Below are 57,671 nucleotides of genomic sequence, written 5' to 3' on the forward strand. Positions count from 1 at the left end.
CGTTATGGGAGTTATCCGAGGTTTGCCTAAGGCTTCTGTAAGGCGAGACACAGAAAACTCTAATAGGAGTTCGTTATTGATGAGCAGCCCTGAATCACTGAGATCTATATTGACCTGCTTTTTTATTATTGAGTTAAAAAGATTCTTTATGTTCATAGTTATTCCAATGACCAGTGAGATTGAGCCCTCACTTATTTGAGTATGGGGCAAAGATAATGAAAATTCCCCTAACTTCGTAGAGGAGTTAGGGGAATTTTTAGGAAAAAGAGTGTGTAGTACTAAAACTATTATTTTTATTGTTTTGAAAGATGGTTTTCAAAAAATGATAGTAATGTGTCTATTACTTCCTCTTCACGTTTTTCAATGTCTTCTTTTACCCAATCAGGTTTAGGATATTTAGAAAGTATCTGAACTGTAGCTATCATAGACTCGGCATACTTGATTTTTTTCTGAGCAAAATATTGATTTCCTGCTTGTATATTAAGCCTTTTCTCAAAAACGGTTTTGTTTCCTAATTTATCTAAATATAGTTCAGCATCTTCTCTTTCCCAACCATTATAATTAGTGTTTTGCCACTTTTTAGGAAAAATGTGTTCTATATCAAAAGAGTCTATTAGACTTGTTTGACCTTTATCTAAGTAAGCATAAAGCAATAGAAGAGCTCTTGTCATTCTTGTTGAAGAACCTATATTTGCTAAACGTTCTTTCAAAAAGTCTTTATTAAAATCAACATTATATTTTAATTTATTTTCAGCATTTAATGCTATACAAGAGTCAAAAATATCATCACGAATAGCATTTACAGTTGGAGCATATATAAATTTAACAAACAAAAATGCTACAAGTTCTTTTAATATACTATTGAATTTTGCATCAAAATTAAGTGCACTTCTATTTTTTATAAAGAATACACTTACAGGGAATTTCCAAAACTCATTAGGATAGTAGTTTAGACATTGTATATATTTTCGAGTATCTTCTGAAATACTATAAGGGTATGGATCAATTGCTTTATTTGTACCCATATATTTCGCATTTAGATATTTCCAAAAGACAGCAAGATCTATAATATCTTCTAACAGATTAGGTCTTCTAAGTTTTTTATACTTATCCTCAGCATAGAATTTTCTCAATCCTATTTCTCTTGATTTATCATTTTTCTCAGCTCTAAGAACATGTGTATAATATTTAAAAATATCATCTATTGTAAAGTTCCCTTCCTCACATATTTTAGTTAATTCTTTCCATTTATCAGTAAAATCTTTTTTAGCCTCTCCTTCATAAGTTCTGTATAATTGTGCTTTAAATATATCAGAATCTGCAAGAGGCATTCCCCTATCATTTAAAGTAGAAAATATAGTAAGAGCGGTGTCTTGTGTATCACATTCTATAGGAAGGACTACACATTGCTCAAGAATAGTAATGCAAAAATCATTCCAATGTAGAGGGTTGTTCTCAGCATACTTATTACACTGCTCAAGGAAGAATGTATAATTGACAGAATAATTATCCCTATCACTCTTATTAACTTCTCCTAATTTCAAAATTTCATGAAAGGTTTCATTATCTTCTTCAGTAGCTACCTCAGAATGAATATGAATTTTTGTTTTGTCTTCCACTTGTTGTGATATTCTACTCACTTCCCAAAGGCAGGGTGCTATTTGATTTTTAAGTCCTAACACATTAGAATCTTCATTCATCATCTCAAGCTTCTTGTAGAAAGCTCTCAATAATAACATAAAAGAGGTTATGCGCTGTTGCCCATCAATTATTTCAGGATTCTTATCATTATTTGTATAGGAAACAATAGTCCCTAAAAAATAGTCTGAGTGATCTTTTGCTTCTGTTAGGAAAAAGTGCTCAAGATCTTCCCATAATGTTCTACACTTATCAATATCCCACTTGTAGGGACGTTGATAATCAGGGATAATAAATTTTCTATTTTTCAATTCTGAAAAAAGCTCCTTTATACTTTTTTTACTTACAATAAGGTCTGCCATTTTTTTATTTTATTAATTTGCCGACAAAGATACGAAATTATTTTTATATTAACATCCTTTTACCTTATTTTTTTTAATTCTCTTCTATTTTCTCTCTGTAGAATATGATATGTAATTCTTTTTGTAGTTTTTTCGCTTTAGTAATGCTATCTTTGGTACCTTTTGATTGTCCGTCCCAAAAGGCAAATACCACATCGGCGTTTTCAATGATTTGAGTGTTACGCACAAGGGTAGCCCCACGTCCGTATTTTTGGTAATCAGGCTTGAAAACCAAGAGCGGAATGTCCATCTCAGCAGCAAATTGTGCCGCAAGGGTATCGGCACCTTTAGCACCCCCCGATACAATGTTTTCAGGTACTCCATATATAGAAATGTACCTTAAAAGTGTTTCTTTAAATAGGGTATAATCGCTGAAATCGCGTCCCCCAACAATGGCTATATTCATATCATTTATTTTTTATGGCGCAAAGGTCTTTACTTATCGCGCCAAAACTTGTCGCTCTGAAAAAAAAGTTTTATCTTTGCAAAAAAATTAAATGAGCTTAGTCAATAACTTTCTCAGGCACCGTTTTCTTATAGAACGCCTACGCACTGCCCCTCATTCGCTTGAGGATTTTGAAGATGATTTAGCCTATAGTGGAGAATATACAGAAGTAAAGCCTTTTAGCAAACGTACTCTACAGCGGGATATAAAAGATATTAGAGATATCTATCATATTGATATTCAATACAACAAATCCATTAAGAAATATGAAATTGTGGAGGATAATGACCTCTATGCTCAGAATCTTTTTGAAGCATTCGATGTATTCAGAGCCCTGCAGAACCATGGGAATCTGTCCAAGATCATTGCTTTTGACCATCGTCGCCCCAAGGATACCACCTACCCAGCAGGCACCCAACATCTCTCTACTTTATTGCAGGCTATCAAGCAAAAAAAGCAGCTACAATTGCACTATTACAAGTTTTGGGGAAGCAAAGAGGTACAAGTACGCACTATAGAACCTTATTTGCTAAAGGAATCCGAACACAGATGGTATGTACTAGCGATGGATGTGGAGAAAAAAGCGCTTAGAGTGTTTGGTCTTGACCGTATTAGCTCTATTGAGGACAAGGATATTAAGCGTATGTATGCCCCACCTCGGGGGATTGAACGTTTTTTTGATGATAGTTTTGGGGTATGGGTGGATAACGACCGCACCAAAGCCGAAAAGGTCGTCCTCTCCTTTAGGAGAAACGAAAAAGATTCGTTTTTTACGCCGAATCCTGCTGAATACCTAAGAGCCATGCCTTTGCACCGCTCTCAAGTCTTTCTCAAAGATAGCCCTGAGGAGATTATTCTCTCCCTACAGATCAAGATCACCCCTGACTTTGTAAAGGAAATCCTTTCCTATGGCTCACATGTGAAAGTTATCTCCCCTGAGCATCTTGCCGAGCGTATTCTACAGGAGATAAAAAATACCCTTTTATTGTATGCCAATTGAATAAAAATTCGTAACTTTGCGTGCCTCTTCTTTTTAAGAGAGGAGGTAAAAATTGTTAAGTATTAACTATCAATCTATTTTATAATGAGTACAAGCATTAGAGAATTAGAACCCAAAGAGGTATGGAATCGCTTTGCGGACATCAACGGGGTGCCACGTCCCTCCAAAAAAGAACAAAAAATCACTGCCTTCATGGTGGATTTCGGTAAGAAATTAGGTCTAGAGACTACTTCCGATGCTATAGGAAATGTGATTATCCGAAAACCTGCTACCGCTGGTTTGGAAAACAAAAAAACAATCATTCTGCAGTCACACTTGGATATGGTATGTCAGAAGAACAATGACACTGTATTCGACTTCGATACCCAAGGAATAGAAACGTATATAGATGGCGACTGGGTACGTGCCAAAGGTACTACCCTCGGGGCAGACAATGGTCTGGGAGTAGCTGCCATCATGGCCATCCTTGAGAGCAAGACCATCGCACACCCTGCCATAGAAGCGCTCTTCACTACCGACGAAGAAACAGGTATGACAGGAGCTAAAGAGCTCAGCCCTAAAGCTCTTACAGGAGAGATCCTCCTAAACCTAGATACAGAAGAAGATGACGAGATAATCATAGGCTGTGCTGGTGCAGTGGACGTTTCCGCTTACCACGACTATACAGAGGAAGCGACCCCTAGTGGGGTAGTAGCTTACCAGCTTAGCGTAACCGGCCTAATGGGAGGTCACAGTGGACAGAATATCCATATGGGGCGCGGTAACGCTAACAAAGTTATGAACCGCCTATTACTCGGTCAATATGAAAAATACGGCTTACGCATCAGCCAATTGCATGGTGGAGGTTTGCGAAATGCTATTCCTCGTGAGAGTGAAGCTCTTGTAGTGGTTCCTGTTGAGCACAAAGCTGCTTTTGAGAAAGAATTTGCAAAAAATGCAGCTCTTATCAAGAAAGAATTGCACCCAGTAGAAGTGGATCTTTCTATCACCTTCAAGGAAACAACTGCTCCTAGCAAAGTAATGGATGTGAAGTCTCAACTAGCCTTTGTTAGAGCGGTAGCTACGGCTCACTCTGGTGTATATGCTATGAGCCGCAGCGTAGAGGGCTTGGTAGAGGCCAGCAACAACATCGCTAATGTAAAAGTAGAAAATGGCAAAATAGCTATCTTGTGTATGACTCGTTCTTCTGTGGACAGTAGCAAGCATGATTTGGCTACTAGCTTGCAAGCGGCATTCGAATTGGCTGGATACCGAGTAGAATTCTCCGGATCATACCCTGCTTGGGAGCCTAATGCAGATTCTCCTATCTTGCATGTGCTCACAGATATATATGAACGTATGTTCCAAGAGAAACCAAAAGTAGCTGCTATCCACGCTGGATTGGAATGTGGTCTTCTAGGGGAGCACTTCTCACATATCGATATGATCAGTTTCGGACCTACCATCCTCGGAGCACACTCTCCTATCGAAAGAGTATGTATCTCCTCTGTACAGAAATTCTGGAAATATCTGTTGGAAATCCTAAAAAATACTCCTAACAAATAATCAATAATCAATGATTAATGGTTAATGATTAACGATTAATGGTTAATGGATTCAGACGTAATAAGTTGCGTCTCTACTCTGACGCTGGCTAAGACAACCCCTTGATTAGCGTAGTTTTCTGTAGAGACGCAATTTATTGCGTTTTATTATTGCACCCTATTAATTAGGAAAATATTGATCATTAATCATTGAAAATTGATCATTAACAATTGCCGATTAACAATTAACAATTAATCATTGACAATTACAAAAAAATGCGTATCTTTGCCCAATGAATATGAAAGGAAAAGTACTTACTTTTATAGTGGTTCTTTCGTTTGCTTTTTCGAGCTGTGGCGAATACCAAAAGGCTTTAAAATCAGACGATTATGAACTAAAATACAAAGTTGCCAAAGCGCTCTACGATAAGGGAGACTACAATCGTAGTATGCGACTTTGGGAGAAGGTGGTGGGCTACTATATCGGTCGTCCCCAAGGAGAAGACGCTTTGTACATGTATGCCGATAGTTTCTATAAGCGAAAGAAATATCTATTGGCAGGGTATCAGTATGAGCGATTTCTAAAGAATTATCCCCGTAGTGAAAAGGCTGAAGAAGTCTTGTTCCTGCAGGGGAAGTGTAATTTTTTGGAGTCTCCTAAGTACAGCTTAGATCAGGATGCTACCTACAAAGCTCTCGACCAGCTACAAGAGTATATTGATAGATACCCCAATGGTGCCTATCTCAGAGAAGCGAACAACATGGTCTTGGAACTACTGAACAAGCTTCAGCACAAGAGTTTTGAGATTGCCAAAGGATATGACAAGATTCGCGACTATCAGGCCGCAATCAAGTCCTTTGACAACTTCTTGGTAGAGAACCCTGGTTCTACTTTCCGCGAAGAAGCGATGTACTACCGCCTACACTCCGCCTATGAACTGGCCAAAAACAGTATCAAGAGTAAGGAAAAACAACGCTTTGAGGAAGCCAAAAGCTATTACGAACTATTCTCACGTACCTACCCTGAGTCCAACTTTATGACAAAGGCAAACAGAATGTATCAAGATATTTTAAAGAAAATAAGTGAATTATGATAAATTTGAAACGCATAGATGCACCACAAAGCACTATTACCTATGACAAAAACAAGATAGATGCTCAGACAGGGAACATCTATGAAGCTATTTCCATCATAGCCAAGCGTGCTTCACAGATCAATGCAGAAATTAAGCACGAATTGGAAGAAAAATTGGAGGAATTCGCCATTAATAATGATAGTTTAGAAGAAGTTTTTGAAAACAAGGAACAGATAGAAGTCTCCAAGTTCTACGAAAAACTTCCTAAGCCACAGGCTATTGCTGTAAAGGAATGGCTCGATGGGGAGATATATTATCGTTATACAGATGAGAAAAACAATCATGAATATTCTTCCCTCGCTTAAGGGGAAAAAAATACTTATAGGAGTCTGTGGCGGTATTGCTGCCTACAAGCTCCCGCACCTCATACGCTTGCTTGTCAAAGAACAGGCAAGCGTTAAGGTTATTATGACTCAAGCTGCCCATGATTTTGTGACACCGTTGACACTTTCGGTAGTCTCAAAAGAGAAGGTATACACCGATTTCAAGACAAGTGACGCACAGTGGAACAACCATGTGGAGCTTGCCCAGTGGGCAGATGTAATCCTCATCGCTCCAGCCACTGCCAATACCTTAGCCAAGATGGCTACAGGAGGCTGTGACAACTTGCTTTTGGCCACCTACCTCTCGGCCAAGTGTCCTGTCTTCTTCGCTCCTGCGATGGACTTGGATATGTATGAGCACCCCACCACCCTGCACAATATCGACCTCTTGACCTCTTATGGCAATCATCTGATACCCAGTGAACATGGAGAGTTAGCCAGCGGTCTGGTGGGCAAGGGGCGCATGGCGGAGCCCGAGACGATAGCAAGAGCCCTATCTGAGTTTTTCTGGAAAGAAAAGCACCTTTTCCAAGGAAAAAAAATCCTTATTACCGCCGGACCTACCTACGAAATGATAGACCCCGTGCGCTTTATAGGCAATTTTTCTTCAGGCAAGATGGGAGTAGCTTTGGCGAATGTCGCCACCAGTATGGGTGCCGAAGTTACCTTGGTCTTAGGCCCTACCCCTCCCCATGAGATAGATCCTCGTGTAAGGGTGGTCTCAGTAGTGAGTGCTGCTCAGATGTATGAGGCTACCACTACTGCCTTTACCCATACCGATATCGCCATATTGGCGGCGGCTGTGGCTGACTATAAGCCTCAAGAGCAGGCCCCCGAGAAGATCAAGAAAAAAACCGATACACTGACCCTAACTCTCGTCAAAACACAAGATATCTTAGCGTCCTTAGGCAAGAGTAAGCAGCAACAGCTCTTGGTGGGATTCGCCCTGGAGACAGAGAATGAGCTGGAGAATGCCCGAGGTAAGCTCGTTCGTAAGAACTTAGATGCTATCGTGCTTAATTCGCTTAGAGATAAGGGTGCTGGATTCTCTGGTGATACTAACCAGGTGACCTTTATCACCGCACAAGGCAGAGAAATCCCCTTCCCTCTACAGTCCAAGACCTCTATCGCTGAGGAAATCCTCAAGGCTATCCATGAGCAGCTCTTGAGAGAGACCAAGAAATAATTTTTAAATTTTATCCTTATGAGAAAACTTATCTTACTCTGCTTACTTATATTCACAATGACGGCAAATGCGCAAGAGCTTTCCTGCCGTGTGACTGTCAATACCCAGCGTATCAACCAAACCAACCAGCGGGCTTTTGTAACACTACAGCGTGCCCTACAGGAATTTGTCAATAAAACCCAATGGACGGATATCAAAGCCAGAGAGAATGAGCGTATCAACTGCTCTTTTGTGCTGACTCTTTCCTCCTATGAGAATAATAACTTCAAGGCCGACCTACAGGTACAGGCTTCCCGCCCTGTATATGGCAGCACCTACCCCACCCCGCTGCTGAACTACCAAGAGAAAGATATCACTTTTTCCTATTTGGAAAACGAACCGATCTACTTCAACCCTAATACTTTCACTTCCAATCTCTCCTCTATCATCGCCTATTATGCCCTGATTATCATAGGCTTGGATGCTGATACCTTTGCCCCCAACGGAGGAAACCCCTACTTTGAACAAGCGCTTGCAGTGGTGCTCAATGCCCAAAGCAGTTCCGATAGTGCTTGGCAACAAAATGGTTCCAACAATCGCTGGCAAATGGTCACTGACCTCTTGGCTGAGGACTTTGCCGGTTTCCACAAGGCTTTGTACACCTATCACCGTCAGGGATTAGACCTCATGGCTCAGGATATACAAAAGGGAAAAAACCAAATCGGTGCTGCCCTCTTGGAGCTGAACCAGATCAACAATAGCCGTATCAACCGCTTTGTCTCTCAACTCTTCTTCGATGCCAAGGCCGATGAAATCTCACAACTACTCTCAGGCGGGAAACCTTTGGACAAGAAGGAAGAAGTACGTGCGGTATTGCTCAAGCTCGCCCCTACACGTGCCCAAGAATGGAACCAGATAAAGTAAATGGTCAAGCATGAAAAACATTTTATTTATCTTATCTATATTCCTCTGTGTGGAGGGGTTCTCTCAAGAAGCCTTTGCTTTTTTTACTCAAAATGGCAAGCGAACCTCCTATAGGAAGCTACTGAGAAAAAGTAAGAAAGCGGACATTGTGCTCTTTGGGGAATATCACAACAATCCTATTGCCCATTGGTTAGAGGTAAAACTCACCAAAGACCTCTTAGGCAAGCGTTCGCTGATATTAGGAGCGGAAATGTTCGAGAGAGACAACCAAGATGCCCTCGATGGCTACCTTCAGGGAACTATTGACCAAAAAGGATTGGACACCCTGGCTCGCCTATGGAAGAACTATAAGACCGATTACAAGCCTTGGGTGGATTTGGCAAAAAGAGAAAAACTCCCTATTGTAGCGACAAATATCCCTCGGAAATATGCCAATCTCGTGTATAAGAAAGGATTACAAGCTCTTGACACGCTTCCTTCGGCGGAGCGAAAATGGATAGTATCACTCCCCTTTCCCTATGATGGCAACCTCTCCCAGTACGAGAAGATGAAGAAGATGGCACGCCACAACTCCGAGAATCTTCCTATGGCACAGGCTATTAAGGACGCTACTATGGCCGAATCCATAGAGACACACTACAAGAAAGGGAGTCTGTTCCTACACCTGAATGGGAGCTATCATTCGGACTTCTTTCAGGGTATCTATTGGTATCTGCGTAGGCGAAACCCCAATCTCAAGATACTTACTATCAGCACTCTATCACAATCTAATCTAAAAAAACTACCCTCAGAGGCTTACGGACAAGCCGACTTTATTTTAGTGGTAGATGAGGATATGACAGGCAGTTATTAATCATTACATTATCCATACTTTACATATTTTTACAACGAATCAAGAATGTTCTCATGAAAAGACTTTTACTCATGTCATTACTTTCTTTGGCTGCTATAGCCTGCCAGGAGAAGAAAGCCCCCACTACAGCAGCGGCAGAAACGCCACAAGAAACTCAAGAAAAAGCCGCACCAACGCTGACCTACTCTAACTTAGTAGATACACCTACTCAAGAAAAAGTGCAGCAAGCCCTTATCGCCGCAGGGATATCCCAGGCTCACGCAGCTGCTTTCTTAGAGAGTGTTGCCCTCTTCAACCAGACAGCCGGAGCAAAGGCAAACCTTGTCCCAGAAGGTTTTGTCACTATTGACAGCCTACTGCCTAAGTATGACGAGGTCGCTATACAAAGTGACTGGATGAGCAAATACCCAGCCTTTCAGGGGTATAACTGTCGCTTGACCTCCTTTACCCTTTTGCGTGACTTGATCTCCTTCCCTACTGGAAAAAAATTCGACAGCAAAGCAGAAGACGAAGTACTCTTTATAGATCGTGAGTCCTTGCGCAACGCCCCTAAAAAGCTCTTTACCCCAGCCGAGGAAAATGACTTCTTCGCGCTCTTCACTGAAGTACCTACCACTAATACCAAGGATATAAACCTCCATTTGCAAGCGATGCAAAAGGCATGGAAAGCGCGTGGTATTGCCTTCCGCTATGCCAATGATCCTACAAAAGCCTCCCTTATCTCTGTTGTTTTCCACTCTCAGCTCACCCCTGAGGAGAATATGATCTTTGTAGGCCATGTGGGAGTACTCCTCCCCTTCGAAGGGAAACTTCTTTTTATCGAAAAGCTCGCCTTCCAAGAGCCTTACCAAGCTATCCTCTTTGCCAATCGCACCGAGCTAAGCGATTACCTGATGAACCGCTACGATGTAGAATGGGAACAACCCAATGCAATTCCTTTTATCATGGAGAATGACCAACTGATGGACGGCTATCGTCCCAACCCCTATAAAGTAGGGGCGAATAGCAATTCGCCCTCTCTTTAAGAGGCAATTCGCCCTCTCTTTAAGAGGCAACTCTCCCTTACGTAGAACCCTTATGAAAAGATTATCTCTTATCCTCTTAGCCTTGTGGCTTTTTGCCTGCAAGCAAACTCCCCCTATCACTGAGCAGCCTATGAGCCCAGAGATAGAGGCAAAGCTCTATGAACTACTCAAGAGGGTCTCCTATACCTCGCATGAGCTCCCCGATTATGAATTTTTCTATAGCAATGTCGCAGATATACCCTCTCATTTAGATCCTGTCTTTGGGAAAGTAGATATTTCTCTACTGCCCAAAACAGCAGCGTTCAATCCCTACATTTTGGAAAATTTTTCCGATGATCTGCTACTAAGTGAGAACCTTACCCAAGCCATACATAAGCTCTCCCCCAAGGAGATCGCTCGCTATTTTGACGTGTATATCTCGGCTATCGACAACCAATATTTTTCAGGAGAAAAAGAGAATGAGACAAGTGATGAGCAAGGGGCTATCTATGTTCCTTTCAAACAAGTAACCTATCTGCTCAAGGATGGCGTATGGAGCAAAGGAGCTTCTTTCTCCGCCTCTACCAGAGAAGAAATCAGTACTCTGGAGGATAACCAAATAAGCTATTGGAAGGGGATCATCGCCCCTTACAAGGAGATATGCCAAGTGGAGAAACCCACTGACCTATCTGAAAGCATTGTCCGTATGGGGAAATATGGCTTAGAGCAACAGCTCTCAAGCTGTGACCTTAATGAGGATGGACAGGGGGATTACCTCTTTGTCTTCTCCGAACAGAGAAACGACCCTAATGCACACCAAAGAGTAGTAATCCTGCTCAGCGGAGAGGGAATACATAAGTATAGACTCTTGATAGCACCCGATTTTTGCGACAAAGAGTGGCCGCTCCACCAAATAGTGTGCAAAGGCGATTACTTTACCATAGAGTTCAAGGATAACAAATTTGTCGCAGAGCTATATATCACCTTCAAGTACGATAAGCATGCCAATAATTTCCTACTCCATCGCTACGGATATATAGACCTCAGTGGAGGTACACAAGAACCAAAAAGGGAAGTACAACTTACCACCAAGGACTTTGGAAAAATCTTATTTGAGGACTTTTATGCAGAACAGCTCGATTACCTCATTGATGACAGATTTTCAAAGATGGAAGAGTGATGATTATTAAAAAGGTGAACAGTCACACACAATCAGCTGTGCCCGTTCGCTGACCTTATCCCTACACAGACCCTTATGAAAAGATTATCCCTTATCCTCTTAGCCTTGTGGTTTTTTGCCTGCAAGCAAGCCCCTCCTCCTATCACGGAGCAGCCTATGAGCCCAGAGATAGAGGCAAAACTTTATGAACTCCTCAAGAGAGTGCCCTATACCTCCAACGAATATCCCGGTTTAGAGTTTTTCTATAGTAATGTAGCAGATATACCCACACATTTGGACCCTGTCTTCGGGAAGGTAGATATTTCTCTCGTATGGTTTATCCACTTCACCAGATAGTCTGCAAAGGAGGGTACTTTACCTTTGAGTTCAAAAAAGACAAATTTGTTGTTGAGGAATATATTACTTTCAAGTACAACAAATATGCCAATAATTTCCTACTCCACCGGCTTGGTTGCATTAACCTCGGTATGGATAAGGAAAATCCCTATAGGGAAGTACAGCTTACCTCCAAGGACTTTGGAGAGGTTTTCTTTGAGTATTTTGGTGAAGAAGCATTTGATGAAATAATTGATCGTCGATGGTCAGGAGAAGAGGAATAAGAAACATTTCAACGATTGGATAAAAAGATTAAAAAAATAATTGTATTTTAACTTCTTTATTTAATTATTTCTTCGTACCTTTGCTTTTTGAATTTCAAAACTAGCAACTCAAAACTTAATAGCATATGAACAAAATGCACTTGTATTCTTGCCTCGCCCTAATGGTGGCTTGTGGCAATCCTGCTAAAAAAGACAACATGAAAGAAGAAACAACTGACAAAGGTCTTGACCTCTCGGCTATGGATACTTCCGTACGTCCGCAAGATGATTTCTACAACTATGTCAATGGAGGGTGGATGAAAACTGCCAAAATCCCTGCGGACAAACCTTCTTGGGGTACCTTCTATATGCTCCGCGAGGAAACTGACCAGCAGTGCCTTTCCCTCTTGGACAACCTACTGAAAACCTCCTACCCCGACGGCTCTGATGGGCAAAAAATCCAAGCTATTTACAAAACCTATATGGACATGGATACCCGTAACAAGGCAGGTTTGGAGCCTCTCCAACCTTATCTAAAGAAGATAGAGGCCATCAAAACCCTTGCTGACTTGCAGGCTTACCTCGAAGAGGCTACCCCGCTGGGAGAGAACCCTGTATGTGGCTGGGGAGTCTATGCCGACATGAAGGATTCCAACCAGAATGCGGTATATCTAAGCAACTTTGGCTTAGGTCTTGGTCGTGACTACTACCAAAAACAAAGCCAAAGCAATACGGAAGCCATAAACAAATATCAGATCTTTGTTGCCGATATCTTCAAGCTCCTTGGCGATGCTGCCGCTGATGAAAAGGCTCAAAAACAAGTAGCTTTCGAGAAAGACTTGGCCAAACTTATGCTTACCAATGAGGAAGACCGCGACCCGAACCTTAGCTACAATCCTCAAACCATGGAGGAACTCTCCAAGCTGGTAAAGAACCTCAATATCCCTGCCTTACTCAAGAAAGTAGGGGTAAATACCGATAAGGTAATCGTAGGAGAAATACGCTTGTACAAGGAGTATGACAAGTTCATCAACGAAAAGAACTTGCCCCTACTTAAGGATTACCTCCGTTATAACTTAGTAGCAAGCAATGCGGGATATCTGAATGGGGCTTTGGACGAACTTTCATTCAACTTCTATAGCAAATACCTCAATGGACAGCAGGAACAACGCCCTATGAATAAGCGTGCGCTTTCTCTTATCAATGGGGTAGTAGGAGAGGCTTTCGGAAAACTCTATGTAGAGAAATATTTCCCTGCTAAAGCCAAAGAAGAAATGGTTACTTTGGTGGATTACCTTAAGAAAAGTTTCGCAGAGCATATCAAGAATGTTACTTGGATGAGTGATGCTACCAAAGAAAAAGCACTCCATAAGCTCAGTACTTTCAAGGTAAAAGTAGGTTATCCAGACAAGTGGAAGGACTATTCTAAGATGTCTCTCTCTGCCGATGCCTCTCTCTTTGATAACTTGCTCAAAGTTGCCCAGTGGGCTTACCAAGAAGAGTTGGATAAGGTAGGTAAGCCTGTAGATAAAACCGAATGGGGGATGACTCCACAGACTGTGAACGCTTATTACAACCCATTGTATAACGAAATCGTATTCCCTGCGGCTATTTTGCAAGCACCTTTCTTTAGCTTTGAAGCGGATCCTGCTGTGAACTTCGGAGGAATAGGTGCTGTCATTGGTCACGAAATCACTCACGGATTCGATGATAGCGGTGCCCAATTCGATGCCGATGGTAACCTACAAAACTGGTGGACTCCTGCCGATAAGGAGAACTTCGATAAGGTAACCAAAGCACTCGCTGCTCAGTTTGACAAATATGAACCTGTAAAAGGTGTCTTCGTGAATGGTACCTTTACCAATGGAGAAAATATCGCTGACCTTGGTGGGGTAAATATCGCCTTCGATGCGCTCCAAATGTATCTCAAAGACCATGGAGCAGTTGCCGATATCAGTGGATTCAACCAAGACCAACGCTTCTTCCTCTCTTGGGCAACTGTATGGCGTACCCTCTCCACCGACCAGTATATGACCAACCAGGTGAAGACTGACCCCCATACCCCAGGATACTTCCGCGCCTTTGCTCCTCTGACCAACGTAGATAGCTGGTACAAAGCTTTCGATGTAAAAGAAGGTGATAAGCTCTACCGCAAACCAGAAGATCGTGTGAAAATATGGTAGTCTCTTTTTGAGAGAAAAGATAAAAAGTAAAAGGTAAAACATTATTACCTTTTACTTTTTTGTTTATAAATAATATAATACCTTTCAAATAATTTAAAAAAATGAAATCCTATCTGATCTCAACGGTAACTGATTTTATTGATGCGCCTATTGCATTGGTATATGAGATTGTTACAGATAATAGTAATTTTCAGTGGCGAAAGGAAGTTAAGGATATTGAGTTATTGGAAGATGATTTTATTGAATATTACAAAGCAGGAGGACATACACGCTTCAGTAATATTCAAAAGATAGAAAATGAGTATTATACCTTTACTATGCGGCATAAGCTATTTATTGGAGAATGGGAAGGGAAGTTTGAATCCTATAGAGGAGGTACTAAAATTTACTTTCAAGAGAAGATACATATCAAAAATTTCTTTTTAAGGCTTATAGCTCCTCTTTTCTGGAAATTGAAACGGATACAACAGAACTACATTATTGCACTAAAACAGGAAGTATATGCAAACAAATAAGTATTTATCATTATGGCTTCCGATAATGGGACTTCATGCCTTGCACCAAGTAGAAGAGAGTATATCCTTTTGGCAATGGTATATTGATTTTGGGGATAAAATACCCACTTGGTTACAATTGCCAAGAATCTCAGACAATGCTCATTTGGCACATGACCACCCCCAATATTTTGTAGGAGCTTCTATAGGGCAACTTGTCTTAGTCGCTTTAGTGGCTTTCCTATGCCGAAGGAGCGAAAAAGCTACCAGAATAGCTCTCGGGGGATACCTTGCAGGTCTTAGTTTTTTCTTAGTATGGCATATCTTGATAAGCTACTTTACCCATTCCTATTCACCTGTAATGGTCACCTGCCTTATGGGAGTATACCTTATTCCCAAATGGATTTACAAAGTAGTGAAAAAATAACAATACTTTGTCTTGCATAGTACTGTTATAATTCGTACCTTTGCGGGGTAATTCAATTTCATTTTTCTATCATGAAAAAAATAAACTTCAAAATGGGTTGGTTCGTATGCCTTTCCTTGGTGGTGGCTTGTGGTAATTCCAACAAAGAAGAAGCCCCTAAAGTATTTACTGAAAAAGGACTTGAACTCTCCGCTATGGATACTTCCCTACGCCCAGGAGACGACTTCTATAACTATGTTAGTGGCAGCTGGATGAAAACTGCTAAAATTCCTGCCGACAAACCTGCTTGGGGTTCCTTCTATATGCTTATGGAGAAAACCGATAAGCAGTGTCTTTCTATCCTTGACGACCTTCTCCAAAAGGAATATCCCAAAGGAAGTGAAGGGGAAAAAATACAAACCCTCTACAAAGAATATATCTCTTGGGATAAGCGTAATGCTGACGGATTGAAGCCTTTAGAATTGTATTTTCAAAAGATTGATGCAATACACTCCTTAAATGATTTGCAAAACTATTTGCAAGAGATGACCTCTAAAAGGGCAAATCATATCTGCCCTATAGGTGTATATGCCGATATGAAGAACTCCAAAATGAATGCTGTATATTTAGGAAATTTTGCTTTGGGGTTGGGTAAGGATTACTATCAAAAGGAGAATCCAAGCAATACCGAAGCCTTAGCTAAGTACCAAGACTATGTGGCTGATATCTTCAAAGTCCTAAAGGATCCCCTTCCTCAGGAAAAAGCAAAGCAAATCGTAGCCTTTGAAAAGAATATTGCCAAATACATGCTTACAAGTGAAGAAGAGAACAATCCAAATCTCAGCTATAACCCTTTGACAACAAAGGAATTAAGCACCTTAGTGAAGAATCTTAACTTACCTGAGTTGCTTGAAAAAGTGGGAGTTCATACCGATGGGGTTATCCTCACGGAAATAGGCCTCTATAAGCATTACGATACTTTTATTAATGAGAAAAATCTACCTCTGATTAAGGATTATCTCAAGTACAAATTGGTTACTCTCAACAGTAACTTCCTCACCCAAGAGCTCAATGATCTTACTTTCAATTTCTATAACAAATACCTGATGGGACAGCAGGAGCAACGCCCTATGAACAAGCGCGCTCTGGAACTGATCAACGGAATTCTTGGGGAGGCTTTCGGTAAGCTCTATGTGGAAAAATACTTCCCTGAAAAAGCTAAGGATCAGATGCTTACCCTGATAGATTATCTAAAGAAAAGTTTTGCCCAGCATATCAAGAATGTAACTTGGATGGGGGATACTACTAAGGAAAAAGCGATGGAGAAGCTCCACAAATTCTCTGTAAAGGTAGGCTATCCTGACAAGTGGGAGGATTATTCTAAACTCACTATGAACCCTGAAGTATCTCTATTTGAGAATATCACACAGGTAGGAGAATGGGCTTTTCAAAAAGCCTTGGACAAAGTAGGAAAAGAAGTAGATAAAACCAAGTGGGTGCTTCCTCCTCAGACTGTCAATGCTTATTATGACCCTACGAGCAATGAGATTGTTTTCCCTGCTGGAATTCTTCAACCTCCTTTCTTCAGCTTTGAGGCAGATCCTGCTGTGAATTTTGGAGGAATTGGTGGGGTAATCGGTCATGAGATGACCCATGGCTTTGATGTCAGTGGAGCTGAGTTCGATGCCAATGGTAACTTACAAAACTGGTGGGAACCTGCCGATAAGGAAAACTTCCAAAAAGCAACCGAAGCTCTCGCTAAGCAATATGACCAATACGAACCTGTAAAGGGAATCTTTGTCAATGGTACCATGACCAATGTAGAGAATATCGCTGATCTGGGTGGGGTAAATATTGCCTTTGATGCACTACAGATGTATCTAAAAGACCATGGATCTGTAGGCAAAATTAGTGGCTTTACTCAGGAACAACGCTTCTTCCTCGCTTGGGCTTCTGTATGGCGCACCCTCTCCACCGACCAATATATAACCAACCAAATAAAGGTAGATCCTCACTCCCCTGATTACCTTCGTGCCTTCGCTCCTCTGACCAACGTAGATAGCTGGTACAAAGCTTTTGATGTAAAAGAAGGCGATAAGCTCTACCGTAAGCCAGAAGACCGTGTAAAAATATGGTAGTCTCTTTTTGAGAGAAAATCACATAGGATCATTGCTTTTCCATTTATGAGGCTGCCCTTTTCGGACAGCCTCATTTTTATCTCCCTTGATTACCTCTCCTATTATCCTCATAAGAAGCACAGATAAGCCTACTTTAGAAAATCACTCGTTTTTACGATAGTTCACATAACCTTATTTTAACCTTCTATCTTCATTATATGCTATAAAAAACACTCCAAAAAGATTTTTTTGCCAAAAACATTTTTATATATAGATTTTTTGTGTTATTTTTTCAAAATATTGTTTTTTATCTTTTTTATTATACCTTTGAGGCAGAAAATAACCAAGATAAATTTTAATCATTAATACTATAAGTTGATTTTTACTCTTTGTGTTGACTTTAGGGCTTCTTACCTGCCAACTTGAAGAAGAGTTTAATTAATTCTATTTGATCATGAAAAAATATTTATACTTTCTACTGGCTATAGCAACTCTCTTAAGTTGCCATAAGGATAATAAAGAGAAAGAAATCAATGAATGTTGTGGTGCACCCTTCAAATATTTCTATCTCAAAGTAAATAGAAATCTTGTAAATGAGGATTTTACACCAAAGTTCTCTCTCACAAAAATAACTAATGTTGGAAATGAAAAAGTAGAACTTAGGGACTTTAAGAGGTTTGATAGCGCAGTCATTTTCGAGTTCGCTGTAATTTACGATCTTGAGAGGTCATTGATAGAAAGAAGTGAAATCTATGACCTTAAAACTACAGACCTCAAAACTGCAAAGATTACCATTACAGGACAATTCAAAAGCATACCTAACTGCTGCAATACTCCACAAATTAATAAAGTGCTTCTCAATGGCAAGGAATGGGTTCCTGAGAAAGACGCTGAACATGGGTATAATATTTATACCTTAGAGGAAAACCAGCTCAGTGAATCTCCTGCTAACCCTAAAAGTAGGATGATTCCTCATTTCTTTAATGCTAAAGAATCTCCTAAAACAAAATAGATCATAAGGAGGAAATATCAAAGAGGCTGTCCAAAAAAGTCTAAAATATTGTTTTTCAAGGTTTAAAATGAATATTTTAAAATTTTATTCTATTGAAAATCAGTTGTTTTAGATCCTGTTGTAGGGGCGATTTGCAAATCGCCCTTCATGAATAAGACTTTTCGGACAGCTTCTTTTTATTTCCTTGTAATGGTCACCTGCCTTATAGGAGTATACCTCATCTCCAAATGGATAAGAACAGTAGTCTATAACAAATGCCAATAATAATTCATATTTGTATGAATCATTATTGGCATTAATCATTGATCATTACTCATTACTCACTGAATCATTTTTTCAAACTCTTCTTCCGATAAGATAGGGATGCCCAATTGGGTCGCTTTCTCGAGCTTACTCGGCCCCATATTCTCTCCAGCTACTACATAGTTTGTCTTGGAAGAGATGGAAGAGCCGACCTTGCCTCCGTGGCTTTCGATCAGCGCCTTGATTTCATCACGCGAATGGCGTGCAAAGACTCCTGAGACTACGAGTGTTTTCCCCTTCAGCGCCTCGGAAAGAGACGTTTGTGCTGTTTCCTTAAGGGCGAACTGTAGGCCATAGCCCTGTAAGCGTTCGAGGATTTCCTTATTTCTGTCATCGGCAAAGAACTCAATGACACTCTGTGCGATACGATCTCCGATTTCATCTACCTGGATAAGCTGCTCATAAGGAGCTGTGCGGAAGGCATCGAGGGTCTTATAGATACGGGCAAACTTCTTGGCGACGCTCTCCCCTACCATACGGATCCCCAAGGCAAAGAGCACTCTCTCGAAGGGTACTTCCTTGGATTTTTCTATTCCTGTAATTATATTCTGTGCACTGCGGGTGCCCATACGCTCGAGGTTTTGTATTTGCTCGGCTTTGAGCTCATAGAGGTCGGCATAGTTGTGTATGAGCCCTGCACGGAACATCAGCTCTACCGTCTCGGAGCCTAAGCCCTCTATATTCATCGCCTTGCGGGAGATGAAGTGCTGGATACGCCCTGTGATCTGTGGGGGGCAACCATAGGCATTGGGGCAATAGTGTTGTGCCTCGCCCTCATTGCGTACCAGCTCACTGCCACACTCAGGACAATGGGTGATAAAGGTCACAGGAGTAGCTTGCTCGTGGCGTGCTTCGAGCCTTACTCCCGTAATCTTAGGGATAATCTCTCCTCCCTTTTCGACAAATACTTGATCGCCGATATGGAGTCCGAGCTTGGCTATCTGGTCTGCATTGTGCAGAGAAGCGCGCTTTACAATAGTCCCCGCCAAGAGCACCGGAGAGAGATTGGCTACGGGGGTAATAGCGCCTGTACGCCCTACCTGATAGGAGATACTCTCCAGGGAGGTAGTTACCTCCTCGGCCTTGAACTTATAGGCAATTGCCCAGCGAGGTGACTTGGAAGTGTAGCCGAGTTCCTGTTGTGCTTGATAGTCATTGACCTTGATCACCACCCCATCGGTTTCATAGGGGAGGTCATGGCGGCGGGTATCCCAATAGTTGATGAACTCCATTACCTCGTCGGTGGAGTGGCATAGCTTGGACTGAGAAGGTACCTTGAACCCCCAGTCACGTGCTTTCTGGAGACTGTCGAACTGGTTGTCCACAGGGAGATTGTCGCCCACTACATAGTAGAGCAAGCAGTCAAGCGGTCGCTTGGCGACCTCGGCGGTATCCTGTAGTTTCAAGCTTCCGCTGGCGGTATTACGCGGGTTCATATAGGGGTCTTCGCCCTCAGCGATACGTTGCTCATTCATCTTCTTGAACCCTTCCTTGAGGATGATAATCTCCCCGCGGATATGGAAATGGTCAGGGTAGTCCCCCTTGAGTGTCAAGGGCACACTGCGGATGGTACGTACATTAGCGGTAATCTCATCACCCTGCACCCCATCTCCACGAGTGGTAGCCTGTACCAGCTGCCCATGGTCATAGGTGAGATCTATCGAAGCCCCGTCGTACTTGAGCTCACAGACGAATGAGACCTTGTCCGTGCCTAAGCCCTTAAGAACACGCTTCTCCCACTCCTCTACCTCTTCTTTGGAATAGGAGTTGTCCAAGGAGTACATGCGGAACTCGTGGGTTACGGTAGGGAAATTCTTGGTAATCTCCCCCCCTACTCTCACAGTAGGCGAATTGGGGTCTTTGTACTGGGGATATTGTGCTTCCAAATCCTGTAAAGCCTTGAGCTTTTGGTCGAACTCATAGTCGGAAATAGAAGGGGTGTCGAGCACATAATAGTTGTAGTTATGCTCATTGAGCTCCTTGCGGAGCGCTTCGATTTGTTGTAAAATAGAATCCATTTCTTTTAGGGGTTAGGGATTAGTGACTGACCACTGATTTCTGATAAAGTGCAAAAATACAAAAAATATCTTGTTCCCCTAAAGATAAATACGTAAATTTGCAGCTAGAGAATTATCTATAAAATCCTTTGTACTATGGGACATTCATTATCCAATGCAACTGCAAAGAAACAAACTGTAACACAAGCGGTTATCTTTGGCGTAGGACTATTTGCTTTGCTCTTTTTAGTCCTTAAGTTTGTCAATGGCTACTCAGCTATGGGCGCTCTCTTTATCTTTGGAGTAACAGCCATATTGGCGGCTATCACTTGGGGAATAGTAAGCCACTATCTGAAGAAATAGTGGTTAGTGGTTTCAAGAGTAGAACTACAAATTCAACTCTTGATTGGCATTAGTAACTCAAAATAAAAACTCAGAACTTGAAAAGTATTGCATTCATATTAGGTCTTTATCTTCTGGCATTGTTGGTATTGCCATGTAGTGATATGCCTATATATGAGGGCAATGATACGGCTGAGATGAGTGCATCTCACTCTCATTCTTCTGGTGATATAGACCTATGCAACCCGCTATGTATCTGCAATTGCTGCCAAATGGTACTTTCTCTTCCTGTCTCTGAAGAGACGCCCTTGGAAACACTTTCTCCTATTATAGAAACCAAACACTTGATTTCCTACCCCTATATTATTATAGATTCCTCCTACTTGCGAAATATCTGGGTTCCTCCTAAAATAGCTTAATTCTTCAACATAAGGGTGAATTGCCATTCGCCCCTACTTTACTTTGACTGGTGCGTTTTTGTAATTCGTGCCAACATTATCTATTTATTACATACAAAATTCCATGAAAAATATCATTATACTGCTCTTTGTTCTCTTTGGCGGTAGTATCCTCTATGGGCAGGAGCAAAAAATAAGCGGACATATTACCTCCGCAACGGATAAAACACCTCTTTTGGGCGTTTCCATACGCATCAAAGACACTCCAAGAGGCACTACTACCAATGAACAAGGAGATTTCTCTATCAAAGCAGCCTCTGGAGAGGTACTAGTATTCTCCTTTATTGGATTTAGAAGCCTTGAATACACTATTACCCAGACTAATATTCCCCTTATCCTTGAATTAGAGGAAGAAGAGACCGAGCTGGAGGGGCTGACTATCACCTCCACACGTAGTAGCCGTACCATAGAGAAAGTGCCTACTCGTATTGAGCTTATTACAGCTGAAGAGCTAGATGAAAAAGGCAACATGCGCCCCAGTGATTTGCGGATGCTACTGAGTGAAAGCACTGGTATACAAGTACAGACAACCTCTCCAATCAGTGCCAATGCAGGTATTCGTATCCAAGGATTGGATGGGCGCTATACCCAGATACTCAAGGACGGATTCCCTGCTTACTCTGGAGCTGCCAGTGGCTTGGGTTTGCTGCAAACGCCCCCCTTGGACCTCAAGCAGGTGGAAGTCATCAAGGGTACCAGCTCCACCCTCTATGGAGGAGGTGCCATAGCAGGATTGGTCAATCTGATCTCTAAGACCCCTACCCCAGCGAGAGAGCTACTTTTTCATATAGACGTCACATCGGCTAAGGGATTAAACTTGAATGCATTCTATGGACAAAAATTCAATCATGTAGGTACCACTCTTTTTGCTTCTCATAGCAGAAACCAAGCCTATGCACCAAGTGACACTCCCTTTTCTGCCATTCCTCGCTTTGAACGCTGGGTAGTGAATCCCAAGCTATTCCTCTATTTTGACGAAGACACCTCGCTGAACATAGGGATAAATGCCATGGTGGAGCAGCGGTTAGGAGGACATATAGAGTACTTAAGGGGCAATACCGACCCTGCCTATCACTATTTTGAGGAAAACAATACCCATCGCTATGGTGGCCAGCTAACATTTGACCACCATATAAGTGAGGATTCCCGATTCCAGCTAAAGAGTAGTATTAACTACTTCCAAAGAGAAATTGTCCTGCCTGATTATCGTTTTTCAGGAACACAGCTAAGCAGCTTTACAGAAGGGTTCTATGGTTTGGAAAGAGAAAAAACAGACTGGATTATAGGAGTAACCCTTTTAGATCATCGTTTTAAGGAACAGCCTCTTACTACCTTCCCTTTGAGAGATGAGCAGGAGATGATTGTAGGAGGATTTGCCCAAAATACTTGGAAAACCGCCCCATGGTTGGAGATAGAAAGTGGTTTGCGCACCGATTTTGTCAAAGACTATGGATGGGTAGTACTTCCTAGGCTAGCCAGCCTCTTTCACCTATCAGAGAAACTCACTTCCCGCATATCAGGCGGATTGGGGTATAAAACACCTACCTTATTCACAGAGGAAAGCGAACGATTTCATTATCAAAACATCTTGCCTGTGAGTAGCCAAAAGAATCGGTTGGAGAAGAGTTATGGCGCCAACTTTGATATTAATTACCAGACCCTTTTAGGAGAGGAATGGACTCTGAGTATCAATCAACTCTTTTTCTATACCTACTTAGACCATCCGCTATTGCTGGAAAACCTATCACCTAAGAAGTATCACCTAACCAATATAGAAGGGCATATCCACACCAAAGGATTGGAAACCAATGTAAAAATAGGTTACAAAGACTTCAAACTTTTCTTGGGTTACACCCTAACCAACACTCAATTACATGAGGGAGATGTCTTTACGGACAATCTGCTTACTGCTAAGCACCGTACCAACTCTATTTTGTTTTACGAAGTGGAAGATAAGTGGAAAATCGGGTTAGAAGCCTATTATTTCAGTTCACAGCTGCTGAGTGATGGAGAGCGTGGGCATCCTTACTGGATGACAGGTTTTATAGTAGAGAAATTATGGAAACATTGTTCTGTTTATATCAATTTTGAAAACTTCTTGGATGTACGTCAGACCCGTTTTGGAAGTATCTATACAGGTAGTGAACGTGCTCCCGTATTCAAAGATATCTATGCTCCCTTGGACGGTTTTGTGTTCAACGGAGGTATTAAGCTCAAGCTATAAGAAAAAGGCTGTCCTGCTTTCGCGGGACAGCCTCTCTTTTTTGAAGACAACTATATTCAATTATTAAATCACTCCTTGGTCGAGCATCGCATGGGCTACTTTCATGAATCCAGCGATATTAGCTCCTTTTACATAGTTGATATATCCTTCTTCTTGTCCGTACTTGAGGCAAGCGTTGTGGATAGACTCCATGATCTGGTGAAGCTTAGCATCTACCTCTTCGGAAGTCCAAGAAAGGTGAGTGGCGTTCTGAGTCATTTCCAGACCAGAAGTAGCTACCCCACCGGCATTGACAGCCTTACCTGGGGCGAAAGGCAACTTAGCATCTTGTGCATAAGGTAAATAAAAAGGTACTTTCCTTTGATAGCCCGCTATTTTTCATTATCTTTGCTCTTTTGAGGCGGCAAGGAACAATCGTCAGTGTATAGAGGTTACAATCTCCCCCCAAAAACCTAAACAAAAATGATGATAGAAGAAAAATATCACGAACTTGTAAAGCAATGTGAAGAATTAGACTATTCCGATATAAATACCATATTTGAATACGCTAACCATAAACTTTCCAAACATTCTTGGGAGTTAGCTTTGGTTATCATGGTGAATATTTGTATAAAACATCCAGACCTTCCTGCAGATGAATTGTCAGATCATATTTTTTTAGTAATGGAATATGAAGGTACTGAAACAACTTATAAGTATATGAGACAAAAGTATCAGAAAACTGAGGATATAGCTGTAAAGGAGATCTTAAGTTTGTTAATGGAAGTGTTAGAAGCTAAATATGCTAAAATGGGAATATTCTTAAAGAGATAGTAGGAGATCTATTACCTTCGCTGGCACATTTCTTGTAGCTCATTCCTATCATCCCAAGAGCTTGTAGCTTTGTTACCAACTTAGATAGTATCACTTATAGGTTTAGAAACGATGCCTTTGGCAGGTGTTCAGAGAAACGCTATATGAGCTCTACCTTCCGCTTTGTACCAACAGCTAAACTCGTAAGATGATATGATTCCCTCTAAATCTATATCTATAGATATACCTAATGCTATATCAGCAATAGATTATCAAAAATCATCAATAGGAAAGAATTTAGGAACATATGATGTAAAATTGATCCCATCTCTGAAGTATTAAGAGAAGAAGGGGTAAATATTCCTAAATCCCCTTTAGGGCAAATGAAATATTTAAAAGAATTAGGTATGGCATACTTTTTATATAGAAAAGATTTAGCTTTTTTTGTATCTCCTAAAATTGCAGAATGTATCATTAATAATGTAGAAATAGAAGATTCGGAGATTATGGCTATAACTTTTACTTTTCTAGGTGATCGATATAAAACGATTATAGATAGAGAATTTGCAAGCAAATACTATATTGTGAATGAAGATGTTTTTGATTTAGAAACAAATCATAAAGAAGAATTATTTTTTGAGTTACAACCTGTCCCTTATTCATTATTTAAGAATTTTATCTCTAAGAATAATATACATTGGTAGTAGGCAATGTATCAGCTGTGTTGCTAAAATTACAACAACTTAACAATCAATACAATACAAAAGAACTGCCCTACTATTTCCTTTTACCCACCATAGAGATAAGCGTTTTTAAGCCTATAATGGCACAAAATCAATTATAAGTCGGTATAGTATTTTTGTCGACGTGTTTCTCTAGATTTGTTATCCTTGCTATAAATCTCTTCATAATCAGGAGTATAGAGCGCATCAGGGACTACATTGTAGTCAAATATTACCTCTGCTTCTCCATCGGGGATATTGCCATAGATCTTAATAAAGTGCTTGACATAGCCTATATTTTTCTTGCTATCATTAACAATCCTAATTGTCCCTATCTCCCCTGCTCGGATAAGGCCTATAGCATTTTTATCTACTGCCATACAGCCACAGGAAGTTTGTACATCGGTGATTTTGAGAAAATGTTTTCCTGTATTCTTGATATTGATATTAATCTCAAACTTCTCGCCTTGTACTACAGGGTAATAATGGCGCACAGGGTCCATAATCTCTATGGAGGTAGGTGGATATAGCTCTGAAGCATCACGACAGCTCGCTAAGAAAAGACTTGCAAAAGATAGATATATCAGTAAAAATCTCATTGTTTTAGGATTAAAGGGTTTTAGAAATTAAGGAATTAGGCGAATCTCAGAAGTGGCTAACAAGTTACGTTCGTTAGTCCTATTCCTATAGATCCGTACTTGGGTTACATCACTATCGCTCAGGTCTATATCTGTCGTAAGAGTACGAGCGAGTACCCCTGCTTGCGGGGGTGGGAGCATTGTCTTATAGAGCTTACTATTTTTGTAAATCTCTATTTTTGTCGGCATATAGAAGCGGCTCTTTTCATCCTGCAGGAAAGTAAGGGCTATTTTTTTTGCTTTTTTAGCTTCGGGGGGAAGCTGTACCTTCAGGTCATCTACGGAATTAATCACCCAACCGATATGATAATCCAAAGGAAAGCCCTCTACCCCATCGGTAAGGGGGGAGAGGTCTTGGTAGTCTTCGTCCAAGGTACACTGTACTTGCAAGGGCTTTCCTAAGAGCAAGTTTTGGAAATCAGCCCGTGCAAGCAAGCTATTCCATTGCTCTATATAGCCCTTGACGGAGCCTTTCTCTTCTTCCTGATAGCGTGCCATTTCCTTGTATTTTTCGCTAGTGGCTAAGGCAGCGAGCCACTGTTGCACCTCAGGGCGTGGCTGTAGGGTATTTGCTTGGCGCTGGGCAAAGCCATAGCTACTATATCCCTGCCTATAGGCGAGCTGTAGGCGGGTAAAGCTAAGTGCTGCATAGAGCTTCTCTAAGGCTTTGCTTTCCTCCCCTTGTGCCTCGAAGCGTAGCGTAGATAGCTTATCATAGAAGTTCACAAACTGTGCCGGATCGAGATAAGTCTCCTGAGCATGGGCGAAATTCCCATAGGACTGTAGGGGTTTGCTTTGCTGCTGTTGGGCATTCTCCAAGGAAAGATAATAGGCGGTTAGTTCTGCCCCTGATACAGGATAGTATTGTCGGAAGAATCGAGTAACCAGCTCGTCCACCGAGAGGGTCTCATCTATGAGCAAAGAGGTGATGACAAAGGTCTGCACATCGGCGAAGGTGCTATAATCATAACCACTTCCATTGACAAATACTCCTTTGACGCCTTTCTCCTTGAATACCTTCAACTGCTTTTGGAACCCCTTTAGGATAGGATAAGGAGTGAAGTAATCGTCGAAATCACAAGCATAGTCCCATAGGTATAGGTCATTCGTCTTAGCCTTCCATTGTGAAAGGGTATGATAGAAGGTTTCTGTAACTTTGCCACTGGGCAGGGCTATCCCTTTGGGTAAATCGATAGTGCTTATAATCACTCCCGTATTATCAGCCAATCTCTCCGTGGGAGGAGTGCGGGTGGTGCGATAGCCGGAGGTATAGAAAGTATGCTTAGGAAAGCGCTTGGCAAGCTTATTGACCAGATAACTCACCGAGGGGGTGGCATTGGTGGGGGTACTCCCCAGTGATTTATTCTTAGGGGTATCACTCACTATAGGGTTATCATTGGGCATGATGACAAACTTCATAGGGGGTTCCGCACCAAAGTTGTCTATGATGTAGTGCTCTACTTCTTGGTAAAGGGCATCGGAGGCAAAGTCCAGCTGGGATTCATTGAGCTTGCCCTCTACCGTAGCATAGAGAGCCTTGTTGTTCTTGTCTATCACTTTAGAGAGGTTGTGCCCCCATAGTCCCCAATCTATTTCTACATTGTGGGTGTTATAGATTTGGTTATATTCTTGGTTTAGGTTAGGGAGGAAATGTGGTTCACGGTAAGCAAAGGCAAAAGAAGCACATCCTTTACCGAGGTTGATGATAGATGGGTTCAGGTCGGGCGCCTCTACCGAAGGATCGTCTTCGCTGATGCGCTTTATCATTTGGTATATCAGCCACTGGAGGCCTCGCTCCGTCCGGGCGGTAAGCAGCCACTGTTGCCCATCATTCTTCAGACAATAGTCCGTGGAGAGGGCAGTGTTCACCTTTACTTTCAGGGTGAGATAATCCTTCTGTGAACTTGCCAAGAGCACCCGCTGGCGATCGGTTACTCTGTTTCTGAGATGATCATAGAAGTACTGTGCCCATTTTTCATCTATGTCGGAGGCATGGAGTTGCGTGGAGATGGCATAGCCCTTCGCCCTGAGAGAGATAGGTACCTCAGCAGCTGCGGCCGTACTCTCGGCATTGCTCTGACAGGTGCCCAACAGGAGAAAATAAAGGGTTACTATACTAAAACGAAACATTTATTCCAAAGATTAGGTTATACAAATCGCTATAATCTACCCCATTGTAGTAGTTGTACCATACCCCAGAGAGGGACAGTGCTACCTTGTCCACAAGCATATACTGCGCCATTCCTCCGAAGTTGGCATTGGTGGTGGAGAACTGCCCATAGAGTTGGTAGTTGAGAATCTCATCGACTGGAGCCGAACCTACCCCTCCGAAGATTGCCAAGAAACTACGCTTGTCCAAGAGGTCATACTGTATTCTCCCAAAAGTGTTGTAATACAGACTGTTGTTAAAAGACACTCCTGTGAGCTTGACCAAGAAAGAGAAGTCTTCCAGCGACTTAGTCGCACCTAAGTGTGCTTGGATAAGCTGTGGTGTATCCTCACTTCGGAGCTTCTTATACCCTACCCCCACTTGGGCTTCCCACTCATTGCGCAAGGCTCTGTATATAGTAACATTCCCCATATACTCCGGAAAATAATGATTGGAGAGTGCTGCATCTATATCGAAATACGACTTGTAGCTTAGTATATGTGTCCATCCTACTTGTCCTTGAAAGGCTCGCTTGTCTGCCCTCCCCGATGAGGAAAGTCCCAAAGTATAGGTATTCTTAGGCTGATACCTATGGTACAGAGCGGTAAATATCCCTGGCAACTTGGTATCCTTCAGCTGGTTCTGCTGGTAGGAGAATTGTATCTCATTCTTATAAGTCTTGTACTTGAGGTAGTTCAGATGCCTTTTGAACTCAGCAAGCTCCACCAAGGACGGATTGAACTGTCGCTGGTAATAGTAGGCGCTATCATACTGCTTTTGCCCCTCGAATATACGTCCTCGCTCATACTGCAAGTTCTTGTTCAGGGGGTCATACTGTAGTGCCTTGAGCAAGGTGTGCTGTGCTTGGTCATAATCCCTTTGCTTATACTCCTTTTGCGCCTGTTTTTCAGCCGCTTCAGCGTAGGCCTTGGAAAGGTCTTTGTTATAAGCATATTTCTCAAGGTAAGGCTCTAAAGCATTTATCCCTTCCTGAGGTCTATCGGTGCGGGTGTAGGCATAGGCCTCTTGTTCTACAAAGTAAAAATCATCTGGATAGAGAGCCTTTCCCTTCTGGGCATAGCTCAGTACTTCATCTTCCTTTTTCAGCAGGGAAGAAGTCGCCACAATATACCTAAGTCCTTGATTGCTATTTTCCTTGAGTGTCATCAGTTTTTTCTGTTGCTCATAGGCAGTGGTAGCATCTCCCTTTTCATTGAGGTACTTGATATAAGCCAAAGCCGTTTCCTCATATCCACTGATATAGAAGTCGTTATCCTTGGCATCACTTTCCCCTATGAGTTTTTCATAGATCTCCAAGGCCTGCGGATACTGCCTCAGGGCGGATAGTGCTGCTGCTTTTCTTAGGTAGCCTCCCTTGCTCTGAGGATATTGCTGGATAAGGAGCTCTGCCTGTTCTAAAGCCTTGCCATACTGATGATTATTGAGATAGGCTCCATATAGGGCAGCGATGGCATCCTCTCGCCACTCGAAGGACGGCTGTGCTGCCACCCATTGCAAATCGGGGATGGCCTCGGTATACCTTCCTTGTTGTGCCAACTGCTGCCCTCGGTTATAGCGGTATTGTAGGTAGTTATTTCGTATATCCGCATCGTTGGGATACTTCGAGAAAAGCTCCTCCAAGACCTTATATGCCTCCTTATCCTGCCCAGAGAGCATAAGGTAGGTGTATTTCTTAGACAACAGATCCTTGGTGCGTCCACGGCTTTTGATACCCTTTTCTATATATACAGCAGCATCGGTATAGTAGCCCTTGGTCAGGGAATTATTGATAAGGTAGTCCAGTGCCTCCGCATTGGAGGGGTTGTTCTCATAGAGCTTGCCATAGAGCACATAGGGGTCGGACTGGTTTTGGTAGAGAGCCGCCTGAGCAAGCAAGTCATTGTAATTCTTGAGCATCTGAGGGGACTTATTGCCCTTTTTCATTTCTTGTTGGATAAACTCTACCGCCTCCACCGGACGATTCATCTCGGAGAGAATACCTATTTTTCGATTGATAAGCTCTTGGTTATTAGGCAAGTTCTGCAAGCCTCGATTCACATACGTCAGTGCCTTATCCTTGTCCCCCGAGAGGAGGTATGTATTGGTCAGGGTGAGATATGCCTCTTCATCCTTAGGATTCAGGCGGAGGGTCTCTTGCTCCATCTTGATGGCTTCCTCTATATTTCCTTTCTTTTTCTCTTGGGAAGACTGCACCTGAAGGGAGTAGAGGTAATCCTTTTTGAACTGCTCATCCTGAGGGTAGATCACTCGGATGCGCTTGAGCAAGCGATTTGCCTCTATATCATTGCCTTGTAAGCGATAAAGAGCAATCTTCTTGCGCCAGAGTTCAGCGTCGTAGGGGCGGGTCTCCAGCAGCTCATTCACGTAGCATATCGCACTGGAATAATGCTTCTGTGTGGTCTCGATACTGGCCAAGATCTCCTTGGCTGCCACATGGTTAGGAAGCTCATCCAGCGCCCTTAGCAAGTGGTAGCGTGCCTTGTCATTGTCTTGCTTTTGGTAGTAGTACGTCCCCATGTAGAACTGAATATCCCCATTCTTAGGATACTGGGTTATATTCTTGTCCAACAGCTTCTTAGCCTCTTCGTACTGTCCTTCTTTGAAGTAACTATCAATCAGCTTGAGCTCCTTCTTATCCTGTGCTACAACCGAGATACATGGAAGCAGGAGCAGCAGTACACTATATATTTTTGTCATTTTCATCTTTTGCATTTTTTAGTTTTGAACCGCTACGGGTTGCTGCTTCTTCTTATCAATCCCTTTGCGGGTCATTTCTCCCCATTCGAAGTTTTTTTTGATAAAAAACTGATATACCCTCTGATACTGAAATAGACAATCAGCAGGTGATAGGTAAAGGGTTCTATCAGGGTGATGGCAAACAGTCGAAAATACTCCCTGAGCCTCTTGTAATGTTGCTTGGTGACATAGTCAAAGACAATAGCTGAGGAGGAGACCATCAGCCCAAAGAGGTAAATAGTTCCGAAGATCAGAAGAGCATTCGTATAGTTCATTCTCCCTATGACAAGCAGGTAGATAAGTATTCCCCAGCCGACTATTTCAATAAGTGGGGCTAAGAATTCGAAGAGGAACATATAGGGCATGGTCACCAGTCCCAAGCGCCCATACTTGTAGTTCCACAAGTACTTGCGGTAGATCATAAAGAATTGGAACAGCCCACGCGCCCAGCGGGTGCGCTGCTTATACATAACCGAATAGTTCGGTGGCCCCTCGGTCCAGCAACATGTATCAGGAATCTCCACGATGCGATAATCGTAATTGAAATCCCTCATATAGACAATCATACGAGTGACCATATCCATATCCTCGGCAAAGGATGCCGGATCATAGCCCCCTGCATTGATAAGTATTTCCTTGTCAAAGAGACCTAAGCCCCCAGATATATTGGGCACCCCATTGATCACCGACCAGCCCATTTTTCCTACCAAGTAGGAACGCAAGTACTCGATTTCTTGGAAAGCGGGAAAGAAAGACTTAGGAGGGCTTACACGTACGAGCTTCCCGTCCTCCATCTCGCAACCATTGCTCATACGCAGGGTAGCTCCTACCCCTATCACTCGTACCGATGATTTGAGGAAAGGCATAATCATCCGCAACAAGGCATCCTTGGCCAATACACAATCTACATCCGTATTGAGCATATATGGATACCTACAGGCATTCACCCCCGCATTGGAAGCATCGGCCTTGGTCCCTCCATTGACCTTATCCACTACGGTAAGCTTGGCATATTTGGGGTTTTTGGACTTGAAAATACGCTTTACGGGTGATGCCTTGATACGCTCTATATACATAAAGGGCGTTTCTTCCAGCTCATATTCTTCTATCAGTAGCTCCAGTGTCCTGTCCTTGCTCCCGTCATTGACGATAACCACCTCATACTTAGGATAGTCCAGGGAGAGCAATGAGTTCACATTGGAGATAATGGTCGTCTGTTCGTTATAGGCTGGTGCCACGATAGAAATCCCCGGTGCCAAGGGTGAGTTCCTTAACGTAATGAGGTCTAAATCCGTATATTTCCACTTGTTATTTCGCAAGTTCTGGCGTGCCATGAGCACCTGTGCACCGATGCACAGAAGAATCATGATCGAATAGATCAATACCGATATCTGAAAAATATCATAGAGTAGTTCCATTTTCTATAGCGTTCTTTGGTTTAGAGGGTTTTCCACATGTTCGAAAGCCAAAAGTTCCTGCGGCTTGGCCTGTGCTTTTAGTCGCTCGAAGATAGCCTTTCCAGACTTCCCGAAGCACAATAGAGTATAGAGCCCTTGCATTTTTGTCTCTACATTGTGCGTGGTCACTACGGCATTCTCCACAAAAGGTAGGGAGTCCTCTTGGGCAAACTCTCCTAAGGTCTTGAGGATTTCCTCCTGAATAAAAGAGGGTTGTACTGGGTATATCCCCATAAGGAAAGTAGCCGCTTCCTTGTACTGCAAGACCCCTAAGGTTCTGATAATCTGTTGGCGGAGCTTCATACCACTGCTTTCGATCATCTTGAGCAAGTAAGGCGAAGCCTCCTTCTGACCATAACACCCCATCTCGTAGACCAAGAACGACTTGAGTGCCTCGCCTGCTGAGTGGTTCTGTACCCAATGGATAAAATTAGGAATCGTTTCCTCAGGCTTTTTGCTTAGTATCTCATGAATTTCGATATTATCCCATTCAGAGAATTGGTCGTCGAAATCATTATCGAAGAACTTGAAAGGATTATTCTTACTAATATATATATACAAGCTGCGGGCTTTCCTTCTCAGTATAGAGTTCTTGATGGTAGTCATAGGAATAATCACCGACTCGGCTATGACCAGGTTCAGTCCCTTTATCTTGCGCAAAGCCCTTTCCTTACGTTTTTTAGAGCCTTTGAGGAGTTCCGCTTCCCAGAATTTTTTGAGCTTGAGCTCCTCCATGAGCAGTTCATAGTTCTTTTTGTTCGCCTTGGGATATGTGTCGATAATCTCCAGTATAAGGTTGGTCAGCTCTCGCTTGAATCCATTGTCATAAGAGCTAACTCCCAGATAGTTATGAAACTCACTACTGCTGAAGACCTGCTCGGTAAGGAGAATTTCTTTGATTCTCTCAAAATACTCTCGGCGGAGATAGGCTACTCTCCGCTGGGTCTTGCGTCGCTTGAAGTGCTTTTTGATAAGAAAAAGAATATTATACGCACATAGGCACGAGAGGATAAAAACCAAGGTGTATAATATTTTTAGGAATAAACTATTGATTTGAAACAATTCATAGTAATATTCCACATTCATTAGGAATTTTTCCATCAATTTATTTTACTTTAACGATTAAATCTCAGTGTTTTATGAAAAAAATTTGGGGCAAAAGTACAATTATTTTCCAAGAAAGAAAGCTCAAAGCTGTTAAACGTATTGTAAACTTATCTAAAGGATTTGGAAACAAAAAAGAGGCTGCCTCATAGTCAAGACAGCCTCTGCTTATTTAACAAAAACAATTATATGACCCCTTGGTCGAGCATCGCATGGGCTACTTTCATGAATCCAGCGATATTAGCTCCTTTTACATAGTTGATATATCCTTCTTCTTGTCCGTACTTGAGGCAAGCGTTGTGGATAGACTCCATGATCTGGTGAAGCTTAGCATCTACCTCTTCGGAAGTCCAAGAAAGGTGAGCGGCATTCTGAGTCATTTCCAAACCAGAAGTAGCTACCCCACCAGCATTGACAGCCTTACCTGGAGCAAAAGGCAACTTAGCATCTTGGAAGGCTTTGATAGCCTCTGGAGTACAACCCATGTTGGACACCTCTGCTACGAGTTTCACTCCATTAGCGATGAGTGTCTTGGCATCGTCTCCGTCCAATTCGTTTTGGAAAGCACAAGGCAATGCTATATCACAAGGGATCACCCATGCTTTTTTACCTGCGGTGAACTTACTTTCTTTCGCAAATTTTTCAGCGAAAGGTGCTACGATATTGCGGTTAGAAGCGCGGAGCTCAAGTAGGTAGTCAATCATCTCTTGAGTCATACCTCCAGGTACTTCTACACAACCGTCAGGTCCAGAGAGACCGATTACTTTAGCACCAAGTTGGGTTGCTTTTTCTGATGCTCCCCAAGCCACATTTCCGAAACCAGAAACTACCACACGCTGTCCCTTGATATCGCGACCGAGCTTTTTGAGCATATGATCTACAAAATAAAGAGCTCCATACCCTGTCGCTTCTGGACGGATAAGGGAGCCTCCCCAGTTGATACCCTTACCGGTGAGTACCCCTGTATTGTATTCGTGTGCCAATTTTTTGTACATACCGTACATATAGCCTATCTCACGGCCTCCTACCCCTACGTCGCCTGCAGGCACGTCGGTATCAGGACCTATGTATTTCCACAATTCGAGCATGAAGGCCTGGCAGAAGCGCATGATTTCCGCATCAGACTTGCCAGTAGGATCGAAGTCTGATCCTCCCTTAGCTCCTCCCATAGGTAGGGTAGTAAGCGCATTCTTGAAGGTTTGTTCGAACCCTAAGAACTTAAGCATAGAAGGATTCACTGCCTTGTGGAAGCGGATACCTCCTTTGTAAGGACCTATGGCAGCATTGAACTGCACACGGTAGCCAAGGTTAGATTGTACCTCTCCTTTGTCATCTACCCAATCCACACGGAAGGTATGGATACGATCAGGCTCTACAATACGTTCGATGATTTTTGCCTTAGCAAATTCTGGGTGCTGGTTGTACACATCGTGTACTGATTCCAACACTTCATGTACTGCTTGTAAGTACTCTTTTTCTCCTGGGTGCTTTGCCTCCAATGAGGCCATAATCTTTTGTACGTCCATTATTATTTTTTTATTTAGGTAACTTTTTTAGGTAAACTCGCATGAGCGAGTATGTTAAGTGTCAACTGCCAACTGACAAGCAAAGGTACGTATTTTTATGAGAATAAACAAGCAAAAAGACAACAATTTTCACTTTCCCTTTATTCCTGCAAGGTTGCGACATAGAAAGAGTGAGAGACCTGTTGCTTTCCTTGTCCTTCTCAAAGGGGACTCTTAGAAATAAGAGAGTATCAAAATAGTAACAAATGCAAAAGGAGAGGCATAGATAAGGCTGTCAAGCCTATCGAGCAACCCTCCATGACCAGGGAGGATGGTGCCACTGTCCTTCTTGCCGGCTACACGCTTGAACTTGGATTCGACCAAGTCGCCCAAAGTGCCCGCCACGACCAGTACCGCCGCAATAACCAACCACTTCCACAGCTCTTTGTTGCTATAAAGGGAAAGCCATGCTGCCACCAATAGCGCCCCTACAAAGCCTCCTATGAAGCCCTCTACGGTCTTCTTAGGCGAGACAGAAGGAAAGAGCTTGGTGCGCCCCAAAAACCTCCCTGATACATAGGCAAAGCTATCACTCGCCCAGATAATCGCCAAAAGGGCTATCATAGTGTGTTGCGCCTCTGAAAAAGCCTCAGAGAACTGCCATTGGGAAAACTCCCAAAAAGCAAAAGACGCGGCTGTAATCTCTTGTTCGTTCTTATATATCTCCACCTTATAGAGCAGTGAGATAAAAAGACATCCTCCCCCTACATAGAGCAGGGCTAAGAGGAATTTCTGCCATTGGGTATAGCTCACTGCCTCATGCCTGTAGAGGTAGAAGCCTAAGTATACATCGGTGGAAATCACTGCCAAAAGTAGTAGGTATACGACAAAATTATTACTGAAACCCTCCATTGGGATCAGATAATTGAAGCACCACCACAAGCACAGAAAAGCCAAGTAGACGGCACTACTGGAGAGGCGTACCAACCTCTTGAATTCGTAAAGACAAATAAGTCCAAAGACAAGGAAGAGAAAGCCAAAAGCCTCAGCATTGGAGAGCATAATGGCAGTAAGAAGAAGGAATACATACAGGATTCCCGTGATACTACGCTTTAATAGTTCGTTCATTCGTTGGTATTTAGATCTTCTAAGAGAAGTAAGTAAGTGGTTCGATAACAATTCTCATAGAGAATGGAATCTTTTTCCTTAGGAGGCAAAAAAGCCCTAAGAGTACGGATATTATTGGGGCGGTTCTGCTGTGTCTGCCTATTGAGTCCTCCCATAGCATCGAAGAGCGTGGCGACAATCTGGCTTATTTTGGCCACTACCACAAGGTTCTGAGGGAGTTCGTCCAAGTGCTTCTGCCCCAGCTGTCGGGAAGAAAATAACAGAGACCCTTCCTCGGCCACTAAGTACTCACAATCGGTGAGAAAGTGGGTAGCTTCTTGGTCATCATCAGTAAAAAAAGTATGAGGCACAGCCGAAAACAAGGCTTCTACCTGCTCATTGTGCGAGAAGACAAGGCTGTCAGCGCCCTTGTCCAAGAGTATCGTTTGTAATATATTAGGGAGCTCTATTGGATTCTCTATGTAGATAAAGATACCTCCTTTATTCTTGAAGTTGTTTACAAACGCTTCGTCAATAGGGAGATCGCTATTCTTTCCTTCGTATACTTCAGAAGGGGCTTCAGAAAAAGCTCCTTTGAATAATTTTTCAAGCCATTTCATCTACTTTAATGATTAATGATCAATGATTAATAATTAATGATTTATTGTTGAATGGTCATTTACCTATAGTTGGTGCATTTTTTATAGCTTGTGCTTATTATTTAGGTAAAGTTGTGTGAGCAATAACATTTTTCACTTTTCATCCCTCACTCAAATGAGGGGGTAAAGGTAAGGAAAATAATAGAAAGAAAGAAATGTTTTATGCTTTTATTTTATTTTTCATCCTTTATGACTCCTTCCGCTCTGAATCTTTTTTAATCTCTCCTTATATGCCCTCAGGTCAAGGGATATTGCCTTACGATCTACACTAACTATGTTCTGAATAGCAACTCAAAACACTCCTCTTATGCAGGAAAACGCTCTCGCACGTTAAAAAAGTTAATTTATAGCCAAAAACTGTTTTTTTAACACCCTTTTTTTAGAATGTTTTTGTAATTTTGCGCCCTCTAAGATATAACATGGATATTCGTCTAAAGAAAAAACGCTTAAAAAACAACAACCAACTTACCCTGAATATAGGAGGCTCAAAGAGTGAGAGCAACCGACTACTACTACTCAAGCAACTCTTTCCTTCCTTAGAAATAGAAAATATCTCTCCCTCGAAGGATACAGAGATGATGTCACGAGGATTGCACCTTCTGGGAGAGGAAATCAATGTAGGAGACGCCGGTACGGCTATGCGCTTCCTTACGGCTTACTATGCCTGCTGCACTGACCGCAAGGTGGTACTGACGGGCTCGGAGCGTATGCAACAGCGTCCTATAGGTATTCTGGTGGAGGCACTACGTCAGTTAGGGGCTTCTATCGACTACCTTTCTACAGAGGGCTTCCCTCCCCTATCCATAACAGGAAAACATATAGAAGGTGGAGAGCTGACCATCAAAGCCAATGTCAGCAGCCAATACCTCTCCGCCCTGCTCTTAGTAGGAAGCACCTTCCCCAAGGGACTCACCCTACACTTGGAGGGAGAGATCACTTCCCTACCCTACCTGAGGATGACCCTCGCCCTCTTGAACCAATTGGGGATAGAAGCAGTACTGGAGGATAATATTATCACCGTATACCACACCCCTGAGGTAGAGGCACAAACTATCGTAGTGGAGCCCGACTGGAGCTCTGCTTCATACTTCTATAGCATGATAGCTCTCAGTGAGGTAGGCTCTTCCCTATTCCTGAATCATTATAAGAAGGAAAGCCTACAGGGAGACCGTATCTTGGCAGACATCTACCAGAGCTTTGGGGTAAAGACCATCTTCTGGAGGGATAAGATACAGCTAATCAAGGAACGAGATGACTTCTCTACTATTTTCTCCTATAACCTGATGGATTGTCCGGATATAGCCCAGACCATAGCTGTCACTTGCTTTGGCTTGGGGGTAGAGTGTTTTCTTAGTGGCTTGCACACTCTCAATATCAAGGAAACCAACCGATTAGAAGCTCTCCGAGACGAGATTACGAAACTTGGCGGAGAGGTACACATCTCCCAAGGAGAAATATGGATAGGAGTTCCTCGCAAGATAGCCCGCAATGTCTCCATAGCTACCTACGGAGACCATCGTATGGCTATGGCCTTTGCCCCCCTCTGCCTGAAGGTACCTCTTACGATCGAAAAGGGAGAAGTGGTGGAAAAATCCTACCCCAACTTCTGGACTGATTTTGAGAATATCAGCGAGTAGTACTCAGTCATAATATGACCAAATAGCTTTCGTTTGTAGCCATAATACCCCTTATGAGAAGTTACCTGAAGGGTGGGCGTGGTGTAGGCTGGGGGATATCACGAAGACCATAGCTACAAAACCATATCAGATTTTGCAGTCTGAAATAGAAAAAAATGGGGATTTTCCTGTAATAAGTCAAAGTGCTAATTATATAGAAGGTTTTTCTTCTGATGAAACAAAGGTTCTAAAGGTAGAAGATTTTATCATTGTTTTTGGAGACCATACGAGAGTAGTAAAATATATAGATTTTGATTTTATTGTTGGTGCAGATGGGGTTAAAGTTATTCTACCTAACAATAATCTATCAAAATATCTCTATTATCTCATTCTCAATGCTTCTTACAAAATTGAAAACAGAGGATATAGTAGGCATTTTCAGTTCCTACAGAAAGAATTTTTCCCTCTTCCTCCTCTTGCGGAGCAGTACCGTATCGTCCAAAAAATAGAGACTTATTTTTCTTTTTTAAATACCATAGAAAGTAATTTGTAAAAACTTCGTTTATTATCATTTCTAAATTTTAAAGAAATGATAAAACAATTCAAGTCTTTTCTCCTGAAAAGCAACTTAGCACCCAATACGATAGACTCGTATGTGTGGACAGTGAGGTATTTCTTAGAAAAATACCCAGTTATCAACAAGCCCAACCTGATGGCTTACAAGAATTTCCTGCTGGACAAGTACAAAGCACAAACCGTTAATCTGCGTTTGCAGGCGATTAACAAGTACTTAGACTTCGTCAAGAGAGGTTCCCTGAAGATGTCCTTTGTAAAGGTACAGCAAAAGAACTTTTTAGAGCATGTGATTAGTCATGCGGATTACCTTTTCCTAAAGGCACAGCTCAAAAAAGATGGGTATCAAGATTGGTATTTTCTCGTATGGTTTCTCACCGCTACAGGGGCGCGTGTGAGTGAACTTATCCAAATAAAAGCAGAACACCTCACTCAAGGCTATTTGGATATTTACAGCAAAGGAGGTAAGGTACGCCGCCTATACATTCCCAAGCTCCTGCGTGAGGAAAGTAGCTTGTGGCTTAAGGAAAAGGGGATCACTTCGGGCTATATCTTTCTCAATCGTTTTGGTAAGCGTATTACCCCACGAGGTATTGCCCAGCAGCTCAAGGTCTTTGCCTATAAGTACCAGCTTAATCCTAAAGTGGTATACCCTCATTCTTTCAGACATCGGTTTGCTAAGAACTTCTTAGAGCGTTTTAATGATCTTACACTCCTTGCCGACCTTATGGGGCATGAAAGTATTGAGACCACTCGTATCTATCTCAGGCGTACTGCCAGTGAGCAGCAAGCCATTGTAGATACTATTGTCAATTGGTAAGTCGTAGGGGCAAAGTTGTGCAAGCAAGTATGTGAGGCAATTTGCCCCTTATTGTATTTATGCTCTATGCTAATTCTTTTTCTATTTGGTCAAAGGAGGCAAAAAAACTTTCTATTTTTTCAACTATACGATGTTGCTCTGCAAGAGGGGGGAGAGGGAAAATAAAATTTGTTATATCTTCATTGTTAATTGAGGGTGAATTATCTCCTTTCATATGTTTATTCAGTCCCTGAACTACATAATCAGACACCATCAGATAAAATAAATACTTAGGAAACAGAGTTTCATTAGGACTACACACATAAAAGCCTGTTGAAGCTATACAGTTTGAGTATTCTTCATCTACAAAAGCTATATTTTTCAGATAAGGTCTAACCATAGAAAATAAGGTGTCACCAAATTTCACTTTCCTACTGGCTCTACTTGGGGCTTCAGTTACAGCTATAGTTTTTACCTCAGTAATTTTGTTTTGTCTATTATCTATAGAAGCAATGTCTATATAATTAAATTTTTCACCTGAAGGCTTTTGAGATTTCATTGTATTCAAAATTTGATTTCCTTGACACCACACCCACCCCTCAGGCAACTTCTCATAAGGGGTATCAGCGGCAGTTGTCTTGCCTATACGCTTAAGAAGTTCTTCCGCAGGTTCATCGTTAGGGTCTTGCTGGGTAAGTTTGCCCGCTATGGCATAGTTGAGCACCTGATTTTTGGTCTGTTTGACAAGGGCTTTGAGTTCCTCTTGAAGTTGCTCTATAGTATCCACAATGGTGAGCAGCTGTTCTACTTTTTGGGCAATACGATGTTGCTCGGCAAGGGGAGGGAGAGGGAAAAAAAATTTGTTATATTTTCATTGTTAATTGAAGGTGAATTATCACCTTTCATATACTTATTTAAACCATTAACTACATATTCTGATAGCATCAAATAGAAAAGAAACTTAGGATATAATGTTTTATTAGGGCTACAAATATAAAAGCCAGTTGAAGCTATACAATTAGAGTACTCTTCCTCTACAAAAGCAATATTTTTTAAATAAGGTCTCACCATAGAGAAAAGAGTATCTCCAAATTTAACCTTACGGCTAGCTCTACTTGGAGCCTCTGATACAGAAATAAATTTGGCGTCTATAATTCTATTATTTTTGTTATCTATGGAAGCTATATCTATATAACCAAACATTTCTCCTATGGGTTTTTGAGTTTCCATGGGATTTAAAATTTCATATCCTCTACACCACTCCCATCCCTCTGGAAGTTCAAAGGGGACTTCGTCAATCGGTTCGTTGTTTTTTTTGTCTCGTTTGAGTTTTTTATCTTTGATAAGTTGCTCTTTCTCTGCACGAATACGCTCCAAGAGCACGGAGGCAGGCTCATCGGTGGGGTCTTGGGGAACTAACTCCCCTCGTATGGCTAGGTCTAATATGGTTTGTCGTATTTGCTTAGTGTTCATGATTCAAGAAATTTATCAAAATCCGATTGGAAGAGTCTGTCTTGTACGATACGATACTTTTCAAACTCCGCTAAGGCATGCGTATGAGCGATCTCGGCGGTGATTTTACCAGCGTCTTGTAAGACCTCTCGGTCGGCAAATTCTAAAAACCGGTTCAGGCGTACTTCCCAATCGCTCATGGTCATCGGGATATGCCTCAGTGCCATATCTTCTGCCATATCCAAGTAGGCAGAGACTAAGCGCTGTAACTGTGCCATTTCATCTTCGGTAAGGTAGTTCTTGGCAACGACCACATCAAAGGGATAGATCTTCCCCTTGGGGGCATCCTTCCAAGAGGTCAATCCCATGTGAGGTTTTTTGGCATTGGCACGCTCGTAAATTACCTCAGCAGCGGTATGTCCATGAATAGCCCAATGTAGTTTGTTCTGTACGGTGGCAAAAAAGCGTTGGGTAGAGGAGGATTTAGGGTCGTAATCAATAGAGGTGGCATAAATATCGGTGATTTTCTGATAGAACTTGCGTTCGGAGAGGCGTATTTCGCGAATACGTTGTAGTTGTTCCTCGAAATACTTCTTTCCTAGCAGGGTTCCATCGTTTTTCAGGCGCTCATCATCCATGGCAAAGCCCTTGATGGTAAATTCTTCTATAATCTGCGTTGCCCATTTGCGGAACTGCACCGCCCTTTCTGAATTGACTTTGTAGCCTACCGCAATAATCGCCGATAGGTTATAGTGCTTTGTATTATAAGTTTTCCCATCATCGGCAGTTATTAGAAATTTTCTAATAACTGAATTTTCGGCTAACTCATTGTCAGAGAATATCTTTTGTAAATGATAATTGATAGTAGGGATTTCTACACCATAGAGCAATCCCATCATTTTTTGGGAAAGCCATACATTCTCGTCGGCATAGAGGCTTTGGATATTGCTCTCTCCTGTGGCGGTAACAAAGGTCAGATACTCCGCTACGGAAGCCCTTAGCATGTCTTTAGGTTTCTTTGGACTACTCATTTCCCATAATGGCTTTTAGTTGTGCAATAGCTTCAGTGATTTTGGCTGCTTTTTCCTCCATAGTGGCTATGAGTTCGCTCAAGGGGATGTCTTCGGTTTCCTCTCCTTGGCGTATCCAGCTCAGGTCAAGGCTTGTTTTGTCGCGGGCACAGATTTCCTCATAGGTGTATCGACGCCATCTGCCCTGTGGATTTTCCTCGCTATAAGTTTCTTGGCGCTTATGGCGGTCATCACGCTGATAACACTGTACAAACTCGTCAAAGTGTTCCCGCTTGAGGGGATTGGTTTTCCCGAAGTTAGGCATATTACTACGGAGATCATAGAACCAAACCTCTTGAGTATTGCCTTTGTCCGAAAGTCCTCGCTCGAAGAAGAGCACATTGGTCTTGACCCCTTGGGCATAGAAAATCCCCGTAGGTAGGCGCAAGATGGTATGTAGGTTGCACTTTTCCATAAGGTCTTTGCGAATGCGCTCCCCATCACCATCTACAAAGAGCACATTGTCGGGGAGCACTACGGCAGCACGTCCGCCTCTTTTAAGACTGCGGTAGATGTGCTGCAAAAAATTCAGCTGTTTGTTGGAAGTAGGAAAGGTCAGGTCGTCACGAGTAGCGCGTTCGCCTCCTTTCTTGGTGCCAAAGGGTGGATTGGTCAGTACCACATCATAACCGGTCATTTGCTTGCCTAAGGAGGAAAGCGTATCGCCAAGCTGTATAGGCCCTTTGATGTCGTGCAGCATGGCGTTCATCAGTGCCAAGCGGTGGGTTTCATGTACCAATTCGCCCCCTGAGAAAGCCTCATTGATCTGGAACTCTTGCATCTCTTGCGAAAGGGAGAAGAGGTCATCGGTTTGGTCTTTGATATATCGGTCAGCGGCAATCATAAAGCCAAAAGTACCACAAGCAGGGTCATTACAGCGTTCGCCCGCCTGTGGATGGGTAAGCTCGGTCATCACATCAATGAGCACACGAGGGGTGAAGTACTGCCCTGCTCCTGATTTCTTTTCATTGGCGTTCTTCTCCAATAGGCCTTCATATAGGTTACCCAAGCCTTCTTCTTTGGCAGAATACCAATCAAGGGCATCAATGGTCTTGATAATTTTCTCCAAGTTTTTAGGCTCTTCTATATTGGATTTAGCCCCTGCATAGATTTCCTGAATCCTCCCTCGGCACTGTTCGCCCAAGTGTTCTAACAGCTCCTCATAGAATTTCTTGAGTGGGATACCGTCTTTGCTCACAAGAGTGTCCCAACGATAAGCCTCAGGTATTTCCCCTTCAGAATTGGTTTCCTTGGCCATTTTTAGAAAAAGGATATAGGTCAGTTCTGTTACGTATTGGTGATAGGTGATGCCGTCATCACGTAGCACATTGCACAGTGCCCATAGTTTGGCTACAATTTCTTGGTTGTTCATAGTGTTTTTAGTTTTTCTTTTATTTTTTCTTCAAGCCTTTAGTTAGCAGTTTTTGAAAGAAAGAAGAATTGTTGATATTCATTGTGTTATTTCTATTAGATTTGTAAAATTATTCTCATTAGACTATTGTCGAATAAAAACTTATATATTTTATAAATATATTTTGATTTGATCTCTATATTTGTAATAAATAATAAGATAAAGATTAAAATAGGGCTTGACCATAAAAGGATTTGTATAGTTAAAAGCCTGCATTTTTGTTTATTTCTTTCCTTATCTACTTTAATAAATGAATTTTCTAATATTTGTTTATTATCAGAAAATGATTGTTTATATATTGTGATATTCCTTTCTATAAATTCCAATGCTGATTCTTGGTTGTTGATAAAGATTTGAATAAATATACAAAACATAATCATTCCTACTAATATCAAATAATTCTTCATGGAATTTATATTTTCATAATCTAATGTTGTAGATGCAAAAACAATTGCAGTTGGTATTGCAATTAACTTAGTTTGTGAATCATTTACAACTCCCTGAATTTTTTGATAAAAATCTAATGCTTTTGTGTCAAGTTCAATTTTTAATTTATAATAAGAAAAATTTCTCAGATAATAATTATATGAGGCAGAAGCTCGATGTATAAATTCATTAAAATTTTTAATTAAGTATGAGAATCTATTTTTTTCTTCTATCGGTAACAAATAGTCAATTAGCTCATTTATATAAATGTTTTTTCTATCGGGAGCAATATCTTCTTTCAAAATTTGAATAAAGTTATTGATATTATTTAAATCAGTATTATCTATTAAATCCAAATCCTCTGGCAAATATTTTAAATATAATAGTAAAGATTTATCTTCTCTTACAATTAGAAAATTCAAGAATTCATCTTCATTATACTTAATTTTAGAATTTTGACCTAAAATATCTATTAAATTAATTATTGTAGAGAATCTTTCGTTGAAAAAAACATTATTAATTAAAAAATCATTTATTTCGTGTATATAAACTTCTTTTTCAGGATAATTATACTGATTCCATGTTAAAAAGGATTTTTTTGATAGATAAAACCCTTGTGATCTTAGTCTTGAGATTAAAAATTCTAAAACTATATCTTCATCAGTATTATAGTCTTCAAAAAAAGAATTTGTGATTAGCTCGTTATCACTTAACTCCCTTAAGAACTCTAAGCTATCTATTCTATAGATACAAGAAATAATATCATCTTCTATTTTTATAGACGATTTATTCTTATTTAATATCTTAACAATTTTATCAATCATTGAGTTTCTTTATTTGTTGTTTCAATAGCTCAGGGATATTTTTAATAGTTAGTTTATTGTTTTTTTCATCATAAATAATAGTTTTATCTAAAAATAATTTTGTATTAAACTCTAATCTTAAGTTATCATCTTTATATGTAATTCTTTTCAGTAGCCTTAATTTTGATTTATTACCATTTATTACGGAACTCACACCAAATTCATCATCAGTTGCTAGATCTTGGAACTTTTCAGGGTTATCAGGATCCATTATAGCAGAAATATATGAGAGTAAAATCTCTTGTTTTTTATCTATTCTATCTAAACAATATGAGCAGACATCATCCTGTCGTTGTATTTTTCTTTCCTTATCCCAGCCTTCCCTTTTAGCAAATTCATCAATAGCTCTAAGTAATCTATTCGTTGATTCAGTACTAGTGTTTTTATTATCAACATCTATAAATTGCATAAAATAAAGACTAATATCTTTAAGACCCTTAACAAAAGATAAATAGGTTTTTCTATCTGTTGTAAGGTCTTCATTTTCTATTGCTTTCCAATCAGTAAGATTAATAGAACACGCAATATCAACTTTATGTAATTCTAATTTTTTTATATTACTTAGTGATAAATCCGTTTCATTAACAACAAATCCCTCCTTATTATTTATCATGAGAACTAAAAGTAATTCTTTTTTTAGTTTTGTATATTCACATAGAATCATATAGCCACCTGTTGCTGCGATTGTACGTTGTAATATCTCCTTATAATGATTCATTACATTAATAGAAAAATCATAAAAACTATTTTTTCCTTCTGTATACTCTAATAACAAATCTTTAAACTTGGGAAAATTTCCAGAGAAAATTCCATGTATTATTTCTGATTTCTTATAATATGCTTCATCGAGGTTTCCTAAAAATAATTTTTCTCTATCACTAATATTTAACACATGATCAGCTGATTTTGCATCCACTATCCCATTACCTGCTTCTTTTAGTAATTGATGAATGATAATATTTTTAATTTCGAGATTTTTTCCAATCTTTTTCATGATTTTTTACTTTCTTGATTGTATTATATTCCCATTTTCTATTAATATCTATCTATTTTTAAGATTTTCAGTATCTTAACCATCACCCCATAAACAAATATTCCTTTAATTCATCTACAATTTCTCCCAGATGGTTTTTAAATACCTTATTAATCTTCTCATAGCCTCCTGCATTTTGGAAAGCACCCGTGTCAAAGTCGGCTTTTTCAATATATTGTTCCTTCTCTAAGAAAGTCTTGATACGGTCGAGCCATTTGGTTTCCATAGCATTGAAGCTGTGTGTCTGTTTGAGTTTCTCAAAAGCATTGTCCAAGCGTACTTTATAATCCACAAGGGCATTGCCGAGGGCTAAGGTACGTATCATCCCGATAAGGTCGGCAGTAATCTCTACATTCTTGGCATTGTTCCATGCCTTGTTGAGCTCTTTGAGGGTATAGCCCTCTTGCGCCATCTCTAAGTAAAGATGCTTAAGTTCGCTACGAGTAAGCTCCGAAGGGCGCGTACAGAGCAGGTTCAGGGCGGCGAGCTTATTGCGATTCTCGGCTATATAGGCTGAGAATTGCTCTATATAGTCCCCTGGGCGTTGCTGGGTCTTACCATAGCCTACATAGTGTTCGCGTACTTCATCTGGCTTGTCACTGATATATTTGTACTTTACCGTCTTAGCTTGAGAGTGGAACAGACAGGCAATTGCTTTTATGTTTTCTCTGACAAAAGACTTTACTTCTGTGGAGGGTATATTTTTAAGAGTGGTTAAAAAATCCTTAGGGGACACCCCCTGACTTAGGCTACAGAAATAATCAAAATCCTGCTGAGAGATATTCTTCACACGTCGTTGCAATCGAGCTAAGAGCTGTTGGGTATATTTGGCAATCAGCTCAGGGTCTTCAGTATGTTCAAAGCCATTGATGATATCTTCTAAAGTGGTATTGGGATTCACTACAATAGGTACCATTTCAGAGACTTCTGCAAAGAAATCAAAGACTCCCACGGGATCATATACCTCAAAACTCTCCTTGTTTATCTTAGGACAAAGGCGGGTAGCACGCCCCATCATTTGCTCGAAAAGAATACGTGATTTCACCAAACGTAGGAATACCAAAGTGGTAATTTCAGGCACATCCACTCCTGTGGTAAGCAGGTCTACGGTTACTACTATATTAGGGTTGATCTCATTTCTGAATCGCTTAATAGCATCTTCCACTCGTTTCTTATCCCCTATGCTACCGGTTATCTTTTGGATAGCATCGTTATCCACCCCTTGTTCGGCATAGATTTCTTTAAGAATCTTCACCACAAGATCGGCATGGGCATCATCTACTGCAAAAATAAGGGTCTTTCCTTCGCCAGTAGGGTCTAAGGACTGGGCTATTTCCTCCAATACCGCACGGTTAAACCCTTCTACGATGATATTTCGGTTGAACTGCTCTACCTCGAAGTTCAGCTCATCAGGTATTTCTGACAAATCTATTACCTCGTTTTTCTCAGGATCATATGCTTGTACAGTATCGCCCTTAGCATAGTGAATCCCTTCTATACGCTGTTGGGTGAAAATATGGTGAGGTAGGTTATAATCTACTAAAAAACCATCCAAAACGGCTTCACGATAGGAGTACTCAAAGACAGGTTTGCCAAAAAGCTGGGTGGTGTGTAGAGCTGGGGTTGCTGTAACAGCGATTTTCACCGCATCGAAGTAGTCAATTACCATAGTGTATTTACTGATAAAATCCTCCTGATTGCGGAAATCAAACTCGTCCTCACTCATCTCTTTATCAAGTATATAACCACGGTGTGCCTCATCTACGATTACCAAATCGTAATCCGATACGGAGGGCATATCCTCCGCTTCGTTATAGAGAATACGCCTTACCATAGCCTGTACAGTGCTCAATTGTATTTTGGTTTCTTTCGCTATTGTTTTTTCACCAAGTTCATTGATAGGATAGATATTATAAAGCGTTTGTAGGTCTTCGAGTTTTACATCCTTGAACACATCAAGTGCCTGCCTTCCTAAGACATTGCGGTCTACCAAAAATAAGATGCGCTTAAAGCGTTTGGCAGCCAAAAAGCGGTAAATCATCGCCAGCAAGGTGCGTGTCTTTCCTGTCCCTGTCGCCATAGAGAGGAGCACCGAGCGGCGCCCTTCTGTTAAGGCTTTTTCGGAGGCTTCTACGGCGCGGATTTGGTAGGGACGTAGGTTCAGTCCGTTGGGGTCTCTCAGTAGGTCATAAGGGGTCTGAGCGAGGTCTTGAGTAGCTTTGGCTATATCTTGTGCCAAATCCTCCAAGAGTCCTTGAGGACTTTTCCAGCCTTGTAGTGCTTTAGAGATATTGCCATTATCTCGTACATCTAAGAACCAAATCCCTGCTTTGGTATCCAATTGCTTAAGGTATTTTCGTCCATTGGTAGCAAAAAGGAAGGGTACCTGATAGTCTCCCCATTGTCCAATAAGATAGCAGGCATGTTCTTTCTTGATATGGGTGGCGTAGTCCTTGCATTGGTTGGAGAGGATACTTGAAATATCTTTGTGTTTGGCTTTGGCCTCCACAATACCCACCAGCTGTAGACCGACAAAAAGGGCATAATCGGCAAAACCTTTGTCTGTCGGCCATTCGGCTATGGCAAGGTTTTTCCCTTTTTCGGGACGAGTACCTTTGCTATAGCGTAAGTGCTCTGTATCGGCCTGCCACCCTGCTTCACACAGTTGTGCATCAATGAGCTGGCGTGTTTCGGCTTCTGAGAGTTGAAGGTTTTTTGTATACTGTTGGGTACGGCGTGCACGCTCTTTTTGAGCATTTATAAACTCTTTGGTCTGGGCGGCTTCCCAATAGCTTTGCTGTTTTTGTAGTCCAAGGAGTTGCTCCGTAAGGGCTTTGATTTGCTGATCTTGCGCTTCTTTTTCTGCTTGTAGCTCAGCGGCATTGGGGATATCCTCCTCCTGAGGCATGACAAAGGTGTGCCCTCCTGTTCCCTCACCATAACTCAGAGCATACCACTGAGCCAGATGGTAGGCCATTTGCAAGAGGGTTTTAGCTGAAGTAAGTGAGTCAAAGCCTGCATGAACCGCCTCGTTACCTCTTTGTCTCAACTCGTTTAATATACGACCCAACTGGTGTTCTATAATTCCTTCCCGCTTAAGCACACTGATTCTATTGGCCTGATTGTTATCATAAGGCAGGGCGATATGTTCTATCTGAAACACCTCATTGACCATAACCTCGGCAAATTGGCGTAGCTTCATCAAGCAGCCATTAGGGTCGGTATATAAGTACATCTCCGCCAAGTGGGCAATACGATAGAGTATATGGGGTTCAATCTCTTTTAGAAACTCAAAATTACTTCTCATAATGTAGCCTTATAGGAAGTTACAAAAGTAGCATATTCTCCTTAAGATTTTAACTATATTAACAAATAATTAGCAAATAAGACGCTTCTCTTTTTACACTTCTCTCTTCACTCCTCTGACTCCCCTGATGAGTATAACACTATAAAGCATACATAGCACTATAGCTAAAGTGAAAGCAGCTAAGGGCAAGGTGAAGCCTGTGGGTGTGAAGGGAAAGAGCTGGGAGAGCTTGGCCATATAGAGGTTGCGTAACCCATAGCAGAGAGACAAGGCAGCAATTATCGCCCCGATGGTGAAGAGACTGACTGCCCTTTGGTAATAGCGGGCGATCTGGGCGGGCGTATAACCTATGGAAAGCAGCGAATGGATCTGTTCCTTGTTGCGCTGCAAGACCAAATGCAGACTCAGTACCACCACTCCTACCGAGAGGATAAGGATCAGAAGGGCGATCCCTACCACTACCCAGAGAGCAGAGGAGAAAAAGAAACGCATCTTACTTAGTTCCAGCTCGTCCTTGGCTATGGTGTAGTTATGAGCCTTGAAATAAGCTAAGATTTCCTTTTGGGAAGGATCATGGAACTCTACCAAGAGGCGTGATACCTGTGAGGTAGGCGACCCATAGGTAGCATTTGCCCAAGAGAGAAAGTCCTCTGGGACAAGAATAGAATTGATCTTGGCGGAAAAGCCTACAATACGGCTGGAGAAGGTCGCTTCCTTGCCATTGCCTGAGAGGCGCAATCCGAAGGTGAACTTGTCTATCAAGCCCTTGGAGAGTACGGGTAAGCCTTGGCTCTGAGCAAAGCCAAAGTTATAAAGGGATAGGTAATTCTCAGGGATGATAATAGGCACAAAAGAGCGGGATGGATTCCACTCCCATTGGTCACTCTTGACATCGATATACTTATCGGGGATACTCTCAAAAAAAAGGTCTGTAGCGAAGAGTGGGAACTCTCCCTCACTCTCACGGGTATAGGCCATTATCTTGAAGGTAGCCACTGAAAAGGGTGCCATACTCTTGACAAAAGGTTCTTGTCGTAAGGATTCCTGCTCGGCTGGGGTAAAGTAAATCATCTCCTTCTGGAGGGAGCCTATGGCTGAGATAGGTTTGGTCACCACGGCATAGTTGCTTGAGAAAATATCCGTCTGCTCCTCCAGCAAGGGCTTTACATCCCTATAGAGCTGCCAGATACCTCCGAGCAATACCACAGCAACCATCAGGGCGAAAGCATAGCCCAAGAGCTGTCCCTTGGGGAGGGTCTTTCGTTGGAGCTTATAGAGCATACTTTAGGTATTTAGAGCTGTAATACTTGGTCATAATTAAGTAAGTCATTGACCTCCAAGGAGGTCATAAGTAAGGTAGCGCCTCTCTGGGAGCATTCTTCTTGTAAGAGCTCACAGAGCAGATGGGTATTCGCCTCGTCCAAATGGCTGAAAGGTTCGTCCAAGAGGAGCACCTCGAAGGGCTGGGCTAAGGCACGCAGGAAGGCCACACGCTGGCGCTGTCCTAAGGAAAGAGCTGCTAAAGGGGTATCCACCTTATGAGCAAGCCCCACCCGCTCCAGCAGTTGGCTGACTTGCTCAGAGGAAAAGTAACCCGTCAACCGATTCTTGAGCTGTATATTCTCCTTGGCTGTTAGCGGGGGAAGAGACGCAGGTCTTGGAAGAGGTAACTTAGCTTGTTTCTCCGGTACGAGAAGAGGTCTTTGGGGCAAGCCACTCCATCGTAGGTAATAGTACCCTTGTAGGTGTCTCGATCCCCATAGATAAAACTCAAAAGAGAGGTCTTTCCCCTACCCGACTGAGCACGGATAAGATAGCGCTTGGCTGGAGCAAAGACGACCTCCTCCCTCAGATAGATATCCGAGGGATGCAGTTCGGCTTCTTCCATATAAGTAGGCTTGAGATGGCGTAGAACGAGTTCCATTATTGCTTATTCTTCATCTTTTTCGATTATGATATCTTCGTCCGTTGCGGGATCCTCTTCATACACTCCATCGTCTTCGTATGTGCTGTCGTCTTCGACGGCCTTATCCTCTTTGTTGGCTTTAGTTGTATCGACCTGCTTGGCAAACTGAAGAAAGCTATAGAGGCTGTTGCGCTTCACATTCCTCATATGATAGATAAGGGTAGCAGTGTTCTTCTTAGCATCAGCTTTGATTTCCAAGTTCTTAGAATGGTCTATCATCCACTGAAGAGACGCCTCATTGCGGGAACGTTCGTCGGCCTTCATTGCCATCTTGAACACGGAGGGATAGTCATCCATATTCAAGTTAAAAAAGCCATAGAAGGTATTCTTACTTGCCTGTGAGGCCAAGGAGCTACTATAGGCGTTATTTTTGCGTTTCCCAGCGAGGAAGGCATCTACCTCATCGGAGGAGTTGCTTATGAAAAAGGCCTTGTCGTTGTAGGCGAAATATACATTTACAAAGAAGAAACTGAGGCTATAGCGATCACCATCTTTGGTAAAGGATCCCTCTTCAGCGACCATTTTGTCCAAGATTTTTTTATCATTGACCTCAAAACAAGCGCCTACTACTGGAATAGGGATACTCATACCTGTCTCGAAGTCCTCCAAGGCTATGACGAAACTACCCCCAAAGAGGTTCAAGAGGTTATCCAACTGAAGGTCTTTCTTAGCGAGCCACTCCTTGATATCGGCTTCTTTGACGAGTTCGGGTTCTGCTTCCTTGAGGAACTCATAGTAATGCTTCACATTGAGCGCCCCTGTGATTGCCATAGGCATTTTCTCTGGGAAGTGCTTGAAGAGCTTTTTGTTAAAAGAGGCTTCTCCTATATGGTGTTTGTCTAAGAGCTTTTGGTATTTTTCGTTGTATAGGGTACGAGCTGAAAGGGCTATTGCCTCTTTTTGAAAATCCAAAGTAGCATAGAGATAAGTACCCTGTTGTAGGTTGAATAGCGAAGGAGAAAGGGCTGTGGTAGAGGGTAGTTTCTCATCTAAGGTCGCGTAAGCAGATGCTACATTGACCCATACACTGATGTCTTTCTGATCGTGAAGGAAGTCTCCAAAACCACTAAGTGCAGTGATTTGCTTTTTAGCCTCCAAGGAACGGAGTTGCTTGGCCTTCAGGAAGGTTTGCAAGCCTGAGGAGGACTCTCCCTTGTCGTCCTCTGCCCCCAGAAAGAGCACTTTATCATCATCCCAACTCAATGTATACTTGCCCCCAGATAGGTTCAGCAACTTATAGCCACCTTCCTCGGTAAGGTTCTTTTCCTCTTTAGCTAAGGCAAAAAGTTGATTCAGAGTGTTTTCAAACTTTTTCTTATCCGAAAGGACACACGCTATCCCGATATAGTTCTCCATACCATTGCCCCCTTGTTGTCCATACTGGAATAAATAGATGGGATCTCGAAAGCGTATCCCTGAATTTCTTGGGTTGCGGAGCAGCTCTCGAAGGAAATCCCGCTGCTTGTCTGTTAGAGAAAGACTATCAATCCACTGCTTGAACTCCGCTGAGTCCTCGGTGGAAGCAATATCCGCTTTTTGGTAGAGTGACTTAAAGTCAATAGAGACTACCCAAGCGGCATCGCTGGGGACTAACGCCAAAGAGGCTGGCTGCTTAGGACAAGAAGCCAAAAAGATAAGGACTAAGCCAAGTAAGAATCGCTTCATAAGTTTTGAGTTTTTAATTTTTAATTTTAAGTTTTAAGTTTTTAATTTTGAGTTTTTTAATTCTAAGTGATTAGTTTCTGACAACCGTTCACTGCTCACCGTTCACTGCTCACTGCTCACTGACAACTGTTCACTGCTCCTGCATAGATCTAAGTATGGTAAGGACAGCTGCGGTATTGTCTTCGTCAAAACGCCGTGCCCAAAAGGTATAGACCCAGCGGACGTAACCATCACTGGGGCTGTTACTATCCGTTAAGTCTCTTTCAAACTCGGGGATTTCGTACTCCTTGAATACCTTTTTAAGCCCTTTTATATGGTCTTCTATATACGAAGACCGATTCATCACCTCAAGAATGTCCTTATAGAGTTGGTCATTGTCTCCTTGTAACTCATAGACATTCAATAGGTCTGCTATTTGTCCATTGAGCGTACGGTGCATATAGGTATTTTCCCCTAACTGTCCACTTTGATACATCGCCTCCATAACACTACCCCCAAAATAGTACCAAAAGGCAAGGAGCTTATTATTATCTCTGCTTATATAGCGCTGGAGATGATAGAGCGTAGGCTGTTTTCTGGATAGGGTATCCCCTTTTGCATAGATACTCATAGGATAGAGATAACCATCTTCTTTGATGAAAAATTCATTTAGATCGTATACCTTTTTATACATTTCATTATTTAGGAGCTTTTGTAGGGAATCCTTATTAAATGCTACAAAATCCCATTCAGGGTCTTTTACTTCTTCTCTTTGGTAAGTATCTTCAGTATCTGTATCGCTAAAGGTCTTGTGCTCTTGCCCTATATAGCTACCATCATACTCACTCTCATCAACCACTTGGGCGGAGGGACGGCGTAGCAGATCAAAATAATCGTAATCCGTATTGAGTTCTCCCTTGAAAAAGAGATAGATACTCACCCCCAGTCCATAAAATAGGCCTACACCAAAAAGTCCTAAGAGGCTCATCCCCATAAGGCGATACCCTTTTCTGCTGAGAAAGCGTCCTAAGAGAAACAATACGGCTGTTATGGGTAACAGGGCAAAGAATATATAGCTAGAATTATCCCTATCTTGGGCGTCGTCAAAAGAGGTAAAGAGTGTCCAGAAGAGCGCTCCTACAGCCAAGACTCCCAAGAAGATTCCCTCAAAAAGAAGGATATCCTTCATCCACTCAGTCAGGGGTAGCGGCTCTTTCTTTAGCAACTGACGAATTTTCGTCACTACCGCGCCTATGAGAATACTTATCCCTATGAGTAACACCCCTACTAAGAAAGCCGCAATAACAGAATAGTGAAACCTATGACCTATAAGCGCATCCAAGAAGGAAAGCAAAGGCGGGTTCACGACCTTAGCAATGGCAGTAAAGGGTTCTACTTTAGTAAGAGACCAAATAAAAGGATCCAGCCAATAGACCCCTGCCAAACATAAAAAGAAGAACCCCAAGACAATGAGCTGCACCCAAACAATGGCGGACATTATTCTTTTTAAGTTGTTAACCATAACAGACTATTTTTACTCTTATACAGGCACAAAGATACAATATTTTGTACGATATACAATACTGAAATCCATTCAGAAGTAAAAGTTTTTGAAACATTGTAAGTTCTATTAGTACCTCTTTTTTGTATCCTACATAGTATTTGTGATGTACTACTGTCACAATCTTGCCAAGGAAATTACGAGTTTGTTACAGATAACCCCGTAAAAATAAACCTTCAAATGTGAGAAAAAATATTTATTTTTACCAAAATGTAATAATAAACTTCTTTTTATATGCTTATTTTTACATTTCGGTTTTTTTAGTACCTTTGTCGCCAAAATAGAATCTTATGAAACATTCAGGACTTATCCCTACCGAAAAGATTATTGAGCGACTACAATATGAAAATCCTTGGTGGACGAGTAACGAAATACCGACCACTTATGCCCTTATGCCTCGCCGATTGTACTTTGATCAGTTCTACCCTTATGTAGCCGACCGCGATATACGTCGTGCCGTAGTTCTTATGGGGCCACGCCGTGTAGGTAAAACTGTAATGATGTACCACACCATAGCCCGCCTTATTAGTGAAGGTGTACCTGCTCAAAAAATAGGATTTATTGGCGTGGACAACCCTATCTACATCAATTTAGGGCTACAAGATATATTGGATATATATCTGCAGGCTATAGGCAATACTTCTTTAAAAGACACTTATATATTCTTTGATGAAATTCAGTACCTAAAAGATTGGGAGCGACATCTTAAAGTACTGGTAGACAGATACCCCAATACCAAATTTATAGTTTCAGGCTCTGCTGCGGCTGCTCTCAAATGGCATAGTACCGAAAGTGGTGCAGGCAGGTTCACCGACTTTATGTTGCCACCACTTACTTTTCAGGAATTTATTCACCTAAAAGGCAAAAATCACCTTATGCAAAAGCAAAGTATCATCTTTGCAGGCAAGGAAAAACCTTATTGGGTAAGTACCTTCCTCAAGGAACTGAATAGCGAATTTCTGCAATACCTAAATTTTGGAGGCTATCCCGAAGTAGTTTTTTCTGAGAAAATACAGCAGGATATGGGCAGATACATCAAAAATGATATAGTAGACAAGGTGCTGTTGCGCGACCTACCTAGCCTATACGGTATTAAAGATGTGCAGGAATTGAACCGCTTTTTTAGCTACATTGCCTATAATACAGGTAATGAATTTTCGTACGAGAAGATGGCTAAAGAAAGTGGTATCAATAAAGAGATGTTAAAGAAATACTTAGAATATTTAGAGGCTGCTTTCCTCATAAAAGTGCTAAACAAAGTAGACATCAACGCTAAAAAACTAAAGAGAATTACCAGCTTTAAAGTGTACCTTACCAATCCTTCGCTGCGTACGGCATTGTTCTCGCCTATCAAGGACGATGATGAGGAAATGGGAAATATGGTAGAAACAGCTATCTTAGCCCAATGGCTACACCGCGAGCAACTGCATCTGACTTACGCCCGTTGGAAAGAAGGACGTGGCGAGGGTGAAGTAGATTTGGTACTGATTGACGACAAACGCTTTAAACCCAAGTGGGCAGTAGAAATAAAATGGAGCAATAGGTATTACCAAATGCCACAGGACTTAATCAGCCTAATAAGTTTTTGCAAAGCCAATGAGCTAACAGCTGCCCTCATAACTACTAAGGATACCATAGGTACTAAAACTTTGGACGAGCTGCAATTCACTTTTATACCTTCTGCCCTTTACGCGTATAACATAGGGGCGAATACACTAAAAACATTACAATAAACACCTCTCTTTGTGCTACGTATACAAAAAGGTGTGCTAATGAGTCAATGAACAAATCAGCTAATTAATTTGTCTTCTTATAGTTCCAAATCGCCCAACTATTGAGCAATACGGCAAAGCCTACTAAATATAAGAACTCAGTACTGAGCTGTGCAAAACTACTGCCTTTGAGCACAATAAGTCGCATTGCACTGACAAAGTGGGTTACCGGAATGGCATTACTTACCTGCCGACTCCAAGCGGGCATACTGTCTACGCTGGTGAGGAAACCGCTCATCAGTAGGAATATCATTATAAAGAAATAGGCGATAAACATAGCTTGCAACTGCGAATTAGCATAAGTGGAGACCAGTAGTCCGAAGCCGAGAATCGCGATGAGGTACATTATCGCAAAGGCATACAAGGTGAACAAACTGCCTGCGGGGAAGATGCCGTATACTATATACATCACGGTGAGCCCCAAGGTGAAGAGGATTAACCCTACTACCAAAAAGGGTATGAGCTTGCCCAATATAAACTGCCACTTCTTAATAGGCGTTACATTTATCTGCTCGATAGTGCCTATCTCCTTTTCTTTGACTACATTGAGTGCTGAAAGAAAGCCCCCAATAATGGTGAGTAATATGGCTAAAATGCCTGGGACTATGTAATATCTGTACTCCATTTGTGGGTTGTACCAATGGGAGCTCGCCACACTGAATTTGGCTACATTGCCTATCCGTTGGGGTGTTTTCACATTTATATCGAGCTGGGTGTTGAAGTCGCGTATCACTGAAAGCAAATAGACTCCCCCTAAGGACGACTTGCTCCCGTTGATGGCATCGATAGAGAGACCGAGTGTCTGCTTTCCTTCGCGTACGAGATTGCGCTCAAAACCTTCGGGGACTTCCAAAACTACATCGGCTTTACCGTCTTCTATCAGGGCGATGCCTTCTTTGTAAGAGAAAGGAGCGTCTACGAGCTTAAAGTACCCTGACGCAGTAATCTTCTGTATGAGCTCGTGCGAGTATGGACTCTGGTCGTGGTCGATATAAACGAGGTTGATGTTCTTCACATCAAAATTGGCTACCAAAGGCAATATAATCAGCTGCATCATAGGTGCTACAAGCATCATTGCCAAGATGGTCTTATCTCGGAATATCTGCTTAAATTCTTTTTGTAGTATAAATGATAAGGTTTTCATTGTATTAATTTGTCAATAATCTGTTGTGGGCGAATTGCCATTCGCCACTACATACGATCTTCTACTCTAAACGAACTTTAAACTTCTTCATTGCAAGGCTTAAGAAAATTACCGCCATTGCTATTAATATCAGCGTTTCTTTCCATACGTAAGTGAAATCCAATCCTTTGAGCATTACTTTCTTCACGATAGCGTAGTAGTAACTTGAGGGGAAGACTTTGGATATTCCTTGAAAGATAAGAGGCATATTCTCTATGGGGAACATAAAGCCGGTAAAGAAAGCCGTAGGGAGCATCATTCCCATCATAGCGATGAGCATAGCCGTTTGTTGTGAAGCAGTAACGGTGGATATGAGTAGCCCCAACGACAAACAGATGATGATAAACAAAGTACTCTCGGCGTAGAGCAACAGCAGATTGCCACGTATCGGGACATCGA

General features: G+C 41.8%; 48 protein-coding genes and 3 pseudogenes (2 of these 51 running past the window's edge). 25 read left to right on the top strand and 26 right to left on the bottom strand.

What is annotated here, in order from left to right; genetic code table 11:
• The 3 genes from CAPGI0001_RS05230 to CAPGI0001_RS05240 all read right to left on the bottom strand — a co-directional run.
• Nucleotides 1-156 carry the 5' portion of a DUF6892 domain-containing protein gene (locus CAPGI0001_RS05230; RefSeq protein ID WP_002667372.1) on the bottom strand. The gene continues 900 nt to the left of window position 1, outside the view, so the window shows 156 of its 1,056 coding nt (coding positions 1-156); its start codon is at nucleotides 154-156; the stop codon falls past the left edge of the window.
• 137 nt (nucleotides 157-293) lie between these two features.
• Nucleotides 294-2,000, bottom strand: a complete 1,707-nt coding sequence (locus CAPGI0001_RS05235; RefSeq protein WP_002667479.1) for a DUF262 domain-containing protein — start codon at nucleotides 1,998-2,000, stop codon at nucleotides 294-296.
• A 73-nt stretch (nucleotides 2,001-2,073) separates the two neighbouring features.
• Nucleotides 2,074-2,445, bottom strand: coding sequence for a DUF2493 domain-containing protein (locus tag CAPGI0001_RS05240; protein ID WP_002667619.1), 372 nt, complete (start codon nucleotides 2,443-2,445; stop codon nucleotides 2,074-2,076).
• 91 nt (nucleotides 2,446-2,536) lie between these two features.
• Here CAPGI0001_RS05240 and CAPGI0001_RS05245 point away from each other — a divergent pair, with 91 nt between their 5' ends.
• The 16 genes from CAPGI0001_RS05245 (at nucleotide 2,537) to CAPGI0001_RS05320 (ending at nucleotide 18,382) form a co-directional block, all read left to right on the top strand.
• Nucleotides 2,537-3,484, top strand: coding sequence for a helix-turn-helix transcriptional regulator (locus CAPGI0001_RS05245; RefSeq protein ID WP_002667460.1), 948 nt, complete (start codon nucleotides 2,537-2,539; stop codon nucleotides 3,482-3,484).
• Between the two features lie 84 nt (nucleotides 3,485-3,568).
• A complete protein-coding gene (locus CAPGI0001_RS05250; RefSeq protein WP_002667260.1) occupies nucleotides 3,569-5,029 on the top strand; it encodes an aminoacyl-histidine dipeptidase in 1,461 nt (486 codons plus the stop codon).
• A 271-nt stretch (nucleotides 5,030-5,300) separates the two neighbouring features.
• Nucleotides 5,301-6,101, top strand: a complete 801-nt coding sequence (locus tag CAPGI0001_RS05255; RefSeq protein WP_081451920.1) for an outer membrane protein assembly factor BamD — start codon at nucleotides 5,301-5,303, stop codon at nucleotides 6,099-6,101.
• Nucleotides 6,098-6,448, top strand: a complete 351-nt coding sequence (locus CAPGI0001_RS05260; RefSeq protein WP_002667417.1) for a DNA-directed RNA polymerase subunit omega — start codon at nucleotides 6,098-6,100, stop codon at nucleotides 6,446-6,448. The genes CAPGI0001_RS05255 and CAPGI0001_RS05260 overlap by 4 nt, the downstream gene beginning before the upstream one ends.
• A complete protein-coding gene (coaBC, locus tag CAPGI0001_RS05265) occupies nucleotides 6,426-7,652 on the top strand; it encodes a bifunctional phosphopantothenoylcysteine decarboxylase/phosphopantothenate--cysteine ligase CoaBC (RefSeq protein WP_002667595.1) in 1,227 nt (408 codons plus the stop codon). The genes CAPGI0001_RS05260 and coaBC overlap by 23 nt, the downstream gene beginning before the upstream one ends.
• 18 nt (nucleotides 7,653-7,670) lie before the next feature.
• Entirely contained in the window at nucleotides 7,671-8,555 is an 885-nt protein-coding gene (porD, locus tag CAPGI0001_RS05270) for a type IX secretion system protein PorD (RefSeq protein WP_002667409.1), read from the top strand.
• 10 nt (nucleotides 8,556-8,565) lie between these two features.
• Entirely contained in the window at nucleotides 8,566-9,408 is an 843-nt protein-coding gene (locus tag CAPGI0001_RS05275; RefSeq protein WP_002667587.1) for a ChaN family lipoprotein, read from the top strand.
• A 53-nt stretch (nucleotides 9,409-9,461) separates the two neighbouring features.
• Entirely contained in the window at nucleotides 9,462-10,433 is a 972-nt protein-coding gene (locus tag CAPGI0001_RS05280; RefSeq protein ID WP_040359723.1) for a DUF4300 family protein, read from the top strand.
• Between the two features lie 52 nt (nucleotides 10,434-10,485).
• The gene (locus tag CAPGI0001_RS05285) at nucleotides 10,486-11,592 is read left to right on the top strand and encodes a hypothetical protein (RefSeq protein ID WP_002667538.1); all 1,107 of its coding nucleotides are present in this window, start codon (nucleotides 10,486-10,488) and stop codon (nucleotides 11,590-11,592) included.
• Nucleotides 11,593-11,667: 75 nt separating this feature from the next.
• Complete coding sequence (locus tag CAPGI0001_RS13330) at nucleotides 11,668-11,928, top strand: hypothetical protein (protein WP_002667506.1); 261 nt, start codon at nucleotides 11,668-11,670, stop codon at nucleotides 11,926-11,928.
• Nucleotides 11,904-12,191 (top strand): hypothetical protein, encoded by a 288-nt coding sequence (locus CAPGI0001_RS13335; RefSeq protein WP_002667348.1) that lies wholly within the window; start codon nucleotides 11,904-11,906, stop codon nucleotides 12,189-12,191. The genes CAPGI0001_RS13330 and CAPGI0001_RS13335 overlap by 25 nt, the downstream gene beginning before the upstream one ends.
• A gap of 125 nt (nucleotides 12,192-12,316) precedes the next feature.
• Nucleotides 12,317-14,353: a M13 family metallopeptidase gene (locus tag CAPGI0001_RS05300; RefSeq protein WP_002667548.1), complete on the top strand. Its 2,037-nt coding sequence runs from the start codon at nucleotides 12,317-12,319 to the stop codon at nucleotides 14,351-14,353.
• Nucleotides 14,354-14,454: 101 nt separating this feature from the next.
• Nucleotides 14,455-14,868, top strand: coding sequence for an SRPBCC family protein (locus CAPGI0001_RS05305; RefSeq protein ID WP_002667392.1), 414 nt, complete (start codon nucleotides 14,455-14,457; stop codon nucleotides 14,866-14,868).
• A complete protein-coding gene (locus CAPGI0001_RS05310) occupies nucleotides 14,855-15,274 on the top strand; it encodes an HXXEE domain-containing protein (protein ID WP_002667275.1) in 420 nt (139 codons plus the stop codon). The genes CAPGI0001_RS05305 and CAPGI0001_RS05310 overlap by 14 nt, the downstream gene beginning before the upstream one ends.
• Before the next feature lie 71 nt (nucleotides 15,275-15,345).
• The gene (locus tag CAPGI0001_RS05315) at nucleotides 15,346-17,391 is read left to right on the top strand and encodes a M13 family metallopeptidase (RefSeq protein ID WP_050769232.1); all 2,046 of its coding nucleotides are present in this window, start codon (nucleotides 15,346-15,348) and stop codon (nucleotides 17,389-17,391) included.
• A gap of 433 nt (nucleotides 17,392-17,824) precedes the next feature.
• Nucleotides 17,825-18,382, top strand: a complete 558-nt coding sequence (locus CAPGI0001_RS05320) for a hypothetical protein (RefSeq protein ID WP_002667623.1) — start codon at nucleotides 17,825-17,827, stop codon at nucleotides 18,380-18,382.
• 320 nt (nucleotides 18,383-18,702) lie between these two features.
• Here CAPGI0001_RS05320 and ligA read toward each other — a convergent pair whose 3' ends face one another.
• Nucleotides 18,703-20,703 carry an NAD-dependent DNA ligase LigA gene (ligA, locus tag CAPGI0001_RS05325; RefSeq protein ID WP_002667592.1) on the bottom strand — a complete coding sequence of 667 codons (2,001 nt, stop codon included), beginning with the start codon at nucleotides 20,701-20,703 and terminating at the stop codon, nucleotides 18,703-18,705.
• Between the two features lie 135 nt (nucleotides 20,704-20,838).
• On the opposite strand from ligA, the gene CAPGI0001_RS05330 reads away from it, so the two are divergent.
• From CAPGI0001_RS05330 to CAPGI0001_RS05340, 3 genes are all read left to right on the top strand, one after another.
• Entirely contained in the window at nucleotides 20,839-21,045 is a 207-nt protein-coding gene (locus tag CAPGI0001_RS05330; protein ID WP_002667398.1) for a hypothetical protein, read from the top strand.
• A gap of 77 nt (nucleotides 21,046-21,122) precedes the next feature.
• Nucleotides 21,123-21,443: a DUF6660 family protein gene (locus CAPGI0001_RS05335; protein ID WP_155813444.1), complete on the top strand. Its 321-nt coding sequence runs from the start codon at nucleotides 21,123-21,125 to the stop codon at nucleotides 21,441-21,443.
• A gap of 103 nt (nucleotides 21,444-21,546) precedes the next feature.
• Complete coding sequence (locus CAPGI0001_RS05340; RefSeq protein ID WP_002667378.1) at nucleotides 21,547-23,706, top strand: TonB-dependent receptor; 2,160 nt, start codon at nucleotides 21,547-21,549, stop codon at nucleotides 23,704-23,706.
• A 63-nt stretch (nucleotides 23,707-23,769) separates the two neighbouring features.
• Here CAPGI0001_RS05340 and CAPGI0001_RS05345 read toward each other — a convergent pair.
• Nucleotides 23,770-24,036, bottom strand: a pseudogene (locus CAPGI0001_RS05345) (NADP-specific glutamate dehydrogenase); the annotation flags it as partial.
• A 132-nt stretch (nucleotides 24,037-24,168) separates the two neighbouring features.
• Here CAPGI0001_RS05345 and CAPGI0001_RS05350 point away from each other — a divergent pair.
• Complete coding sequence (locus CAPGI0001_RS05350) at nucleotides 24,169-24,519, top strand: hypothetical protein (RefSeq protein ID WP_002667408.1); 351 nt, start codon at nucleotides 24,169-24,171, stop codon at nucleotides 24,517-24,519.
• A gap of 386 nt (nucleotides 24,520-24,905) precedes the next feature.
• On the top strand, nucleotides 24,906-25,202 hold the full coding sequence (locus CAPGI0001_RS05355; RefSeq protein WP_155813445.1) for a hypothetical protein: 297 nt from the start codon (nucleotides 24,906-24,908) through the stop codon (nucleotides 25,200-25,202).
• Nucleotides 25,203-25,336: 134 nt separating this feature from the next.
• On the opposite strand, the gene CAPGI0001_RS05360 is transcribed toward CAPGI0001_RS05355, so the two are convergent.
• The 8 genes and pseudogenes from CAPGI0001_RS05360 to CAPGI0001_RS05395 all read right to left on the bottom strand — a co-directional run bounded on the left by CAPGI0001_RS05360 (nucleotide 25,337) and on the right by CAPGI0001_RS05395 (nucleotide 36,557).
• A complete protein-coding gene (locus CAPGI0001_RS05360) occupies nucleotides 25,337-25,819 on the bottom strand; it encodes a DUF1573 domain-containing protein (protein WP_002667536.1) in 483 nt (160 codons plus the stop codon).
• A gap of 27 nt (nucleotides 25,820-25,846) precedes the next feature.
• On the bottom strand, nucleotides 25,847-27,988 hold the full coding sequence (locus CAPGI0001_RS05365) for a DUF4838 domain-containing protein (protein ID WP_002667362.1): 2,142 nt from the start codon (nucleotides 27,986-27,988) through the stop codon (nucleotides 25,847-25,849).
• Complete coding sequence (locus CAPGI0001_RS05370; RefSeq protein WP_002667511.1) at nucleotides 27,975-30,731, bottom strand: tetratricopeptide repeat protein; 2,757 nt, start codon at nucleotides 30,729-30,731, stop codon at nucleotides 27,975-27,977. The genes CAPGI0001_RS05365 and CAPGI0001_RS05370 overlap by 14 nt, the downstream gene beginning before the upstream one ends.
• Nucleotides 30,732-30,743: 12 nt before the next feature.
• A pseudogene (locus CAPGI0001_RS05375) lies at nucleotides 30,744-32,182 on the bottom strand (glycosyltransferase family 2 protein).
• 3 nt (nucleotides 32,183-32,185) lie between these two features.
• Nucleotides 32,186-33,322, bottom strand: a complete 1,137-nt coding sequence (locus CAPGI0001_RS05380) for a WBP1 domain-containing protein (protein WP_002667481.1) — start codon at nucleotides 33,320-33,322, stop codon at nucleotides 32,186-32,188.
• A gap of 188 nt (nucleotides 33,323-33,510) precedes the next feature.
• Entirely contained in the window at nucleotides 33,511-34,851 is a 1,341-nt protein-coding gene (gene gdhA, locus CAPGI0001_RS05385; protein WP_002667416.1) for an NADP-specific glutamate dehydrogenase, read from the bottom strand.
• Nucleotides 34,852-35,064: 213 nt separating this feature from the next.
• Entirely contained in the window at nucleotides 35,065-35,958 is an 894-nt protein-coding gene (locus CAPGI0001_RS05390) for a phosphatidate cytidylyltransferase (protein WP_002667540.1), read from the bottom strand.
• Nucleotides 35,955-36,557 (bottom strand): LUD domain-containing protein, encoded by a 603-nt coding sequence (locus CAPGI0001_RS05395; protein WP_002667522.1) that lies wholly within the window; start codon nucleotides 36,555-36,557, stop codon nucleotides 35,955-35,957. Before CAPGI0001_RS05395 ends, CAPGI0001_RS05390 begins: the two co-directional genes overlap by 4 nt.
• A 458-nt stretch (nucleotides 36,558-37,015) precedes the next feature.
• On the opposite strand from CAPGI0001_RS05395, the gene CAPGI0001_RS05400 reads away from it, so the two are divergent.
• From CAPGI0001_RS05400 to CAPGI0001_RS05410, 3 genes are read left to right on the top strand one after another with little or no spacing between them, the layout of a single operon-like run.
• Nucleotides 37,016-38,233 (top strand): 3-phosphoshikimate 1-carboxyvinyltransferase, encoded by a 1,218-nt coding sequence (locus CAPGI0001_RS05400; protein ID WP_002667621.1) that lies wholly within the window; start codon nucleotides 37,016-37,018, stop codon nucleotides 38,231-38,233.
• A 22-nt stretch (nucleotides 38,234-38,255) separates the two neighbouring features.
• Nucleotides 38,256-38,765 (top strand): restriction endonuclease subunit S, encoded by a 510-nt coding sequence (locus tag CAPGI0001_RS05405; protein WP_081451921.1) that lies wholly within the window; start codon nucleotides 38,256-38,258, stop codon nucleotides 38,763-38,765.
• A gap of 36 nt (nucleotides 38,766-38,801) precedes the next feature.
• Nucleotides 38,802-39,605, top strand: a complete 804-nt coding sequence (locus CAPGI0001_RS05410) for a tyrosine-type recombinase/integrase (RefSeq protein WP_002667359.1) — start codon at nucleotides 38,802-38,804, stop codon at nucleotides 39,603-39,605.
• Nucleotides 39,606-39,669: 64 nt separating this feature from the next.
• Here CAPGI0001_RS05410 and CAPGI0001_RS05415 read toward each other — a convergent pair whose 3' ends face one another.
• From CAPGI0001_RS05415 to CAPGI0001_RS05465, 11 genes and pseudogenes are all read right to left on the bottom strand, one after another.
• Complete coding sequence (locus CAPGI0001_RS05415; protein WP_211205492.1) at nucleotides 39,670-40,308, bottom strand: restriction endonuclease subunit S; 639 nt, start codon at nucleotides 40,306-40,308, stop codon at nucleotides 39,670-39,672.
• An 80-nt stretch (nucleotides 40,309-40,388) separates the two neighbouring features.
• Nucleotides 40,389-41,057: a restriction endonuclease subunit S domain-containing protein gene (locus CAPGI0001_RS05420; protein ID WP_002667386.1), complete on the bottom strand. Its 669-nt coding sequence runs from the start codon at nucleotides 41,055-41,057 to the stop codon at nucleotides 40,389-40,391.
• Nucleotides 41,054-42,067 carry a virulence RhuM family protein gene (locus CAPGI0001_RS05425; protein WP_002667265.1) on the bottom strand — a complete coding sequence of 338 codons (1,014 nt, stop codon included), beginning with the start codon at nucleotides 42,065-42,067 and terminating at the stop codon, nucleotides 41,054-41,056. The genes CAPGI0001_RS05420 and CAPGI0001_RS05425 overlap by 4 nt, the downstream gene beginning before the upstream one ends.
• Nucleotides 42,060-43,478 carry a class I SAM-dependent DNA methyltransferase gene (locus tag CAPGI0001_RS05430; RefSeq protein ID WP_002667492.1) on the bottom strand — a complete coding sequence of 473 codons (1,419 nt, stop codon included), beginning with the start codon at nucleotides 43,476-43,478 and terminating at the stop codon, nucleotides 42,060-42,062. Before CAPGI0001_RS05430 ends, CAPGI0001_RS05425 begins: the two co-directional genes overlap by 8 nt.
• 95 nt (nucleotides 43,479-43,573) lie before the next feature.
• Nucleotides 43,574-44,767, bottom strand: a complete 1,194-nt coding sequence (locus tag CAPGI0001_RS05435) for a hypothetical protein (protein ID WP_002667329.1) — start codon at nucleotides 44,765-44,767, stop codon at nucleotides 43,574-43,576.
• Nucleotides 44,760-45,800 (bottom strand): nucleoid-associated protein, encoded by a 1,041-nt coding sequence (locus CAPGI0001_RS05440; RefSeq protein ID WP_002667564.1) that lies wholly within the window; start codon nucleotides 45,798-45,800, stop codon nucleotides 44,760-44,762. The genes CAPGI0001_RS05435 and CAPGI0001_RS05440 overlap by 8 nt, the downstream gene beginning before the upstream one ends.
• Nucleotides 45,801-45,882: 82 nt before the next feature.
• A complete protein-coding gene (hsdR, locus tag CAPGI0001_RS05445; RefSeq protein ID WP_002667326.1) occupies nucleotides 45,883-49,146 on the bottom strand; it encodes a type I restriction-modification system endonuclease in 3,264 nt (1,087 codons plus the stop codon).
• Between the two features lie 93 nt (nucleotides 49,147-49,239).
• Nucleotides 49,240-50,427: an FtsX-like permease family protein gene (locus tag CAPGI0001_RS05450; protein WP_002667519.1), complete on the bottom strand. Its 1,188-nt coding sequence runs from the start codon at nucleotides 50,425-50,427 to the stop codon at nucleotides 49,240-49,242.
• 11 nt (nucleotides 50,428-50,438) lie between these two features.
• A pseudogene (locus tag CAPGI0001_RS13345) lies at nucleotides 50,439-51,070 on the bottom strand (ATP-binding cassette domain-containing protein).
• A gap of 6 nt (nucleotides 51,071-51,076) precedes the next feature.
• Nucleotides 51,077-52,777, bottom strand: coding sequence for a DUF4836 family protein (locus CAPGI0001_RS05460; RefSeq protein ID WP_002667267.1), 1,701 nt, complete (start codon nucleotides 52,775-52,777; stop codon nucleotides 51,077-51,079).
• Nucleotides 52,778-52,907: 130 nt separating this feature from the next.
• Nucleotides 52,908-54,278, bottom strand: coding sequence for an MFS transporter (locus CAPGI0001_RS05465; RefSeq protein WP_248601303.1), 1,371 nt, complete (start codon nucleotides 54,276-54,278; stop codon nucleotides 52,908-52,910).
• A 329-nt stretch (nucleotides 54,279-54,607) separates the two neighbouring features.
• Here CAPGI0001_RS05465 and CAPGI0001_RS05470 point away from each other — a divergent pair, with 329 nt between their 5' ends.
• Nucleotides 54,608-56,050 (top strand): ATP-binding protein, encoded by a 1,443-nt coding sequence (locus tag CAPGI0001_RS05470; protein ID WP_002667539.1) that lies wholly within the window; start codon nucleotides 54,608-54,610, stop codon nucleotides 56,048-56,050.
• A gap of 64 nt (nucleotides 56,051-56,114) precedes the next feature.
• Here the strand turns inward: CAPGI0001_RS05470 and CAPGI0001_RS05475 are convergent, their stop codons facing one another.
• Both CAPGI0001_RS05475 and CAPGI0001_RS05480 read right to left on the bottom strand, forming a co-directional pair.
• Nucleotides 56,115-57,233: an ABC transporter permease gene (locus CAPGI0001_RS05475; RefSeq protein ID WP_002667356.1), complete on the bottom strand. Its 1,119-nt coding sequence runs from the start codon at nucleotides 57,231-57,233 to the stop codon at nucleotides 56,115-56,117.
• A gap of 61 nt (nucleotides 57,234-57,294) precedes the next feature.
• On the bottom strand, nucleotides 57,295-57,671 hold the final stretch of the coding sequence (locus tag CAPGI0001_RS05480; RefSeq protein ID WP_040359735.1) for an ABC transporter permease. 754 nt of this gene lie beyond the right edge of the window; only the last 377 of its 1,131 coding nucleotides appear in the window; its start codon lies off the right edge, out of view; its stop codon occupies nucleotides 57,295-57,297.

The organism is Capnocytophaga gingivalis ATCC 33624 (assembly GCF_000174755.1).
GTDB lineage: Bacteria > Bacteroidota > Bacteroidia > Flavobacteriales > Flavobacteriaceae > Capnocytophaga > Capnocytophaga gingivalis.

Bases quoted from the DNA above. Each gene is read 5' to 3' on its own strand.
- CAPGI0001_RS05285 (WP_002667538.1), top strand. From the start codon at position 10,486: ATGAAAAGATTATCTCTTATCCTCTTAGCCTTGTGGCTTTTTGCCTGC.
- CAPGI0001_RS05330 (WP_002667398.1), top strand. From the start codon at position 20,839: ATGGGACATTCATTATCCAATGCAACTGCAAAGAAACAAACTGTAACA.
- CAPGI0001_RS05370 (WP_002667511.1), bottom strand. From the start codon at position 30,731: ATGAAAATGACAAAAATATATAGTGTACTGCTGCTCCTGCTTCCATGT.
- CAPGI0001_RS05350 (WP_002667408.1), top strand. From the start codon at position 24,169: ATGATGATAGAAGAAAAATATCACGAACTTGTAAAGCAATGTGAAGAA.
- CAPGI0001_RS05280 (WP_040359723.1), top strand. From the start codon at position 9,462: ATGAAAAGACTTTTACTCATGTCATTACTTTCTTTGGCTGCTATAGCC.
- CAPGI0001_RS05260 (WP_002667417.1), top strand. From the start codon at position 6,098: ATGATAAATTTGAAACGCATAGATGCACCACAAAGCACTATTACCTAT.
- CAPGI0001_RS05250 (WP_002667260.1), top strand. From the start codon at position 3,569: ATGAGTACAAGCATTAGAGAATTAGAACCCAAAGAGGTATGGAATCGC.
- CAPGI0001_RS05460 (WP_002667267.1), bottom strand. From the start codon at position 52,777: ATGAAGCGATTCTTACTTGGCTTAGTCCTTATCTTTTTGGCTTCTTGT.
- CAPGI0001_RS05240 (WP_002667619.1), bottom strand. From the start codon at position 2,445: ATGAATATAGCCATTGTTGGGGGACGCGATTTCAGCGATTATACCCTA.
- CAPGI0001_RS05420 (WP_002667386.1), bottom strand. From the start codon at position 41,057: ATGAACACTAAGCAAATACGACAAACCATATTAGACCTAGCCATACGA.
- CAPGI0001_RS05275 (WP_002667587.1), top strand. From the start codon at position 8,566: ATGAAAAACATTTTATTTATCTTATCTATATTCCTCTGTGTGGAGGGG.
- CAPGI0001_RS05395 (WP_002667522.1), bottom strand. From the start codon at position 36,557: ATGAAATGGCTTGAAAAATTATTCAAAGGAGCTTTTTCTGAAGCCCCT.
- CAPGI0001_RS05440 (WP_002667564.1), bottom strand. From the start codon at position 45,800: ATGAAAAAGATTGGAAAAAATCTCGAAATTAAAAATATTATCATTCAT.
- CAPGI0001_RS13330 (WP_002667506.1), top strand. From the start codon at position 11,668: ATGAAAAGATTATCCCTTATCCTCTTAGCCTTGTGGTTTTTTGCCTGC.
- CAPGI0001_RS05380 (WP_002667481.1), bottom strand. From the start codon at position 33,322: ATGGAAAAATTCCTAATGAATGTGGAATATTACTATGAATTGTTTCAA.
- hsdR (WP_002667326.1), bottom strand. From the start codon at position 49,146: ATGAGAAGTAATTTTGAGTTTCTAAAAGAGATTGAACCCCATATACTC.
- CAPGI0001_RS05475 (WP_002667356.1), bottom strand. From the start codon at position 57,233: ATGAAAACCTTATCATTTATACTACAAAAAGAATTTAAGCAGATATTC.
- CAPGI0001_RS05255 (WP_081451920.1), top strand. From the start codon at position 5,301: ATGAATATGAAAGGAAAAGTACTTACTTTTATAGTGGTTCTTTCGTTT.
- gdhA (WP_002667416.1), bottom strand. From the start codon at position 34,851: ATGGACGTACAAAAGATTATGGCCTCATTGGAGGCAAAGCACCCAGGA.
- CAPGI0001_RS05435 (WP_002667329.1), bottom strand. From the start codon at position 44,767: ATGATTGATAAAATTGTTAAGATATTAAATAAGAATAAATCGTCTATA.
- CAPGI0001_RS05235 (WP_002667479.1), bottom strand. From the start codon at position 2,000: ATGGCAGACCTTATTGTAAGTAAAAAAAGTATAAAGGAGCTTTTTTCA.
- CAPGI0001_RS05400 (WP_002667621.1), top strand. From the start codon at position 37,016: ATGGATATTCGTCTAAAGAAAAAACGCTTAAAAAACAACAACCAACTT.
- CAPGI0001_RS05245 (WP_002667460.1), top strand. From the start codon at position 2,537: ATGAGCTTAGTCAATAACTTTCTCAGGCACCGTTTTCTTATAGAACGC.
- CAPGI0001_RS05355 (WP_155813445.1), top strand. From the start codon at position 24,906: ATGGCATACTTTTTATATAGAAAAGATTTAGCTTTTTTTGTATCTCCT.
- ligA (WP_002667592.1), bottom strand. From the start codon at position 20,703: ATGGATTCTATTTTACAACAAATCGAAGCGCTCCGCAAGGAGCTCAAT.
- CAPGI0001_RS05470 (WP_002667539.1), top strand. From the start codon at position 54,608: ATGAAACATTCAGGACTTATCCCTACCGAAAAGATTATTGAGCGACTA.
- CAPGI0001_RS05305 (WP_002667392.1), top strand. From the start codon at position 14,455: ATGAAATCCTATCTGATCTCAACGGTAACTGATTTTATTGATGCGCCT.
- CAPGI0001_RS05365 (WP_002667362.1), bottom strand. From the start codon at position 27,988: ATGTTTCGTTTTAGTATAGTAACCCTTTATTTTCTCCTGTTGGGCACC.
- CAPGI0001_RS05425 (WP_002667265.1), bottom strand. From the start codon at position 42,067: ATGAGTAGTCCAAAGAAACCTAAAGACATGCTAAGGGCTTCCGTAGCG.
- CAPGI0001_RS05430 (WP_002667492.1), bottom strand. From the start codon at position 43,478: ATGAACAACCAAGAAATTGTAGCCAAACTATGGGCACTGTGCAATGTG.
- porD (WP_002667409.1), top strand. From the start codon at position 7,671: ATGAGAAAACTTATCTTACTCTGCTTACTTATATTCACAATGACGGCA.
- CAPGI0001_RS05300 (WP_002667548.1), top strand. From the start codon at position 12,317: ATGAACAAAATGCACTTGTATTCTTGCCTCGCCCTAATGGTGGCTTGT.
- coaBC (WP_002667595.1), top strand. From the start codon at position 6,426: ATGAATATTCTTCCCTCGCTTAAGGGGAAAAAAATACTTATAGGAGTC.
- CAPGI0001_RS13335 (WP_002667348.1), top strand. From the start codon at position 11,904: ATGGTTTATCCACTTCACCAGATAGTCTGCAAAGGAGGGTACTTTACC.
- CAPGI0001_RS05465 (WP_248601303.1), bottom strand. From the start codon at position 54,278: ATGGTTAACAACTTAAAAAGAATAATGTCCGCCATTGTTTGGGTGCAG.
- CAPGI0001_RS05450 (WP_002667519.1), bottom strand. From the start codon at position 50,427: ATGCTCTATAAGCTCCAACGAAAGACCCTCCCCAAGGGACAGCTCTTG.
- CAPGI0001_RS05340 (WP_002667378.1), top strand. From the start codon at position 21,547: ATGAAAAATATCATTATACTGCTCTTTGTTCTCTTTGGCGGTAGTATC.
- CAPGI0001_RS05410 (WP_002667359.1), top strand. From the start codon at position 38,802: ATGATAAAACAATTCAAGTCTTTTCTCCTGAAAAGCAACTTAGCACCC.
- CAPGI0001_RS05310 (WP_002667275.1), top strand. From the start codon at position 14,855: ATGCAAACAAATAAGTATTTATCATTATGGCTTCCGATAATGGGACTT.
- CAPGI0001_RS05320 (WP_002667623.1), top strand. From the start codon at position 17,825: ATGAAAAAATATTTATACTTTCTACTGGCTATAGCAACTCTCTTAAGT.
- CAPGI0001_RS05315 (WP_050769232.1), top strand. From the start codon at position 15,346: ATGAAAAAAATAAACTTCAAAATGGGTTGGTTCGTATGCCTTTCCTTG.
- CAPGI0001_RS05360 (WP_002667536.1), bottom strand. From the start codon at position 25,819: ATGAGATTTTTACTGATATATCTATCTTTTGCAAGTCTTTTCTTAGCG.
- CAPGI0001_RS05390 (WP_002667540.1), bottom strand. From the start codon at position 35,958: ATGAACGAACTATTAAAGCGTAGTATCACGGGAATCCTGTATGTATTC.